General features: G+C 36.0%; 50 protein-coding genes, 1 tRNA gene and 1 pseudogene (2 of these 52 cut by a window edge). 37 read left to right on the forward strand and 15 right to left on the reverse strand.

Going from position 1 to position 57,671, the window contains the following annotated elements; genetic code table 11:
• Both IW492_RS06585 and IW492_RS06590 read left to right on the forward strand, forming a co-directional pair.
• A protein-coding gene (locus IW492_RS06585; protein WP_202066788.1) for a potassium channel family protein crosses the window boundary here: on the forward strand, positions 1-109 show its 3' end. The gene continues 557 nt to the left of window position 1, outside the view; 109 of the gene's 666 nt are visible here — the last part of the coding sequence; its start codon lies off the left edge, out of view; the stop codon is at positions 107-109.
• Positions 110-171: 62 nt separating this feature from the next.
• Entirely contained in the window at positions 172-480 is a 309-nt protein-coding gene (locus tag IW492_RS06590; protein WP_202066789.1) for a HesB/YadR/YfhF family protein, read from the forward strand.
• 1,066 nt (positions 481-1,546) lie between these two features.
• On the opposite strand, the gene IW492_RS06595 is transcribed toward IW492_RS06590, so the two are convergent.
• Entirely contained in the window at positions 1,547-3,037 is a 1,491-nt protein-coding gene (locus IW492_RS06595; RefSeq protein ID WP_202066790.1) for a helix-turn-helix domain-containing protein, read from the reverse strand.
• 271 nt (positions 3,038-3,308) lie between these two features.
• On the opposite strand from IW492_RS06595, the gene IW492_RS06600 reads away from it, so the two are divergent.
• Entirely contained in the window at positions 3,309-4,244 is a 936-nt protein-coding gene (locus IW492_RS06600) for a glycosyltransferase family 2 protein (protein WP_202066791.1), read from the forward strand.
• A 128-nt stretch (positions 4,245-4,372) separates the two neighbouring features.
• Here the strand turns inward: IW492_RS06600 and IW492_RS06605 are convergent, their stop codons facing one another.
• From IW492_RS06605 to ispG, 3 genes are all read right to left on the reverse strand, one after another.
• Complete coding sequence (locus tag IW492_RS06605) at positions 4,373-4,651, reverse strand: hypothetical protein (RefSeq protein WP_202066792.1); 279 nt, start codon at positions 4,649-4,651, stop codon at positions 4,373-4,375.
• Between the two features lie 154 nt (positions 4,652-4,805).
• On the reverse strand, positions 4,806-5,759 hold the full coding sequence (locus tag IW492_RS06610) for a phosphoglycerate dehydrogenase (protein WP_202066793.1): 954 nt from the start codon (positions 5,757-5,759) through the stop codon (positions 4,806-4,808).
• A gap of 99 nt (positions 5,760-5,858) precedes the next feature.
• A complete protein-coding gene (gene ispG / locus IW492_RS06615; RefSeq protein ID WP_229441559.1) occupies positions 5,859-6,950 on the reverse strand; it encodes a flavodoxin-dependent (E)-4-hydroxy-3-methylbut-2-enyl-diphosphate synthase in 1,092 nt (363 codons plus the stop codon).
• Between the two features lie 498 nt (positions 6,951-7,448).
• Here ispG and IW492_RS06620 point away from each other — a divergent pair, with 498 nt between their 5' ends.
• From IW492_RS06620 to IW492_RS06680, 13 genes are all read left to right on the forward strand, one after another.
• The gene (locus IW492_RS06620) at positions 7,449-8,051 is read left to right on the forward strand and encodes a superoxide dismutase (protein ID WP_202066794.1); all 603 of its coding nucleotides are present in this window, start codon (positions 7,449-7,451) and stop codon (positions 8,049-8,051) included.
• Between the two features lie 129 nt (positions 8,052-8,180).
• Entirely contained in the window at positions 8,181-9,152 is a 972-nt protein-coding gene (dapF, locus tag IW492_RS06625) for a diaminopimelate epimerase (RefSeq protein WP_202066795.1), read from the forward strand.
• A gap of 91 nt (positions 9,153-9,243) precedes the next feature.
• Positions 9,244-10,050, forward strand: a complete 807-nt coding sequence (locus IW492_RS06630; protein WP_202066796.1) for a YveK family protein — start codon at positions 9,244-9,246, stop codon at positions 10,048-10,050.
• Between the two features lie 10 nt (positions 10,051-10,060).
• A complete protein-coding gene (locus IW492_RS06635; protein ID WP_202066797.1) occupies positions 10,061-10,753 on the forward strand; it encodes a CpsD/CapB family tyrosine-protein kinase in 693 nt (230 codons plus the stop codon).
• A gap of 28 nt (positions 10,754-10,781) precedes the next feature.
• Entirely contained in the window at positions 10,782-11,546 is a 765-nt protein-coding gene (locus IW492_RS06640; RefSeq protein WP_202066798.1) for a tyrosine-protein phosphatase, read from the forward strand.
• 18 nt (positions 11,547-11,564) lie between these two features.
• A complete protein-coding gene (locus tag IW492_RS06645; protein WP_202066799.1) occupies positions 11,565-13,364 on the forward strand; it encodes a polysaccharide biosynthesis protein in 1,800 nt (599 codons plus the stop codon).
• An 11-nt stretch (positions 13,365-13,375) separates the two neighbouring features.
• Positions 13,376-14,008 carry an acetyltransferase gene (locus IW492_RS06650; protein ID WP_202066845.1) on the forward strand — a complete coding sequence of 211 codons (633 nt, stop codon included), beginning with the start codon at positions 13,376-13,378 and terminating at the stop codon, positions 14,006-14,008.
• Positions 14,009-14,047: 39 nt separating this feature from the next.
• A complete protein-coding gene (locus IW492_RS06655; protein WP_330927551.1) occupies positions 14,048-15,130 on the forward strand; it encodes a DegT/DnrJ/EryC1/StrS family aminotransferase in 1,083 nt (360 codons plus the stop codon).
• Complete coding sequence (locus IW492_RS06660) at positions 15,123-15,746, forward strand: sugar transferase (protein WP_202066801.1); 624 nt, start codon at positions 15,123-15,125, stop codon at positions 15,744-15,746. The genes IW492_RS06655 and IW492_RS06660 overlap by 8 nt, the downstream gene beginning before the upstream one ends.
• A 30-nt stretch (positions 15,747-15,776) precedes the next feature.
• Positions 15,777-16,928, forward strand: coding sequence for a glycosyltransferase family 2 protein (locus IW492_RS06665; RefSeq protein ID WP_330927528.1), 1,152 nt, complete (start codon positions 15,777-15,779; stop codon positions 16,926-16,928).
• A gap of 40 nt (positions 16,929-16,968) precedes the next feature.
• Complete coding sequence (locus IW492_RS06670) at positions 16,969-17,769, forward strand: glycosyltransferase family A protein (protein WP_236671818.1); 801 nt, start codon at positions 16,969-16,971, stop codon at positions 17,767-17,769.
• Complete coding sequence (locus IW492_RS06675) at positions 17,753-18,928, forward strand: O-antigen ligase family protein (RefSeq protein WP_202066803.1); 1,176 nt, start codon at positions 17,753-17,755, stop codon at positions 18,926-18,928. Before IW492_RS06670 ends, IW492_RS06675 begins: the two co-directional genes overlap by 17 nt.
• Positions 18,928-20,121, forward strand: a complete 1,194-nt coding sequence (locus IW492_RS06680; protein WP_202066804.1) for a polysaccharide pyruvyl transferase family protein — start codon at positions 18,928-18,930, stop codon at positions 20,119-20,121. Before IW492_RS06675 ends, IW492_RS06680 begins: the two co-directional genes overlap by 1 nt.
• A gap of 83 nt (positions 20,122-20,204) precedes the next feature.
• On the opposite strand, the pseudogene IW492_RS18335 reads toward IW492_RS06680, so the two are convergent.
• A pseudogene (locus IW492_RS18335) lies at positions 20,205-21,374 on the reverse strand (IS110 family transposase).
• Positions 21,375-21,705: 331 nt separating this feature from the next.
• On the opposite strand from IW492_RS18335, the gene IW492_RS06690 reads away from it, so the two are divergent.
• The 7 genes from IW492_RS06690 (at position 21,706) to IW492_RS06720 (ending at position 29,272) form a co-directional block, all read left to right on the forward strand.
• Positions 21,706-23,088 carry a lipopolysaccharide biosynthesis protein gene (locus IW492_RS06690; protein WP_202066805.1) on the forward strand — a complete coding sequence of 461 codons (1,383 nt, stop codon included), beginning with the start codon at positions 21,706-21,708 and terminating at the stop codon, positions 23,086-23,088.
• Positions 23,085-24,251 (forward strand): nucleotide sugar dehydrogenase, encoded by a 1,167-nt coding sequence (locus tag IW492_RS06695; RefSeq protein ID WP_202066806.1) that lies wholly within the window; start codon positions 23,085-23,087, stop codon positions 24,249-24,251. The genes IW492_RS06690 and IW492_RS06695 overlap by 4 nt, the downstream gene beginning before the upstream one ends.
• Positions 24,252-24,393: 142 nt before the next feature.
• Positions 24,394-25,578 (forward strand): LCP family glycopolymer transferase, encoded by a 1,185-nt coding sequence (locus tag IW492_RS06700; protein WP_202066807.1) that lies wholly within the window; start codon positions 24,394-24,396, stop codon positions 25,576-25,578.
• Between the two features lie 828 nt (positions 25,579-26,406).
• Entirely contained in the window at positions 26,407-27,108 is a 702-nt protein-coding gene (gene nagB, locus IW492_RS06705) for a glucosamine-6-phosphate deaminase (protein ID WP_202066808.1), read from the forward strand.
• 176 nt (positions 27,109-27,284) lie between these two features.
• Entirely contained in the window at positions 27,285-28,031 is a 747-nt protein-coding gene (locus IW492_RS06710) for a tyrosine-protein phosphatase (RefSeq protein WP_202066809.1), read from the forward strand.
• A gap of 204 nt (positions 28,032-28,235) precedes the next feature.
• A complete protein-coding gene (locus IW492_RS06715; protein ID WP_202066810.1) occupies positions 28,236-28,394 on the forward strand; it encodes a hypothetical protein in 159 nt (52 codons plus the stop codon).
• A 215-nt stretch (positions 28,395-28,609) separates the two neighbouring features.
• Positions 28,610-29,272 carry an HAD family hydrolase gene (locus tag IW492_RS06720; protein ID WP_202066811.1) on the forward strand — a complete coding sequence of 221 codons (663 nt, stop codon included), beginning with the start codon at positions 28,610-28,612 and terminating at the stop codon, positions 29,270-29,272.
• Positions 29,273-29,380: 108 nt separating this feature from the next.
• On the opposite strand, the gene nrdF is transcribed toward IW492_RS06720, so the two are convergent.
• From nrdF to nrdH, 4 genes are all read right to left on the reverse strand, one after another.
• Positions 29,381-30,343, reverse strand: coding sequence for a class 1b ribonucleoside-diphosphate reductase subunit beta (gene nrdF / locus IW492_RS06725; RefSeq protein WP_202066812.1), 963 nt, complete (start codon positions 30,341-30,343; stop codon positions 29,381-29,383).
• Between the two features lie 419 nt (positions 30,344-30,762).
• On the reverse strand, positions 30,763-32,922 hold the full coding sequence (gene nrdE / locus IW492_RS06730; RefSeq protein WP_202066813.1) for a class 1b ribonucleoside-diphosphate reductase subunit alpha: 2,160 nt from the start codon (positions 32,920-32,922) through the stop codon (positions 30,763-30,765).
• Entirely contained in the window at positions 32,903-33,280 is a 378-nt protein-coding gene (gene nrdI, locus IW492_RS06735) for a class Ib ribonucleoside-diphosphate reductase assembly flavoprotein NrdI (protein WP_202066814.1), read from the reverse strand. The genes nrdE and nrdI overlap by 20 nt, the downstream gene beginning before the upstream one ends.
• Before the next feature lie 2 nt (positions 33,281-33,282).
• A complete protein-coding gene (gene nrdH, locus IW492_RS06740) occupies positions 33,283-33,504 on the reverse strand; it encodes a glutaredoxin-like protein NrdH (protein ID WP_202066815.1) in 222 nt (73 codons plus the stop codon).
• Positions 33,505-34,644: 1,140 nt separating this feature from the next.
• On the opposite strand from nrdH, the gene IW492_RS06745 reads away from it, so the two are divergent.
• From IW492_RS06745 to IW492_RS06760, 4 genes are all read left to right on the forward strand, one after another.
• Positions 34,645-35,115, forward strand: a complete 471-nt coding sequence (locus tag IW492_RS06745; RefSeq protein ID WP_202066816.1) for a ferrous iron transport protein A — start codon at positions 34,645-34,647, stop codon at positions 35,113-35,115.
• Positions 35,116-37,266, forward strand: coding sequence for a ferrous iron transport protein B (gene feoB, locus IW492_RS06750; RefSeq protein WP_202066817.1), 2,151 nt, complete (start codon positions 35,116-35,118; stop codon positions 37,264-37,266).
• A gap of 3 nt (positions 37,267-37,269) precedes the next feature.
• A complete protein-coding gene (locus IW492_RS06755; RefSeq protein WP_202066818.1) occupies positions 37,270-37,404 on the forward strand; it encodes a FeoB-associated Cys-rich membrane protein in 135 nt (44 codons plus the stop codon).
• 222 nt (positions 37,405-37,626) lie between these two features.
• A tRNA-Lys gene (locus IW492_RS06760) sits at positions 37,627-37,699 on the forward strand.
• 143 nt (positions 37,700-37,842) lie between these two features.
• Here IW492_RS06760 and IW492_RS06765 read toward each other — a convergent pair.
• Complete coding sequence (locus IW492_RS06765) at positions 37,843-38,220, reverse strand: tyrosine-type recombinase/integrase (protein WP_330927538.1); 378 nt, start codon at positions 38,218-38,220, stop codon at positions 37,843-37,845.
• 292 nt (positions 38,221-38,512) lie between these two features.
• Between IW492_RS06765 and IW492_RS06770 the strand changes: the two genes are divergently transcribed.
• Positions 38,513-39,556 (forward strand): hypothetical protein, encoded by a 1,044-nt coding sequence (locus tag IW492_RS06770; protein ID WP_202066819.1) that lies wholly within the window; start codon positions 38,513-38,515, stop codon positions 39,554-39,556.
• 493 nt (positions 39,557-40,049) lie between these two features.
• Here IW492_RS06770 and IW492_RS06775 read toward each other — a convergent pair whose 3' ends face one another.
• The gene (locus IW492_RS06775; RefSeq protein ID WP_202066820.1) at positions 40,050-40,220 is read right to left on the reverse strand and encodes a hypothetical protein; all 171 of its coding nucleotides are present in this window, start codon (positions 40,218-40,220) and stop codon (positions 40,050-40,052) included.
• 61 nt (positions 40,221-40,281) lie between these two features.
• Positions 40,282-40,797 carry a hypothetical protein gene (locus IW492_RS06780; RefSeq protein ID WP_202066821.1) on the reverse strand — a complete coding sequence of 172 codons (516 nt, stop codon included), beginning with the start codon at positions 40,795-40,797 and terminating at the stop codon, positions 40,282-40,284.
• Between the two features lie 204 nt (positions 40,798-41,001).
• Between IW492_RS06780 and IW492_RS06785 the strand changes: the two genes are divergently transcribed.
• Positions 41,002-41,529, forward strand: a complete 528-nt coding sequence (locus IW492_RS06785) for a helix-turn-helix domain-containing protein (RefSeq protein ID WP_202066822.1) — start codon at positions 41,002-41,004, stop codon at positions 41,527-41,529.
• On the opposite strand, the gene IW492_RS06790 is transcribed toward IW492_RS06785, so the two are convergent.
• The 3 genes from IW492_RS06790 to IW492_RS06800 all read right to left on the reverse strand — a co-directional run bounded on the left by IW492_RS06790 (position 41,526) and on the right by IW492_RS06800 (position 43,918).
• Positions 41,526-41,993 carry a DUF5626 family protein gene (locus IW492_RS06790; RefSeq protein WP_202066823.1) on the reverse strand — a complete coding sequence of 156 codons (468 nt, stop codon included), beginning with the start codon at positions 41,991-41,993 and terminating at the stop codon, positions 41,526-41,528. The genes IW492_RS06785 and IW492_RS06790 overlap by 4 nt on opposite strands.
• Before the next feature lie 372 nt (positions 41,994-42,365).
• The gene (locus IW492_RS06795) at positions 42,366-42,737 is read right to left on the reverse strand and encodes a hypothetical protein (RefSeq protein ID WP_202066824.1); all 372 of its coding nucleotides are present in this window, start codon (positions 42,735-42,737) and stop codon (positions 42,366-42,368) included.
• 5 nt (positions 42,738-42,742) lie between these two features.
• Positions 42,743-43,918: a C47 family peptidase gene (locus IW492_RS06800; RefSeq protein WP_202066825.1), complete on the reverse strand. Its 1,176-nt coding sequence runs from the start codon at positions 43,916-43,918 to the stop codon at positions 42,743-42,745.
• A gap of 935 nt (positions 43,919-44,853) precedes the next feature.
• On the opposite strand from IW492_RS06800, the gene IW492_RS06805 reads away from it, so the two are divergent.
• The 8 genes from IW492_RS06805 to IW492_RS06840 form a co-directional block, all read left to right on the forward strand.
• Positions 44,854-48,048 carry an isopeptide-forming domain-containing fimbrial protein gene (locus IW492_RS06805; protein ID WP_202066826.1) on the forward strand — a complete coding sequence of 1,065 codons (3,195 nt, stop codon included), beginning with the start codon at positions 44,854-44,856 and terminating at the stop codon, positions 48,046-48,048.
• Positions 48,049-48,177: 129 nt separating this feature from the next.
• Entirely contained in the window at positions 48,178-49,782 is a 1,605-nt protein-coding gene (locus IW492_RS06810; RefSeq protein WP_202066827.1) for a conjugal transfer protein, read from the forward strand.
• Positions 49,783-49,785: 3 nt separating this feature from the next.
• Entirely contained in the window at positions 49,786-50,064 is a 279-nt protein-coding gene (locus tag IW492_RS06815) for a TcpD family membrane protein (RefSeq protein WP_202066828.1), read from the forward strand.
• Between the two features lie 3 nt (positions 50,065-50,067).
• The gene (locus tag IW492_RS06820) at positions 50,068-50,457 is read left to right on the forward strand and encodes a TcpE family conjugal transfer membrane protein (protein WP_202066829.1); all 390 of its coding nucleotides are present in this window, start codon (positions 50,068-50,070) and stop codon (positions 50,455-50,457) included.
• A 53-nt stretch (positions 50,458-50,510) separates the two neighbouring features.
• Positions 50,511-53,015: an ATP-binding protein gene (locus IW492_RS06825; RefSeq protein ID WP_202066830.1), complete on the forward strand. Its 2,505-nt coding sequence runs from the start codon at positions 50,511-50,513 to the stop codon at positions 53,013-53,015.
• 12 nt (positions 53,016-53,027) lie between these two features.
• Positions 53,028-54,728 carry a CD3337/EF1877 family mobilome membrane protein gene (locus IW492_RS06830; protein ID WP_202066831.1) on the forward strand — a complete coding sequence of 567 codons (1,701 nt, stop codon included), beginning with the start codon at positions 53,028-53,030 and terminating at the stop codon, positions 54,726-54,728.
• Positions 54,725-55,732: a phage tail tip lysozyme gene (locus tag IW492_RS06835; RefSeq protein ID WP_202066832.1), complete on the forward strand. Its 1,008-nt coding sequence runs from the start codon at positions 54,725-54,727 to the stop codon at positions 55,730-55,732. Before IW492_RS06830 ends, IW492_RS06835 begins: the two co-directional genes overlap by 4 nt.
• A 974-nt stretch (positions 55,733-56,706) precedes the next feature.
• Positions 56,707-57,671: the 5' portion of a glycerophosphodiester phosphodiesterase family protein gene (locus IW492_RS06840; RefSeq protein ID WP_202066833.1), read on the forward strand. 904 nt of this gene lie beyond the right edge of the window; the window shows 965 of its 1,869 coding nt (coding positions 1-965); the start codon lies at positions 56,707-56,709; its stop codon lies beyond the right edge, outside the window.

Here is a 57,671-nt window from a genome sequence, read left to right on the forward strand (position 1 = left end):
AGTCATTGCATCTCCGGCTGCAGAAGAAATCGTTCAGGAAAATGATAATCTACTAGTAATCGGCAACACTGCTGATGTGGATTTACTGGATGAAAAAATGAGTCAATAAGCACTTTCTGTTAGGAAACAATCCCTTCTATGCTACAATGTTCAGGTAGGGAGGGAATAGAGATGAAATTAACTGTTACACCGCAAGCTCAGCAGTGGTTTGAGGAAGAAATTGATCTTGAATCCGGAAAAGGCATTCGTTTTTATGGAAAGGTTTATGGGAAAACGGATGTTCATGAAGGATTTTCAGTAGGATTATCTGTGGAAGCTCCTGAAACACCTCTGGTTGAGACAGATGTAGAGGGGCGCCGTTATTTTGTAGAGGAGTCGGATGACTGGTTTTTCAAGGGCTATGATCTGGTTGTTGATTATGATGAGAAGCTGGATGAGCCGAAATATTTATTTGAAAAGAACAAAGACTTTAACGTGTAAAAAGAGTTTGTGACAAATACTCATGAGGGCTATCGCCCACACCAAACAGAATGAAAATAAAAAACGATCAACCTACATGCTATTTCCTGTCATACTAAAGAGGACAGAAGAGCTTGTAGGTCGATCGCTTATTGAGGTTCTTCTCCAAGTTAACCTTGAGGGACAAACTAGATCGTTCTACTTATTTGCTCCTGCGGTTACTCGTCGCACAAAAAGCTTGCTCCTGCGGTTACTCGTCGCACAAAAAGCTTGCTCCTGCGGTTACTCGTTGCACAAAAAGATCTGCACCGATCATTAGGTTACAGAACCTGCGTATAAGAAGTGTTCTGCCTCAAGAACCAAGTAGGTAACATGCATCATCTACTTTGACAAGTCAATCGTAGTGATTTATGTCAATAAGTCGGAATATCCGAAAATTGTCAAGGAACACTATTTATAAAATGAATAGCTGTGAATGGATACCTTCATGAAGCTACTCATATTTTCAGTATCGTTCGACTTATTTCCGAGATGTTGCCTGCGATTACTCGGCACAGTTTAGGACCGACCAGTGCTAGTTCTACTTTGCCACTTCTGCTTATATTCGTACTTTAGCAGAATGGTATGCGTAGTTTCGGTAAGTATTCCTTGAATGAAACTAGCTCACTTGATGTAGAAGAACTGTATGCGTAGCGTAGAAGAACTGCTGTCTCTACGAGTCTAACGATTCTCAAGACAAAACATTACACTGTATCCGTTTTTCTGCATCCTCGGTTCTCACTACACTACACTTCGTTTCGATCTCATCAATTTCTAAATGTCAGAGCCATTAAGAATTGAAGGACTTCGTTTCGATCTCATCAATTTCTAAACGGCAGAGCCGCTAAGAATTGAAGTTTCGTTCCGATCCTCGAAGCATGGAGGGGCTTTGTTCCTACGCTTCTACGAATGCTCGTCACATGTCTGAAGGGCAAGTAAGAATGCTCGGATCATACAAAGACTGGAACACTGTTTATGTGGATTTAGGGGTCTCAGACATACTAATGTCACAGGCCCTTTTTGTGTATATGTATCTATTTCCACCTGCTCAGCCAGCCATAAATGTATTTACTTTTTCTTCATATTTTTCCAGCAGGCTGGATAGAAGAATGGCCTGATAATTCTCCATTTCATTTAAGGCAATCAGTTTAAAGTTACCCTTTCTTCGTGTATTCTTTGATAAAAGTAAGGGAGAGGTGGCTATGTAAAAATCATATTCCTCCTTTGCAGAGGACGTAATTAGTTCGGCTTGAACAAAAGGAATCTTGGCTAAAAATCTAGAAAGGGATTGTGAGACCATCGCATTCTGAAAAAGAATGACGCCTACATGCAGCTGATGATTATTTTTACTCTTTTCATAGAAAGGCAGTAAAAATAATGTACAACTGTAAACTAAATGATTCAAACAATTATTAATCCAAACATACTGAGACCTTTGGGAAGCCTTCACTAAATAATCTTGAATCTTTTCGTACAATGGATCAAACAGCGGATGATTCTTCTTGAAAAGTTCATAGGAAAAGTCAACTGATAAGGGCAGTGAAGCTTCACGACTGGCGTGATTTAGGAATGTTGTGAAAATATTAGCGTGTAATAAGTCCGATTCCTCTTCACTTAGAGTTATTCCATCAAGGAACCCCATATAAAATGTTTGAAATTGATTGATTAGCTCACCTAACGGATGGTGATTATCAAGCATATAAGATTTTACATAGGTGAGTCGTGGATCATTAGCGTGCAAGAACGGGTTCCAGTAAAACAGCATGTACGACAGAAAATCACGTTCTCTTAAACGATGTTTTTCTGTAACGCCACGCACCCTCAGTTCCTCTAAAAAAGAGAAATTTGTTTCCGGATAAATCAGCTGATCAAATGGTGTCACTCCCAAATAGAAGCCTTTTTCTATACGCAGGCGATTGATTGAGATTAATAAAAACCATTGTCTAGGTTCAACATAAGTCATCCATTGTTTGTCTTCAGAATCAAATAATTCAAGTCCACGTCTTTCTTCATTTAAAACGGTGAAAAAATCTTCTCCAAAAGAAGTCAGCCAAAAAAAGTTAAAATAGAGGATACGAATGGTTGCTTCATTTCCTGTTATTTTCATTTTTGAGCAGTTGATATTGATATCGAACTTTTTAATATAGCTAATGAGCGGCTGCAGTTTTCTCAGGGCAGAGGCACGGCTTATGAAATTTTTTTCACAAAAATCTTCAAGCCGATAATTCTTTTCAAAAAGTGAAGCAAATAAAAATTTATACGCAATGCTTTCCTGAAATAGGTACTGTTCATAAGAAATTTGAATAAGCGCTTCTTTTTCTATCATGATTTTTCCTTCATCAGTCAATAAAGCTATATTAGATTGTTGATTTAGATCATCGTTCATTTCAGCGAACAAGGATACTAGTCTGGCGTATGAAAGTTCAGTAAATTGTTTGAAGTGGCGAGTGGAATAAATACCATCATCCAATTCCAACAACTGATGAAACATGGATAACTTTTTTCGAGCGAAGTCATCTAAAGCAATCGTTTCTAGCATAATTATCTCCTTTGCGGTGAAGTTGGGTAGTTAAAAATTTTTCCGACCCTATTAACAACATAATAAACAGGGAAAATCAGAATTACAAGAGAATTTTTGAATATTTATGTTTTTTTATAAATAAAAAATCTAGAAAATGTTCGGTTATTTTAAATTTTATTGCTAATTATCTTTATTTCAATAAAAGGTAGTCTGTTATTTAATGCCCGTTGTTCGGGAAAAGCATAATATGATATAATTAGGAAACAGAAATTCAGTGGGAGGAAAAAGGATGATATCAATTGTTGTTCCTTGTTACAATGAGGAGGAAGCAATTCCTTCTTTTTTTAAAGAGGTAGAAAATATTAGAGAACGGCTCACGCATGAGATTGAATATATCTTTGTCAATGATGGGTCCAAAGATCGTACGCTTGCTTGTCTGAGAGCGTTGCATAAGCAATATCCTGACCGGGTGAGATATTTGTCTTTTTCAAGAAATTTTGGGAAAGAGGCGGGGTTGTTTGCAGGCTTGCAGGCTGCAAAAGGAGATTTAATTACAGTGATGGACGCAGACCTTCAGGATCCTCCCGATTTACTGCCGCAGATGGTTCAGATGATTGAAACGGAAGATATTGACTGTGTTGGAACCAGAAGAACAACAAGAGATGGAGAGCCGGCAATTCGAAGCTTTTTTGCCCGACTATTTTATAAGCTGATTAATAGAATCGGTGAGACGGAGATGGTGGATGGTGCCAGAGATTTTCGTCTGATGACGAGACAGATGGTTGACAGTATTTTAGAATTAACGGAGTACAATCGCTTTTCAAAAGGGATTTTCAGTTGGGTTGGCTATAATACAAAGTATTTATCTTACGAAAATAGAGAACGGGTGGCTGGAGAAACAACATGGTCATTTTGGAGCCTGTTAAGTTATTCAATTGATGGAATTATCAATTTTTCTGAGGTGCCTTTAAATATCGCCTCTTACATTGGGGCATTTTCCTGTATTGGTTCAGTCATTACGATGATGGTTATTTTATTTCGAACATTGATGTATGGCGATCCGACAAGTGGCTGGCCTTCCATGGTTTGTATCTTTCTTTTTGTTGGAGGACTGCAGCTTTTATGCTTAGGTATCATCGGTAAATATATCGGAAAAATATTTATGGAAACAAAAAAACGACCGGTCTTTATTGTTAAAGAGACAGAAAAGGATAATGATAAATAAAGAGGTAAGGACAGAAGTGTTCAGCTCCAAGCACTCAGCAGGTAACATGCATCATCTACTCTGACAAGTCAATTGTAGTGATTTATGACAACAAGTCGGAATATCCGAAAATTGTCAAGGAACACTAGTCATAAAATGAATAGCTGTGAATTGATACCTACTTGGTTCTTGGGGCAGAAGACTTCTGCTCCTGCGGTTACTCGTCGCACGAAGAACTCTGCTCCTGCGGTTACTCGTCGCACGAAGAACTCTGCTCCTGCGGTTACTCGTCGCACGAAGAACTCTGCTCCTGCGGTTACTCGTCGCACGAAGAACTCTGCTCCTGCGATTACTCGTCGCACGAAGAACTCTGCTCCTGCGATTACTCGTCGCACGAAGAACTCTGCTCCTGCATTTACCCGTCTCACTGGGAAGCTCTTAAATATGCCGAGTAACCGCAGTCAACAAAAAAGCTTTTTACCTCTGTTCTGCCATGTACTTAAATTTTTCAAAAGTTCTAAGTCTGGGAACTATTTCTGACCAGACTCGTTTTAAGTTCAAAAAAGTTTGATTTTCTTGTATTTAATAGCCTTTTTCAAGGTTGATCTGATTCTTTTTCAACTTGCCTGTTTCAACGAAACTCGTAAGATTCGTTAGGAATATGTCCGTCAGCTTCTGTTTAAACTTCGGTGTGATTCCTGATGTATGAGAGGTAATCAGAACGTTATCCATTGTCCAGAATGGGTGGTTATCGGGCAGCGGTTCCTTCTCGAAAACGTCTAATGCTGCAAAACTGATCTGGTTGCTCTGAAGAGCATCAACGAGTGCTTCTGTTTTAACAGATGGTCCTCGACCGACATTCACAAAAATGGTACCCTTTTTCATTGCCTGAAACATTTCTTCGTCATATAAATGATATGTTTTGTTTGTGAGAGGGAGGATGTTTACAACAATATCCATATCTTTGACAATTTTACTTAGATTTTTTTGCGAGTAGCATTCCGAAAAGCCAGAAGCAGGATGTCCGGTCGAATTAATACCGTATGTCCTTATTTTCATAGCTTGAGCGAAGGATGCCAGCTGCTGCCCAATCTGTCCGGTTCCGACAATCAGCATATTTTGTTCAGATAACTGTTTGAATTCACCCTCCCGATTTGTCCAAGAGTTAGCCTTGATGGCTCTTCGCAGACCTCTGAATTCAGCTAACAGAACGCCAAGTACATGCTCAGCAATCGAGATTTTATGAATCCCGCCGGCGTTCGACAGAAGAATCTCATTTTCCGAAAATGTCTGGAGATCTAAAGAATCAACGCCAGCGGAAATAGACTGTACCCATTTCAGTCTGCTGTTTGGATTTTTTAACAGCTCTGGTCCAAATGAATGATTCCAGCCAAGCATGATGACAATGTCTTCTTTATTGAATGATGTGTCTTCGTCAGTAGAATCAATGACTAAATAATCGTTACTGACTGCTTTGATTTGCTCAATCTGTTCCGGTTTTAATTTTTCCTGTAAATAGATAACAGGTTTTGTCATATGAATCAGCTCCTCTAAGCTACAATTGTATCAAAGTTTGAGGAGAACAAAAAGAAATGAGATTTACATCCAGTATAGACATAAACCTCATTCGTTTTTTTAGATTTCTTCTCCGCGTGCATATGCTGCAGCAAGCAGATCTACTTCTTTTTTCAATTCTTCAACCATGATTTCTTCTGGAACGGTTCGAATAATTTTTCCTTTTTTAAAGAGCATACCTTTTCCCTGTCCGCCGGCAATCCCAATGTCCGCTTCGCGGGCTTCTCCGGGACCATTCACGGCACATCCCAAAACAGCAACTTTAATCGGCGCTTTAATTTTTTCTATATACGCTTCAATTTCATTTGCGATAGGAATCAGATCGATTTCAATTCGTCCGCAGGTAGGGCAGGAAATCAATGTGGCTGCATTACTGGCCAGACCAAATGCCTTCAATACTTCGCGGGCAACTTTGATCTCTTCAACAGGATTTGCTGAAAGAGACACACGACAGGTATTTCCAATACCACGAGAAAGCAGTGCGCCGAGACCGGCAGCTGATTTGATTCCGCCTGAAAATTGGGTGCCGGCTTCAGTAATGCCCAAATGTAAAGGATAGTCAAAGCTTTCAGCAGCAAGGCTGTACGCTTCAATGGCAAGATTTACGTCGCTGGCTTTCAATGAAACAATAATATCGTAAAAGTCCAGATCTTCCAGAATTTGAATATGTTCTTTTGCACTGGCAACCATTGCTTCAGCAGTTGGGTAACCATATTGCTGAAGAAACTTCTTCTCCAGTGAACCAGCGTTAACACCAATTCGAATAGGAATTCCTTTGGCTTTGCAGGCAGTTACAACTTTTTCCACTCGATCTTTTCGACCGATATTTCCAGGGTTGATTCGAATTTTATCAACGCCTTGTTCAATGGCTTTTAAGGCTAAACGATAATCAAAATGAATGTCAGCGACTAAAGGAATATGAATCTGTTCCTTAATAGCTTGTAATGAGTTGGCTGCAGCTTCATCTGGAACTGCTACACGAACGATCTGACAGCCGGCCTCTTCCAGTTCCAAAATTTGGGCAACGGTTCCTTCAATATCGTGTGTTTTCGTTGTACACATACTCTGAATGAATAATTCATTACTTCCGCCAATCGTTAAATCCCCTACTTTTACCGGACGTGTATCTTTTCGATGGGTAATCTTGCTCATTTTGTTTTCTCCTTTGCTGTTCCAAAAGCTAAATTAATTTTCTGCAGCCAGAGTTTTTTTCTGTTAAATGTTTATTCAGAAATGAAAAACAGAGGCTGTCTTTATGTCGAAATTTTTGTCTGTTCAATCCTTCAGTAATAAATGCATGAAATAGTAGTTTATTTTCTAATAAACTATACTATCATATTCTGCAGAAAGAAGTGCTATAAAAATGTTTAAAAAATTGCTAAGAATAGGAAAAGATTGATAACTCAACTTTTTGAACGAAATAAACAAGATGTATATAAGCAGCTTTAAACACCGTCAATTAAAATTTGGCTAGATTATCTTTAACCGAACTGCCTTATTCAATTAAGCGTTGAGCAAAAAACGATCGTTAAATACAATATAGTGAAATTTCCTTGTAACTTGCAGGCAATTACTTTGAAGGTTGCTGTCAAATTTGATATGCTTAGTGATGTAGAGAATTTAAAACATTGATTTTGGAGGAGATTTGCCATGACTTACACTTTACCTGATTTACCTTATGCTTATGATGCATTGGAACCAAATATCGATTCAGAAACAATGCATTTGCATCATGATAAACATCATAATACTTACGTAACAAACTTAAATGCTGCGATTGAAAAATATCCTGAACTTGGTGAAAAATCTGTAGAAGAATTAATCGCTGCAATTGACAGTATTCCTGAAGATATCCGTACAGCTGTTAGAAACAACGGCGGCGGACATGCGAACCATTCATTCTTCTGGGAAATTATGAGTCCAAATGGCGGTGGTGAGCCGACTGGTGCGATTAAAGATGCAATTGATGAGGCTTTTGGAAGCTTTGATACGTTTAAAGAAGAATTCAAAGCAGCTGCTACAGGACGTTTTGGTTCTGGTTGGGCTTGGCTGGTTGTTAATAACGGCAAGCTTGAAATTATGTCTACACCAAATCAGGATTCTCCTTTAATGAAAGGCAAAACTCCTGTTTTAGGATTGGACGTTTGGGAACATGCATATTACTTGAAATATAAAAATGTACGCCCGGATTATATTGCGGCATTCTGGAATGTTATAAATTGGGACAAAATAAACAAATATTTTACAAAATAATTGCAAATTTAAGACAAAAGTGTAATGATCATAAAAAAGAGAGAATCAGTAAAGAAATTACTGTTCTCCTCTTTTTTTTTATGGCATACTAGTAATTAGAGTGTAATTTTAAGAGGGAGGCTTCTTTAAATGGATGTTACTTTACAGAAAGTTCATGGTTCTGAAAATGATTTTTTTATCTTGGATGAAATAGATTTGCTGGAGCCATTGGTTCATACAGAAGTTGATCAGTTGAGGAAATCACTATGTGATCGGAATAACGGACTATTGGGCGGCGCAGATGGCATTCTGTTTGTTGGGAAAGTAAACAAAGGTACAAGTCTGGCGAAAATGCGGGTCATTAACAGTGATGGCAGTGAAGCGAGTATGTGCGGGAACGGTCTGAGAACGGTAGCAAGATATTTGACTGAAAAGTACAATCAGGAATATTTTACAGTTGAGACGATGTTTGCAGAATTAAAAGTCGGAAGAACAGATGATTTTTCAAAAGATGTTCCTGCTTATCAAGTGGAGATCTCTCCAGTCAGCTTTGAGAAAGAAGCTGTTCCCATGAATTATTCTCAGCAGACAGTAATTGATGAAATTATTCCGGAGCTGTCAAAAACAATCAAATTTTCTGTGGTATCAGTTCCAAATCCCCACATGATCGCATTTGTAGATCATGAGGAATTGGAAAACGGAGAGCTGGAAAGAATAGCTGCATATGTAAATGGAACAAATCCGATATTTCCCGATGGCATCAATGTCAGTTTCGTTGAAATTTTGAGAGAAAATGAATTGTTTGTGCGTACCTTTGAACGAGGTGTCGGACTGACAAGTGCCTGCGGAACAGCGATGTGCGCCAGCAGTTTGATGTATACACTGCTTTATACGAAAATATTTTACCAGAGAATTACGGTGAGAAATGCAGGTGGGCTGGTTAAGACGGTTGTTCATGAAAACAGTGACGGCGGATACTGGATGGAATTAATAGGTAATGCAACGATTACGCATTATATTAAAGGTTCCATTGCTGATTTCATGTATAGGGATTTCGAGAAGCTTATGATTGAAGAAACCAGGGAGCAGGAAGCTTACAAAGAGTTTTTGGCGCAAAACTAATTTTTATTGGAACAACAAGGTATTTCGGCGAATAGTTTGTTGTTCATTTATTTATAAATATACTATTTTAATGTATCATCAGGAGGAAATAATGGAAGAGATAATAAGTTTACAAGATATCTTTAGAATTTTACAAAAACGACTGTTATTAATTATTTTTTGCATGGTTGTTGGTATCAGTGCCGCAGGTGTATTAACCTTTTTAGTGATTACGCCAAAATACAGTTCACAAGCACAGTTGATTGTACGGCTTCCACAAAGTGAAGCGACCAATGTCAATGATATTAATGCCAACCTGCAGATGATTAATACATATAAAGATCTGATTACCAGTGATACAGTCATAAATGTGGTTCAGCAAAAAATCAAAGAGGAATACAATCAGGATGTTTCGATTTCAAAATTAAAAAATAGTCTGTCGGTAAAACAATCTCAGAATTCTCAGATGTTTTCCATCAGTTCGACCACAGATAATCCTATTTTATCCGAGCGTATTGCAAATCAGATCACTGCTGTTTTTCAGGAAACTGCGCACAATACACTAAGTGTTGACAAGATATCGGTGATTTCAAATGCATCGGCAAATACAACTCCTGTTTCTCCGAATAATAAGTTGAACTTGGTCATCGGTTTAGTTGGCGGTTTGATGCTGGGGATATTGTTCGCATTTATTATGGAATTCTTTGATAGAACATTGAAGGATGAAGCGTTTATCACAGAAGACCTGGGGCTGCCTCTTTTAGGTGCCGTACAAAATATGACGTCGAAAGAATTGAATGTAAGAATTGCAAGAGCCGCTGTTAATTCCGACTATCAGAATGCAGAATACAGGGAGTTCAGTGAAAATGTCCAACCATCTGATAATCAGCCTTTGCGCAGAAAACGGAAAAGAGTATAGGAGAGAAGACATGACAAGAAACTATAAAAATTCAGTCAGTGAACAAGGTGTAAGTTTGATTACTTTGGCAGATAAGGCTTCACCTGTATCAGAACAATATCGGACGATCCGTACAAATATTCAGTATTCCATGATGGATCAAGAGATGCGTACCCTCGTTATTACTTCGTCAGGTCCCGGGGAGGGGAAATCCACGACAGCAGCGAATTTGGCTGTGGTTTTTGCGAGCTCGGGGAAGCGGGTATTGCTGGCAGATGCAGATATGAGAAAACCAACAGTAGCGAAAACATTTAACCTTTCAAATTCAGATGGGCTGAGCAATATTCTTGGGAGACCACAGGTGAACCTGGATCAAATTATCCAAAATTCCGGCGTACCTAATCTGTCTGTTCTGCCAAGCGGTCCAAAGCCGCCAAATCCCTCAGAGCTTTTAGGCTCTGTCAGAATGGGCAAACTGCTGGAGCTTTTGGAAAGAAATTATGATTTAGTCATATTTGACATGCCTCCGATTGTTACAGTTACGGATGCGCAGGTTTTGGCTTCAAAAGTAGATGGCACAGTGCTTGTTGCAAGGGAGAATGTAACTAACAGAGACTTGTTGAAAAAGGCGAAGAATTTACTGAACTATGTGGATGCCAACCTTTTGGGCGTTGTTTATAATGGTTCAAGAAAATCGTCAGATCAGGGCTATTATTACGGCTAATATGTTTTAATTAACAGGAGGGGTTCAGATGATTGATTTACATTGTCATATCTTACCGGGAATCGACGATGGAGCTCAAACAGTGGAAGAGGCTGTCGCAATGGCTGAGTCAGCCGCAGCACAGGGAATAGAGCATCTTCTATGTACTCCCCATCACAATAATGGAAAGTATGACAATCCTGCAGAAAATGTTATTTTACAGGTACATCAGTTGCAAAATCTGCTGGATATGAGACAGATTCCCATTACGCTGTATGAAGGTCAGGAAGTCCGTATCAGCGGCGATCTGCCGGAACAGATCAAAGCAGGAAAAATTTTATTTGTTGATTTAAATAACAAATATTTGTTAATAGAATTTCCTGCAAATGAAATTCCGGTGTATGCCGAACGCCTTTTCCTTGATTTGATTGCCATGGGACATCGTCCGATTATTGTCCATCCAGAGCGGAATCAGAGGTTTATTGAAGACCCGAACCGTTTGATCCCATTTATTGAACTGGGTACATTGACACAAATGACTGCCCCCAGTTATATCGGTATCTTTGGAAGAGAAGTTGAGAATACGGCAAAACAAATGGTGGAGAATAATTTAGTTCATATGATGGCCTCAGATGCACACAATGTGCGAAGAAGGAACTTTTTTATGAAACGGGCATTTGAAGAGATAGCAAATGATTTTGGGAAAAGAAAAGTAACTGCGATGGAATTCTGTGCACGAGATGTGCTCAATGGTGATGAAGTAGATATTCTATCGTTTAAAGAAATCAGGCGGAAGAAATTCCGATTGTTTTAGAAAGAGTGGCTAAAAGGGATGAGTAGAAAACAAAAATTAGTTTTGTTGTTGTTGATAGATTCTCTGATCATTGTTGGGGCAAATATTTTTTCTTATTTTTATATGGCGCCCTATATTGAGATTACTGTCAACATCTTGATTTTAAGCGCAGTACTACAGTTAGCTTTTTACATAGCGCTAGGATTTATTTTTAATATATTCACACGGATAAATCGGTTTACTAATTTAAAAGAGATGATTGCGATCTTTTCTGCAACGACTATTGCCTGGTTGGCTGAAGTAATCATTCTCTTTTCAAAAAGTCGAAGAACATTATTCCTAGCGTATCTGATTACAACCTTTTTGATTATTTCCAGTCGCTTGGTATGGCGTCTAATTGTTGAATGGAAGAGGAATGGAAAGCATATCTCCGATTCGAAGGCAAGGAAGACTTTGATTATCGGTGCAGGAGAAGGCGGCCGAATTTTACTGACAAGTTTGAGCAATTCATCAACTAGTAAAGATATTAAAGTGGTGGGTTTCATTGATGATGCATCAGATAAATACCGTATGTATTTAGGCGGAATCAGAGTGTTGGGAAATACAGAATCTATTCCTACACTAGTAAAAGAATATGGGATAGAAATGCTGACAGTGGCGATTCCTTCCTTGAAGAGAGAAGAGCTGCAGCGGATTTTGGATATTGTTACTCCTTTGGGATTGCCGGTGAATGCCATGCCGGCGTTGGAAGAGCTTGCTTCGGGAAATATCACTATTTCCGGTTTGAAAAAGATCAATGTTGTTGATCTGCTTGGAAGGGAAGAAGTTCAACTGGATGTAGATCAGCTGGAAGGGCAGATAACAGATAAAGTGATTTTGGTTACTGGAGCAGGCGGGTCCATCGGTTCGGAAATTTGTCGACAGATAATGAAATTTAAACCTAAGCAATTACTGCTGCTGGGACATGGTGAAAATTCAATTTATCTGATTCACAGAGAATTATTTTGCAAGTATGAAAAGCAGCCAATAGAAATTATTCCGATTATTGCAGATATCCAGGACAAGCAAAGACTTGTGGATGTAATGCAGCAGTATCGTCCGGATATTGTGTATCATGCAGCTGCGCATAAGCATGTTCCTCTGATGGAAGAAAATCCTGTGGAAGCATTGAAGAATAATGTATTTGGTACGAAGAACATAGCTGAAGCAGCTAAAGAGCAGCAGGTTAAAACATTCGTTATGATTTCTACGGATAAGGCTGTTAATCCGCCAAACGTAATGGGTGCGACGAAACGAATCGCTGAAATGATTGTGACAGGAATGAACGAAGAAGGTAATACGAAATTTTGTGCTGTACGATTTGGCAATGTTCTTGGAAGCAGAGGAAGTGTTATCCCTGTGTTTGAAGAGCAGATTCAGCAAGGTGGACCGGTAACTGTTACAGATTTCCGAATGACTCGTTACTTTATGACCATTCCTGAAGCCAGCCGTCTGGTAATTCAAGCCGGAGCGTTGGCAAGAGGCGGGGAACTCTTTATTTTAGATATGGGTGAGCCGGTTAAAATTTATGATCTGGCAAAAAATATGATTCAATTGTCAGGCTATCAACAAGATGAAATTGAAATTGTTGAGACAGGTATTCGTCCGGGAGAAAAGCTGTATGAAGAACTGCTGGTAAGCAAAGAAAAGAATGCTGAACAGGTCTATGATAAAATATTTATTGGCAGTGTAAACGGTTTTTCAATTGATACTGTGATGTCTTTTGTTGGCCAGTTGCCGGAAGACAAAGTAGAAATAAGCAGGAAATTAGTAGAGTTTGCAAATGAATCGAGTAGGTGAGGAATTTGAAAATGAAACAATTGGTCATTATCGGAGCTGGCGGACACGGTAAAGAGGTCGCTTTTTTAACCGAAAGACTCCCTGAATATGAATTGCTCGGTTTTTTAGATGATAATAAAGTCGGTGAAACAGTTTGCGGAATATCTGTACTTGGGAAAATTAAAGATATTCAAAATATGCCTGCTGAAACATGTATTGCATTTGGAATAGCGAATCCTAATTTCAAATTTGAGGTGTATAAAAAAATCATTGAGAAGTATTGTGGAAGCTATGAGTTTCCAAATTTGATTGATCCAACAGCTCTTATTGGAATAAATGTAGAGTTTGGTGAAGGAAATATCGTTATGCCGTACACAACATTTACAGCAGATATTGCTATTGGAGGTTTTAATATGATTAATATAGGCTGTACAATTGGCCACGATGTTAAAATGAAAGATTTTAATGCACTATATCCATCCGTAAATGTATCAGGGAACGTTCATATAAAAAGTAAATCTGAAATTGGTGTAGGTAGTCAGATTATACAGAACATTCATATTGGAGAAGCAACAATCATTGGGGCAGGCTCCGTTATATTAAAAGATGTAAGAGATAGTGAAAAAGTTGTCGGGGTTCCCGGCAGAGTAATTAGTGGGAGGTGATGAAATTTGTCAGATAGAATATTATTGTCTTCTCCTCATATGAGTGATGAAGGATTTGAAAAAGAATTTGTACAGAAAGCTTTTGATACAAACTGGATCGCACCGCTTGGAGAAAACGTTGATAAATTTGAAACAGAATTAGCTGAAATGGTCGGTATAGATCATGCAGCGGCATTGTCATCAGGGACTGCTGCCATTCATTTAGCTTTGAAGGCAGCTGGAGTAGAAAAAGATGATATTGTGATATGCCAGTCATTGACTTTTTCCGCCACAGCAAATCCAATTATCTATCAAGATGCAATTCCAGTATTTATTGATAGTGATGAAAAGACCTGGAATATGAGTCCAGTCCATTTAAGAAAAGCATTGGAAAAATATCCTCAAACAAAAGCTGTAATTGTTGTTCACCTATATGGTTTATCTGCGGATATTGATGAGATAAAAGCGATCTGTGATGAGTATGGCGTTACGCTGATTGAAGATGCAGCCGAGTCTTTAGGGACAACATACAAAGGACAAATGACAGGAACATTTGGGAAATATGGTGTGTACTCCTTCAATGGGAATAAGATTATCACAACGTCAGGTGGTGGAATGCTTGTTTCCAAAGCTAAAGAAAAGGTTGAGAAGGTTCGATTTTGGGCAACACAATCCAGAGATCAGGCAAAACACTATCAGCATAGTGAGCTAGGTTTTAATTACCGCATGAGTAATATTGTAGCAGGGATAGGCAGAGGGCAGTTAAAAGTACTTGATGAGCGAGTAAAGAAAAAGAATGAAATCTATAATTTTTATAAACAGCAGCTTAAGTCATTTGAACAAGTCTCATTCATGCCCGAAAATGACTGGAATGAACCTAATTTTTGGTTGAGTTGTATTATGTTGAAGGGAATTTCACCAGAAGTTATTATGAATGCTTTAGACGAAGCGAATATTGAGGCTCGACCAATCTGGAAGCCTATGCATTTACAGCCATATTATGAAAAATATGATTACATTGGCGGAGATATAGGACAAAAATTATTCGAAAACGGGTTATGCTTACCTTCGGACACGAAGATGACTATGGAAGAGCTTTACCGTGTAACAAATGTGATTAGGCAGGTATTGGAAAGTGAATAAAAAAGGATTCTATGAAAAGTGGCTGAAGCGCCCGGTGGATTTTATTTTATCTTTAATTGCATTGATTTTATTAAGTCCGATTTTTCTGATTGTTGCTATACTGGTAAGAGTAAAATTAGGTAGTCCGATTATTTTTAAACAAGAAAGACCGGGATTAAATGAAACAATTTTTTCCATGTATAAGTTTAGAACCATGACAGATGAAAAAGATGAGGATGGACAGCTGCTTCCAGATGATATACGATTAACTAAATTTGGCAAACTTCTTCGTTCGACAAGTCTGGATGAATTGCCTGAGCTATGGAATATCCTCAAAGGAGATATGTCTATTGTAGGTCCGCGTCCTTTGTTAGTAGCGTATCTTAAACTTTATAATGAGGAACAGAAAAGAAGACACAATGTTCGACCAGGCTTGACTGGTTTGGCTCAGGTAAATGGAAGAAATACGATTAGCTGGGAAGATAAGTTTGAATATGATTTGATGTATGTAGACAATATTACTTTAAAAATGGATGCAGTTACTATTATCAAAACTATTCAAAAAGTTTTTATTAGAGACGGTATTAGTGATAATTTAACAGAAACTATGGAAAAGTTTCAAGGAAATAAAGAGTAGTATAAAAAGTTAGTTGACAAGGAGAATTGTGTGATTATTTTATTGTTTTTATTAGGGTGTTTAATTGTTTATACAATGGTTGGGTATCCGCTTTTATTATTGATTCTGGATAAGATCATTCCTCATAAAAGTATTAATTTTAACAATTCCTATTTTCCAAGTGTCAGTATTATTATTCCAGCGCACAACGAAGAAAAGGTCGTTGAAAAAAAAATTAGAAATTTGCTGTGTTTGGAATATCCAAAAGAAAAATTAGAAATTATTGTTGCTTCAGATAATAGTACGGATACTACGGAAAACATTGTTGAAAGTTTGATAAATGAATTTCCCGATAGAATCATATTGTATCGGGTAAAAGAAAGAAAAGGGAAAACAAATGCCCAAGATGAAGCAGTTAATATTGCTAAAGGAGAAGTACTAGTGATGACAGATGCTAACTCGATGTTAAAGAGAAATGCTGTTAAAGAACTTGTTCTTTATCTCTCTGATATTTCTGTAGGTTATGTTGCCGGTCAATTGATTTATGCTAACGATGAGACGTCTGCTACCAGCCAATCCGAGTCGGCATATTGGAACTTGGATATGAAGATGCGACAAGTAGAATCAGATATTGGTTCAATCACTGCTGGTAATGGGAGTATATATGCTATTAGAAAAAAAGAATATATTAGGATTAATCCAATTTATAGCCATGACAGTATTTTTCCACCAAAGTTTGTTCTAATGCATAAGCGGGCAGTGTATAATCCAGATGCTATTGCTTATGAAAAGGCCGGAGAAAACGATTCAGATGAATTCCAAAGAAAAGTAAGAATGTCTAGGAAAATTATTGCTATTAACTTTGTAGACTTTAATAAGTATAATATCTTTAAATATGGTTGGTTTTCATTTTTCTATTTTTCTCATCGAGCATGTAGAAATAATCTATATCTATTTCATAGTTTATTCTATATTATTAGCTGGATGGCCTGTATACAAACTCAATATACTTGGATTCTGTTATTAATAGTTGCTCAAACTGTATTTTATCTGTCGGCATATATATTGAGAAAATCTAGAAAAAATTTTTTACGACTACCTTATTACTATTGCTTGACTATTGCAGCACAATTTCTTGGCGCATTTAAAGAACTTACAGGCAAGTCGAAACCATTTTGGGAAAAAGCGGAGAGTACGAGGTAATGATTTTATAATTATAAGACTTAATTTGGGAGGTACAATAATGAAATTAGAGGTTATAGTATCGACTTTAAACTGTACTGATTACAAACAGCTATATAAAGATATGAATTTGGATACCGATGCAATAATTGTAAATCAAGCGGAGTATTCTCAGTTAGTGACTGAAAAATTAAATTATGAATCGGTTAGTATATATGGTATGACTTTTTTTGAAAAAGGAGTTGGATTGAGTCGGAATTCTGGATTTATGCGCTCTAGAGCAGATATTTGTATCATGGCTGATGATGATATGGTGTATGTAGATAATTATGCTGAAATTATTCAGCAAGCTTATAAAAAATATTCTGATGCTGATATGTTAATTTTTAATGTGAGGATTCACCAAAATGGAAATATCACAAAGAAAGTAAAAAAGAATTCCAGAGTACGGATATGGAACTACCAAAAATATGGTACTGTTACGTTTACTTTTAAAAGACAGTCAATTTTAAGACATAGAATTTCATTCTCTCTACTTTTTGGTGGAGGAACTGGTAATGGATCTGGAGAAGACTCACTTTTCTTATCAGATGTATTAAAGAAAAAAATGAAAGTTTATGCTATTAAAGATATAATTGCAGATGTTTATAATGAAGAGTCCTCTTGGTTTACAGGGTATAATGAGCAATTTCTTGAACAAAAAGGAGCTCTGTTTTTTCAAATTAATAAGAGATTTTATAAATTATTATTATGGCAATTTGTGATAAGAAGAGGGAAGCTTTTCAAAGGGTTAGGCAAATCGAAATTTCAGCTTTATAAAATAATGAAAAGAGGGGGTAGAAAATTTGCTGACAAAAAATAATTTTTTCCTTATTTTAGGTTGTTTTTTAGTTTATCTAGAATCTTTGTGTAAGTTAACTTCTCTCCTTTTGCATGAGGGACAAATATATATGTTGATAAGAATGTCATATATATTGCTTTTTATTTTGTTGATAATTTTTAACACGAATAAAATATCAATAAAATGGATTTTAATTACTTGCTTTATAGCAATTTTATCATTGATAAATATTATACTGACTAATAATTTATCTTATGTAGTCCCTGTATATTTTAATTTTTTTACTGTTTATTTAGGGGGCAGTTTCTTTTTAGGAACAGAAAAATTAAATTTTGATACATATTTAACATATTTGAACATTTTAGCAAAGTTTTTAACTTTTCTTCTCCCAGCTTATATTTTTCTGTATTTAGGGAAGTATATAAGTTATTATGATGTTGGTTATGTTACACATTTAAATTGTCTCTTTTTATGGTATGGCTATTTTACTAAAGAAAAAAGTAATTCTAATCTCATATTTGTTATAATCAATTTACTAGTCTGTCTAGTAATGGGGTCAAGATCAGTATTTGTGACTACTCTTATCGAATTATTAATAACTATGATTATTTTTTCGAAAAATAAAAAAATTAAGTTTTATTTATTAGTAACTATTATATTAGGAGTAGGATACTATATATATGCTAATTTATTGAGTATATTAATTAATATTCAACAGATTTCAAATAAATTAGGGGTTAATTCAAGAAATTTATCATTATTTATTAGTGATCTTAGTAATAAGCAGACAGTTTATGATAGTGGTAGAGATGATATTTACCCAATTGTTTGGGATTACTTAAAAAAAACTTCTGGATTACCTAATGGAGTTGGGATAACTCGTTTTTTGACTAATGGATTTTATTACCACGCACACAATTTTGTATTAGAAAGTTTGTTGACCTTTGGATTAGTTATTGGTATTCTAATATTAATTTTTTTTGGTATTAATTATTTTATAGCGACAAAAAGGTATTTATCAATTAATAATGGACGAGATGGATTATTAATACTGTTTATGACATCTTTTTTAATTCGTTCAACAGTAGGAACTTATTTCGTTCAAGATTCGATGTTTATATTTGTGTTTGTGATGATAATTATTCGATATGATTCGAATCGACTGGAGAGGGTACTATAGTGAAAATTTTACTATTAAGCTTTACAAACAGTTCTAACTTTGGAGATCAATTGATTGTGAAGCAAATAATTAAGACTTGTGAGAAATATGGTAGTGTAATCACCTACAGTTATAGTTTTCAAAAAAATTATTCTTTTAATGATGATCAGGATTACTTTTTTTTGAATTCTAAAGCAAATTTAGAATCTTATTTAAAAAAGGTATATAAAGATTATTTTAGAAATTTTTATTTGATTGATAAAATGCATACTTATAAAAACTATAAAAAAATGAAAAATAATATAGTGCAATCTGAATTTTTAAATGACTTAAAAGAAGCGGATTTGTTAATAATTGGCGGTGGAAATACAATATTCGATTTAAGTAGAAATTCTAAAAATTTTGAGCGTTATGAGTACATAGTTAATATAGCACATCAATATAATACAAAAGTAATGATGATGTGTGTAGGGTTGGGACCTTTTCAAACAAGTAATCAAGAGCAAGGAACACAAGCAGTGATTCAAAAATGTGATTTTGTTACGGTAAGAGATAATAAATCTTATGAATATGGGAAAAATATTACCCATGTTCATCTTTCTGTTGATCCAGTATTTTTTTTAGAAAATGAAAAGATAAAACAAGTCAGTAACGCTATAGGGATATGTGTTATTGATTATAGATTGAATAATATTAAGCAAAAAGAATATAAAAAATATCTTGAAGAAATGAAAAGTATTATTGAAAGGTTGCGAAGTGAAATTCCAGATAATGATATTTTACTATTTTCTTCAGAACCAAGAGATTATGAAGCTGTAAAAGATTTATATAATATGGTTAAGGGGAATAAAAACATTGAACTTAGAAAGATTTCTACTAAAGAACAATTGATAACTTTTTATAATGAAATAGACGTTTTATTAGGAACAAGAATGCATTCAATGATAGTAGCTGTTTCCCAAGGAGTGCCGATCGTTGGTATTTCTTGGCAACAAAAAGTCACTGAAATGTTTAAATTAATGAGAGATTCAGAGTCATCATTTGAAATAGCAGAGCTAGAACGACATACTGATAACATAGTAAAATCCTTAAAAAGAAAATTAGAGAATAGCAGTCTGGAAATTGAGAAATTAGAAGAATTTAAATCTAGTTGTAAAGAAAGATTTATTATTAACTTGAAAATTCTTTCTGAGGTAAAAAAGTTTAAAAAATAAAAGAAAAGAGTCAAACCCATAATAGCAGAAAAAAGACAATACTAAAGAGAAGGGTTTAAATAGCTTGTTTAGTCTATACTGAACTAAGCAACTTGAAACCCATACTTTTTCGCAAATTGAATCGCTTCTTCAACAGACAATTGTTTGTTAGGTGCACCATATTCTTGATAGTGATAAAGTGTTGGATTGTAAACTTTATCTTTTTTAAGAACGTGGTAGGTAGTCACAAGTAGACGGTGAGGAATCGCAATAATGGCTTTCTTGTGTCCTCTACGTTTCTTAAGTTGGAGATACTCCGGTGCTCGGGGTATTTTTCAGATCGTACCACGGCATTGGCTACTTCAACCAATAAAGATTTGAGGTAATGTCCACCTTTAGAAATACTCCAGCCCAAGAAAAAAGGTGACCAGCGGTCGGAAATTGATTCATATCAATACCGATTTCTGAAAGCACTCGTAACGCTGTTAATGTCTGCTTAAATCCTAGAATTGTTTGAATTAACGCTTGTTGGTGTGCCTATTCTTTGCCTAACTCGGTGATCAGTTCTTCAAGGTCATTTTTACACAAGGTAATGGCGTCGTAGTGAGCTTTGATGACACGCAGCTTTTCTGCTTGTTCATCAGATAACTCGCCTTCCATGGAGTACTCTAGTTCTTCAACAGATGCTTTCATATAACGGTGAATTATTGTAGCGATATCAGGTTTCTCATTCGGCTTGTCCAGAACACTCTGAATAATTTTCTGAACAGATATTCTAAAGACATCGGAAACGATACTGGCAATTTGAAGATTATGCCAAGTGAGACAGTTTTGATAACGAGTTTTTTCACTTGTTTGAAGATAGGTCAGTTTCATTCGATAGCGAAACAAGTCATGTAACTGAAGGATTTTAGCGGGTGGAATAAAAAGCCCAGCGACTAAATCATGTTTGTATAAATCAGCGATCCATTGCGCATCTTTCTTATCTGTCTTTTTTCCTCGAATTGCTTTGACATATTTTTGATGAACCAGATAGCTATCCATCTCATCTTCAAGAACATTATAGACGGGTATCCAATATGCCGGTAGATTCCATACAAAGATGGAAACAAGAGTGAAACTCAAGCCATTTCTTCAGCTCAATTAACGAGTTCGTAAACGTCGAAAAGAGACGGCGTTATATACTGAGTAATTCCTTGGTTGTCAGTGATTGCGATAACAGCGATAACGAACGTTTTGTGGACATCAATACCACAACAGTTTTGGTGCACGATTTTTTACATCGTGAGAAACTCCTTTCAAAAAAAATTTAGAAGAAGAACAGTGCAGGGACTGCGAGGCTTTACACAAACGAGTCTCTTATTCAAAAATAAGTTTACGTGCTCAGAGTCACAGTTAGTTGTACTTGAAAAGCCAAGCTACACATATAAGTATATAAGGTCGAAAAGTGGAACTTCGCACTTACTCACCTTCCCGTGATTTGTAGTGTATACAGGCTTTTTCAAGAAAAGTTTATTATAAATACAAGAAGAATTCTGCAAGGAACAGCGTATTTTTTATACGGTGTTGTGCCTTGAGCGGAACGCGAAAGGAATGATTATAAATATGAATAAATATAAGAAGTTACTTTCTAATTCACTAATATTTGGAATAGGAAATTTCGGGAGTAAGATTCTTATACTATTGATGGTTCCTTTTTATACTTTCCATATGTCGACTACAAGCTATGGAACAGCAGATTTAATAACAACAACTACAAATATGTTGTTACCTATTGCTACTTTAAGTATTCATGAGGCAACATTGAGGTTTGTTATGGACAAAGAATATGAAAATAATATAATTCTTAGTAATAGCTTATTTTTAGGCGGGATGGCTCTTACTATAACACTTATTTTCCTATTGTTAATAAAAATTATTTTTAATGTAGAGTATATTGGTTATATGATTGGGATTGTGGCTGTTCAGGCAATTCAAAATATTCTTGCTCAATTTACCAGAGGTATTGGTAAAGTAAAAATTTATGCGATTAATGGACTGCTTGTATCTGTGTTTTTGGTTATACTTAATCTTCTTTTTATTGGAGAATTTAATATGAATTTATATGGTTATCTATTATCTATAATTATATCTAGTTTTATTTCAATTGTTTTTCTAATAATCTCCTCAAAAGAGTTCTTTTTTTGTAAATATATTTTAGATTTTCAAACTACTAAAAGGATGCTAATTTTTAGTTTTCCATTGATACCTAACTCATTTATGTGGTGGATAATCAATGCATCAAGTAGGTACTTTATTTTGTTTTTCGTTGGAGTTTCTGGTAATGGTATTTATGCAGTTGCAACTAAAATTCCTACTGTCTTGTCCATAGTTCAAACTATTTTTTTTCAAGCATGGCAAATGTCTGCAATAGAAGAATTTAATGCTGAAGAAAATAAAAAATTCTATACTTCTGTATTTGATTATTTTTCCAAGTTAATGTTTATTATGACTGGTGTAATTTTAGTTATTGTGAAGCCTGTTATTTTTACTTTTTTGGGAGATGAATACCATATAGTTTGGAGGTATGTTTCATTATTATTATTAGGAGTATTATTTTCTAGCTTTTCTAGTTTTTTTGGAACTACATATATTGCTGCTAAGAAAACAAAGGGAGTATTGGTAAGTTCTGTATTAGGAGGAATTGTAAGTGTTGGTATTAATGCTCTATTCATTCCAAAAATAGGAATTTATGGTGCTTGCTTTTCTATGTTTTTATGTTTTTTTATTATGTGGTTGTATCGTGTTAAAGATACAAAAAAATTTGTAGATATACATTTGTACTTAAAAGAAATTGTATTAAATTGTATATTTTTGTTGCTAAATGTAAGTATATTGTATATGTCCTTTTCACTTGTATGTGAATTTTTTATTAATCTTGTAATATTATTAGTGAGTATTTTAATGAATTTACTATTTATTATTAAAAGAAAGAGAGAAAACAGATGAACATCTCAATTTTCGGCTTAGGCTACGTAGGCCTGGCTAACGCATTGCTCTTGTCACAGAGTGAAAAAGTGATGGCTTACGATATTGTTGATGAAAAAATTGATCTGCTGAATCGTAAGCAGTCACCATTGGAAGATAAAGAAATATATGAGTTTATGAAGCGTAATGATTTAAATGTAGAGTTTACAAAGGATTTTGAAGCGGCAGTTATGTTTGGTGACTATTTGATTATAGCAACGCCAACAGATTATGATGAGAAGAAAAATTATTTCAACACATCGACTGTAGAAAGTGTCATCGAACAAGCACTTGCAATTAAACCAGAAGCGGTATTTATCATTAAATCAACTGTTCCAGTGGGCTATACTCAAACCCTAAAAGAGAAGTATCAAACTGAAAATATTATTTTTTCACCGGAATTTTTACGTGAAGGAAAAGCTCTATATGATAATCTTTATCCTTCTCGAATTGTTGTGGGCGAGTGTTCTGATAGAGCCCAAAAAATCGCAAGTATGCTTTTAAGAAATACTGTAGAAAAGAATGCTCAGATCCTTTTAACACATTCTACCGAAGCAGAGGCAATCAAGCTGTTTTCGAATACCTATTTGGCACTTCGGGTGGCTTATTTCAACGAACTTGACACGTATGCTGAATCAAGAGGGCTTGATGCGAAGCAAATTATTGAAGGGGTAGGTTTGGACCCTAGAATAGGATCACATTATAATAATCCATCATTTGGGTATGGGGGTTATTGTCTGCCGAAAGATACAAAACAGTTGAGAGCAAACTATGATCAGGTGCCGAATAATATTATCAGTGCTATTGTAGATTCCAATCGAACCAGAAAAGATTTTATTGCTGAACAAATACTGGTGAAAAATCCGTCTGTTGTAGGAATTTACCGCTTAACAATGAAAGCCAATTCTGATAATTTCCGTTATTCATCTATTCAGGGTGTCATGAAACGCTTGAAGGCAAAAGGGATTGAAGTAGTGGTTTATGAACCCACGTTGAATGAAGAAGAATTTTATCGCTCTAAAGTTATTCGTGATCTGGATGAGTTTAAAGAAATATCGGATGTTATTGTTTCCAATCGCTTTGAAAAAGAATTATCAGATGTAGAATCTAAAGTATATACCAGAGACCTATTTAGAAGGGATTAACCACTGCCCCCTTTTTCATATATCCCCTATTTTACAATTGTGTTAAGAAATCATGCCAATTTTTCAAAAATATTGCTAGGTGGAGTAATTTGTGAGAAAATGATTTAGTGTAACGATTCTTGCGTAAATGAGGAAGTGTCTTATGAATTTATGGAAAAAACTAGTACTGTCGTTCTTGGGCTTGGTTTTTATAATGATCGCCGGAATCTGTGCCTATGGACTGAAAATCTATTCTGATGCCAGCAGTACGGTGACAGATGTATATGAATCAATCGAACGGGTGTCAACAAAAAGAGAGGTCGCCGTGAGTATTGATGCTCAGGAACCATTCTCTGTATTGCTGATGGGAATCGATAATGGGGACCTCGGCAGAACAGAAGAAGATGGCGGTCGATCGGATACAATGATGGTCGTAACAATTAATCCTAAAGAAAATAAGTCTACTATCCTTAGTTTAAGTCGGGATACTTTGACGGAACTGGTAGGAAATGATACGACAGACAAACTAAATCATGCGTATGCTTATGGCGGCGCAAAAATGACGATTGACACAGTTGAAAATCTTTTGGATATTCCAATCGATAACTATGTATCCATTAACATGAAAGGGTTAAAAGATTTGATTGATGCTGTTGGCGGAATCGATGTGGATAACCCTTATGATACAGAGCTTGATGGGATTAATTTGCCTAAAGGTCCAATGACGTTAAATGGTGAAACTGGTTTGGCGTATGCCCGTTACCGTTACGATGATCCAGAAGGCGATATAGGCCGTCAAAAACGTCAGCGGGAAGTAGTTGAGAAAATCGTTAATAAAGTTCTGAGCTTTAGCGGTGTGACTCAATACAAGAGTATTTTAAATGCAGTTAAGGATAATGTGAAAACTGACTTGACCTGGGATGATATGATTGACATTCAAAAGAAATACATGAATTCATTTGGAACGATTGAATCTCTTCAGCTGGAAACACAAACAGAAGAAATTGATGGTGGTTCTTACCAAATTTTGAATGCTGACAATCTGTTTGATGTACAGACAAAATTGCGTGCGCAGTTGGGCTTGGCTCCAAATGATGCGATGCTTGCCGAGTTGACTGAGAAGCTTTCTGTTTATGCCGTGAATTCAGGCACAGGCTATACTGGTGATGCTGATTATTATGATTCAGGTTATGCTGACCCAGGAACAACGGGCTATAGTCAGGACTATGGCTACACAGCTCAGGGAAATGTAGATCAGGGCTATGCGGAGTCAACACCGATTGAGGAACCGACAACACCAAGCTACGAAATCAATTCGGACTATGTACCGGAATCTGCAGGTTATTGACCTTTGGAGTAAGATACTGTCAGTTAAAGTGAAGTAATGAAGAAGCACTGATTCATCAGCTGCTTCTTTTTTATGTCATTGGATAGAGTGGAATGATTAATCCTGATGTTTTAAAACTGCAAATGACGGCGAGGGTTGGCAACTGAGGTTGTGACAAAGCTTCTCCGTGCTCCCGCATAAACGGAACTGGCAACGCAGCATAGTTTAGGACCGGCAAGTGCTAGTTCTACTTTGCCGCTTCTGCTTATATCAGTACTTTAGCAGAAGGGGATGTGTAGTTTCGATAAGGATTCCTTGAATAAAACCAGCTCACTTGATGTAGTAGAACTGTATGCGCAGCGGAGAGTAGAAGAATTGCTGTTTCTACGAGTCTAACGATTCTCAAGACAAAATATTACACTGTATCCATTTTTCTGCGCCTACAGTTCTCACTACATTACACTACACTTCGTTTCGATCTCATCAATTTCTAAACGGCAGAGCCGCTAAGAATTGAAGGACTTCGTTCCGATCCTCGAAGAATGTAGGGGCTTTGCTCCTACGCTTCTTGGAATGCTCGAATCATACAAAGACTGGAACACTGTTTATTCAGTTTTAAGGGTCTGAGGCATACTAATGTCGCAAATCCGAATCACTATTTTTCCTATTTTTATAGGGTGTGACATTTTCTATAGTCCGTAAATAAGCGGTCTTCAAATAGCACCTTAAAAGCTCAGTGAATCTCTTCACTTTAATCATTTTTTTATTTTCTTCTAGTGGTAATTAGAAAGGAAACATGCTATAATTGGACTATACCAAAATTCGGAATGTTAAAGGGGACAATCGATCATGAAAATTATTCGTGTGGCAAATGCAGAAGAAGGCGGAAAAAAAGCGTTTGAATTGATCAAAGAAGGTATGGATGCTGGAGCAAAAGTGTTAGGGTTGGCAACTGGAAGTACACCGGAAACTTTATATAAAGAAATGGTGGAAAGCAATTTGGATTTTTCTGAAATGACTTCTATTAATTTGGATGAGTATGTTGGACTTGGTGAAAGCGATGATCAAAGCTACCGTCATTTTATGAATGAAAAACTGTTTAATAAAAAACCATTTAAAGCAACCTATGTTCCTAATGGAAAAGCAGAAGATTTAACTGCTGAATGCGAGCGTTATGAAGGGATTATCGACAGCCATCCTGTTGATATTCAAATTTTAGGGATTGGTCAAAATGGGCATATCGGCTTTAACGAACCTGGAACTCCTTTGGATAGCTTGACTCATGTTGTTCAGCTGACAGAATCTACAATCAATGCGAACAAACGCTATTTTGATAAAGTAGAGGATGTACCGACAACTGCAGTTTCAATGGGGATCGGTTCAATCATGAAAGGGAAGAAAATGATTTTAATGGCTTATGGTGAAGCAAAAGCGGATGCTGTTAAAGGAATGATTGATGGACCCGTAACTATTGATATGCCGGCAAGTGCTTTGCAAAATCATTCAGATGTAGTTGTAATTATTGACGAAGCTGCTGCATCAAAATTATAATTAATTTCAATGACTGCTGTAAAATTTTACAGTGGTTTTTTTTCATCTCATTTTCTCGAAAAATTAGTGTTATAATGAACATATAGGTTAAAGTATTTCTGAAAAATTGAATAAATAGAAATTTTTCTATTAAAATATCACTAAATCATCGTTTAGTCAGTATCTAAGGAGGTTCTATGAATTTAGCAAATTTTAGGCAGTTAGGCGGTATTCAAACAAATACCGGTAAAATGGTAAAAAAAAATCGTTTATTAAGATCTGGAGAAGTGTATCAGCTGAATAAAAAAAGTTTGGATGCCCTTCATGAACATGAGCTGGTAAAGATCATTGATTTGAGAGGCGAGAAAGAAATCACTACTCGACCGGATGATCAGCTGAACAATGTTTCTTATCAGTGGATTGATATCATGAAAGACGTTCACCATGATGCGAGCATGGAGGACCTTTTTGATGTTGCTGATATCGGAGCGGTTGACAGACATATGATTGAGATCTATGAGAACTTGATTTTGAATGATGGAGCACAGGAAGGATACAGAAAATATTTTTCTGAGCTGCTTTCTATAGAAAAAGGCAGCGTTCTTTTCCATTGTTTTGCAGGTAAGGATCGTACAGGTGTTGCTGCAGCATTAACGCTGGAGCTGTTGGATGTGCCAAGAGAGTCGATTTATGTTGATTACTTAGAAACAAATGTACAGCGGCAAAAGCCCAATGAATTGTTTTTGGCAGAGGCAGCCGCAAAAGGGTTGTCTCCTGAGCAACTGGCAGGAATGAAAGTTGCCATGGAAGTGAAAAAAGAATATCTGGATCGTGCCTACCAGCTGATTGATCAGCACTTTGGCGACATTCAGAGCTATACAAAAGATGTGCTGAAATTAAGCAAAAATGATATTCAGTTATTAAATCATCTGTATGCTGAATAGCTGGAATATTTAGTTTGTCAGGGAAACGTAGAAGAAGTAAGGTGTGAGGAATACGCTTATTTTTTCTACGTTTATCTGTCTGTTTAAACAGATGAAACATAATGAATAGTTCAGAAAGGATGCTGGGAAAATAGTATTGGGTGTATTTTCTCCGGCAGGTTTAAAATAAAGTGAACGGATTATTAGATTATTAGATTATTTGGTTTGGAGGGTTGGTTATTTGACCTTCAGGGAGAGCTGGCACAATCCAACATTACTATTACGAATGTATTAGAAGTTGCTATTGTCGGTGTAGCGAGCAGTCTTTCTAAAATAATCAGTGTACTACTGCAGGAAGTATTGGTGGAATTATCAGACTGCTGATCTGCATTCAGCTTATGCTGTTATTAAGACACTATTTTGAATATTCATAAGATTTATTTATTAAGAAAAAGCAGTACAATTACTGAGCCTGAGTTGCAGAAAAATGATGATATTTAAAGATTGCTGTTACTGCTGATTGTGGGAGCTTAATTGAATAAGGTTATATGACCAATTCAGGCTGTATCAATTTTTTAGAAATAAGAGGGGAGAAGCGAATGATTAAGGGAATAATTTTTGATATGGACGGTGTTCTGGTTGATTCAGAATATACATTTTTGGAGTCAAAAACAGAGCTTTTGAAAGATGAAGGATTTCCAATGGACATCAGTTACCAGTACCAGTTTATGGGCACTACATTTGAATTTATGTGGCAGAAAATGAAAAAAGAGCTGTCTTTGCCTCGTTCTGTGGCTGAATATATTCAGGATATGGATGATCGCAGAGCTGCGATGATTAAAAGAGATGGGATTCGTCCGATTAAGGATACAGTTTCTTTTGTCAGGCATTTAGCTGAAAGCAACTTAAAAATGGCTGTTGCTTCGTCTTCTCCAAAAAGGGAAATTATTTATAATCTAAATGAGCTGGGGATTACTACCTGTTTTGATGCATTGGTAAGCGGGGAGGAAGTAGCTCATTCCAAACCAGAACCGGATGTCTTTTTAGAGGCTGCCAGACAAATAGGGATTGCCCCGAAAAACTGTCTGGCTTTTGAAGATACAAGGAATGGCAGTCTGTCTGTGAAAAATGCGGGAATGTTTTGCGTCGGGTTTGAAAATCCAGATTATCCTGCGCAAGACTTGAGTAAGGCAGATCAGATTATCCGCAGCTTTTCAGACATTCAGCTATCAGATTTGCAGGAATGGTTTTCAGCAAAGTAAAACTCAAAAAATGAGTGAAAAGAGGGGTACTTCAGGTACCATGTCTTTTCACTCATTTTTTTATTGTTTTCATTTAATCGTTCGATATACAATATTTATTTGAAAGATTTATTCCATGCCAATCAGATAATCATCGTCTTTCATTGCTTCAACCTGTCCAAGCAAGTAACCATTCCCTACTTGAGAGAAGAAGTCATGGTTGCTTGTACCGGTGGACAAACCATTCATAACAATTGGGTTTACGTCGTTAGCAGTGTCTGCAAACATTGGGTCCATTCCCAAGTTCATTAAGGCTTTGTTGGCATTATAGCGAAGGAAGGTTTTTACTTCTTCAGTCCAGCCTAATCCATCATAAAGCTCTTCTGTATACCTTTCTTCATTTTCATATAATTCATAAAGCAAGTCATACATCCAGACTTTTATTGCTTCCTGTTCTTCTTCAGAAAGCTCATTAAATCCAAGCTGAAATTTATAGCCGATATAGGTACCATGAACTGATTCATCACGAATGATCAGTTTGATGATTTCTGCAACGTTTGGCAGTTTATTGTTTCCCAGATAGTAAAGAGGTGTATAAAAGCCTGAATAGAAAAGGAATGTCTCCAGAAATACACTGGCAATTTTTTTCTCTAAAGGAGTACCATGTTTATAAATTTCATTGATTCGTTCTGCTTTTTTCTGCAGGTAGACATTTGTATTGGTCCATTCAAAGATATCATCTATTTCTTTTTTTGTATTAAGTGTACTAAAAATAGAAGAATAGCTTTTCGCGTGAACGGATTCCATAAACTGAATATTGTTCAGTACAGCTTCTTCATGGGGAGTCCGTACGTCTTTTCTTAGCTGATCCATCCCGCTTTCTGATTGAACTGTATCAAGCAGGGTCAATCCGCCAAACACGTATCCTACAGTTTGTTTTTCCATATCAGACAGTGTCCGCCAGTCATCCAGATCGTTTGACAGTGGAATACGGGTGTCCAGCCAAAATTGTTCTGTCAGTTTCTCCCAAGTTGATTTATCAATGATATCTTCGATTGCATTCCAGTTAATCGCTTCATAATAAGTTGCCATGATTTCTTCTTCCTTTCTGCCTGTTCGTTCACCAAAAATTAACTGAAAGACAAGATGATGCTATGTCCTTAGTATGTCCTAGCCTTCTGAAATCGAATAAACGGTATTCCAGTCTTTGTGTGATTTGAGAATTGCAGTAACATGAGAGCTGTAGACACAAAAGCAACTCTTCTGCGCTTCGTTGCATATACAGCTCTATTACATCAAGTGAGCTAGTTTCATTCAAGGGATATTTATCGAAACTACGTATACCATTCTACTCTGCTAAAGTACGGATATAAGTAAAACTGGCAACTCAAGATAAGAAAGGTCTGTCACAGCCTTGAGCTACTCTCAGTTAATGTTTTAAATTTAATGGTAATATTAATACTTGATTATTTATCATTCAAAGAACTGATTTTACCGGAAGCTTGAAGTTGTTAGATGACACAGCTTTCGCACTGATTGCTTCCGATTTCTTCTGAATCTTCTGTGAATGTCCGTACGTAATAGATGGACTTGATTCCTTTATGGAACGCATAGTGACGCAGGATATTTAAATCTCTCGTCGTTTGTTTTGTTCCTTCTTTCCAGTCGTACAAGCCTTCAGGAATTTCAGAACGCATGAACAGTGTCAGACTCATTCCCTGATCCACGTGCTGCTGTGCAGTCGCATAAACGTCAATTACTTTGCGCATATCCATATCGTATGCAGAAGTGTAGTAAGGAATCGTATCGTTTGCAAGGTAAGGTGCAGGATAATAAATTTTCCCAATTTTCTTTTCCTGACGTTCTTCAATTATTCGTGTAATTGGATGGATGCTGGCACTTGTATCATTAATATAAGAAATAGATCCGTTAGGTGCAACAGCTAAACGGTTTTGGTGGTACAAGCCGTCTTGTTTCACCGCGTCACGAAGCTCTTTCCAGTCTTCTGTAGTGGGAACAAAAATGTCACCAAACAATTCTTTTACTTTGTCAAATTTAGGCGCTATTTTGTTATCGATATATTTTTCGAAATAAGTACCGTCTGCATAAGCAGATTTTTCAAAGTTATGGAATGTCTTCTTGTATTCTTTGGCAATTTGATTACTTTCCACTAAGGTCCAGTAGTTCAACAGCATGAAGTAGACATTTGTAAAGTCCAGTGATTCTTCTGAACCGTATTCCATATGATTTTTGGCAAAGAAGGTATGAAGACCCATTGCCCCCAAGCCGATGGTGTGGTTTAGTTTGTTTCCGTTTTGAATTGTTGGTACAACGTCAATATCAGAAGAGTCTGTGACAAATGTTAGTGCACGGGTCATTGCTCGAACGGATTTACCAAAGTCAGGGCTTTCCATCAAATTAACAATATTTGTTGAACCAAGGTTACAGCTGATATCTGTTCCCAGTACTTCATATTCCTGTTTGCCGTTGATTACAGACGGTGTCTGAACCTGCATGATTTCTGAACACAAGTTGCTCATAATGATTTTTCCGTCAATCGGATTTTGTTTGTTCGCTGTATCAATATTCACAACATAAGGGTAACCGGATTCCTGCTGAAGCTTGGAAATTTCATTTTCAAGATCACGGGCTCTGATTTTCTTTTTGCGAATATTTGGGTTGGCAACCAGTTTGTCATATTCTTCGGTAATATCAATATAAGAGAAAGGTACGCCATATTCTTTTTCTACACTATAAGGGCTGAATAAATACATATCTTCATTTTTACGAGCCAGTTCATAAAATTTATCAGGAACAAGAACGCCTAAAGATAAAGTTTTTACACGTATTTTTTCATCCGCATTTTCTTTTTTAGTAGATAAAAACATTTCAATATCCGGATGGAACACATTTAGATAGACAACACCGGCACCTTGACGCTGTCCCAGCTGATTAGAATAGCTGAAGCTGTCCTCGAATAATTTCATGACCGGAACGACGCCGCTGGCAGCCCCTTCATACCCCTTGATTGGTGCACCTGCTTCACGCAGATTAGAAAGGGTAATCCCAACGCCGCCGCCGATCCGTGACAACTGCAGCGCTGAGTTGATGGAGCGGCCAATGCTGTTCATGTCATCTGTAACTTGAATCAGGAAACACGATACAAGTTCGCCGCGGCGCTGTCTTCCTGCATTTAAGAAAGAAGGAGTAGCAGGCTGATATCTTTGATGAATCATTTCGTCTGCCAGCGTCAGTGCCAGCTCTTCATCTCCATCAGCAAAATACAAGGCATTAAATGCTACACGATCTTCATAGCTTTCCAGGTATTCTGTACCTTCATTGTTTTTCAGTGCATACTGAGAGTAAAATTTATAAGCAGCCATAAATGACTTGAATTGAAAATTTTGTTCATCAAGAAACTGATACAGGCGCTCGATAAAGACCATTGAATACTTTTTGATAAAGGCCTGTTCAATATAGTCGTTTTCAAGTAAATAGTTGATTTTTTCTGTGGTATTCGCAAATTTTTTTGTATTCGGTACAGCATTTTCTTTAAAAAAAGCTTCCAGTGCCTCATGATCTTTATTTAATGGAATCTGTCCGTTTACCGGGCGATTAATTTCATTATTTAATTTAAAATAGCTGACATCTTTAATTTCTTTTAGACTCAATTTCACTCACTACTTTCTTAAAGGATTCAACATCTTCGTTTGTACCGCTAAATTCAAAAGAAAAAAGCAGTGGTACGTCGTAATCTCGTGCAATATCTTTTGCAGTATAAACAAATAATTCAGCAAAATTTCGATTACCACCGCCAGCTACTCCCTGTAAATTGTTCTTGTTGGTTTTATAATCCAAAAAATCATTTACAACTTCTGTGATTTCTATGTCATAGGTAGGAACAACTAAAATAAATGGCTCATTTATCTCAAAAAAAGGATTCGCAGGCTCAATTTCATAAGCTGGCAAATCCAATTTTTTTATGAAGCGTCTTGTCTGTCCTGTAACACTAAAATAGGCTATCTTCATGATTAAGACAATTGTTTCAATTGATCTGGACGGAAGCCGACTACTGTAGCTGCATCAGAAGTGATGACAGGAACACTTTGATACCCCTGATCTTTTAACCAATCAATCATTTCAGGTTGATTATCAATATTAACTTCCTCAAAAGGGATATTATTTTCGTTTAAAAAGCGTTTTGCCATGTTGCATTGAATACAATTATTTTTAGAAAAGATTTTTACGTTCATAATTTTTTCCTCCTCAATTAATCTACATTCCCTAGTATAATTCTCTTAAAAAAAAAGTCAACACTTAGGTACTATATATTGTGGTTGTTTTTTTATCGAACACAAAGTTTTGTGTTTTTTAAATATTTATGAAACTCAGTAACTATGAGAGTTCTGGTGTGGAGTATGGTCTTTTTTTGTTTATAAATTGGCGAAATAAAAAATTTTCAGCCAAAAAATTACCACCTAAAATACAAGATATAGTGTCTGTTTCTTTCTGGACACAAGATTAGGCTCTGTCTGAAAACTCTAGTGGTGAATATTTTCGTGGAAGTCATTGTCATAAAGCCTCGTTTATGCACTATACTGCCAACACTTTTCCAAGTAGACGCGTTTGTATCGAGAATCGAACAAGGTGAGACTCGTAGATACAAGGATTTTCCACTGATACAGGAACAGCTAGTGGATGGTATGCGAACTGACAATCTGATGAATTAGCAATAATTCATTCCTGTATTAAAAGTTTGCTTCTGCGCTTCTACGAATGCTCGTCGCATGTCTTAAGGTCGTGCAAGAACTTGCTCCTACGCTTCTACGAATGCTCGTCGCATGTCTTAAGGTCGTGCAAGAACTTGCTCCTACGCTTCTACGAATGCTCGTCGCATGTCTTAAGGTCGTGCAAGAACTTGCTCCTACGCTTCTTCAAATGCTCGTCGCATGTCTTAAGGTCGTGCAAGAACTTGCTCCTACGCTTCTTCAAATGCTCGTCGCATGTCTTAAGATCGTGCAAGAACTTGCTCCTACGCTTCTACGAATGCTCGTCGCATGTCTTAAGGTCGTGCAAGAACTTGCTCCTACGCTTCTTCGAATGCTCGTCGTATGCCTTATGCTCATACAAGACATGCCAACGGTTTTCCAAGTAGACACGTTTGTTCAATTCTCGATACAAATGTGTTTGTTGAGAAATGTGTTGGTAATATCTGATTGCTCTATAGTTTTTAGACATACCTTAGAACGATTTTTTCAACGAAGCAGAGAATAATTGTTCAATTCCTTACAAGCAGCATTGACATCGCTTTGTGAAAGCGTTATTCTATTGATAATGATTCTCAATTTCATTCATAAAGAGTTGAAACTTTTTCACAAAAAGGAGGCAGAATGATGCTGACACTAATAGAAGCAGAATTAAATAAGGTATATACAGTGAAGGAAATTAACACTGAAGAATCTTCAAAAAAGCATTTAAGTGATTTGGGATTGATTTCTGGAGGGAAAGTGGCTTTGGTGAGCTACTCAAAAGGAAATGGGATTATCGTTCTTCATAACAGTCGTATTGCATTGAATGACTCTGTTTTGAGGCAGGTTGTCATCGGTGAGGAACAGGAACAGGAAGAGACCTGGTTGTCTTTGGATCAGCTGGAGGTTGGTGAGAAAGTTAAGGTGGTCAGTATTTACGGGAAAGGTGCTGTCCGTCGCCGCTTGATGGATATGGGCTTGACGAGAAATGTCAATGTTTTGATACGAAAGCGGGCGCCATTGGGAGATCCGATTGAAATTAATTTGCGGGGCTATGAATTAACCCTTAGAAAAAATGAAGCAGAGCTTGTTTTGGTAAGGAAAGAGGTGGGCTAAATGAGCTATCATATTGCACTGGCAGGAAATCCCAATAGCGGGAAGACAACAGCTTTTAATGGGTTGACCGGAGCAAATCAATATGTAGGGAACTGGCCGGGAGTAACCGTGGAGCGTAAAGAAGGAAAATGGAAAAAGGATAAAGAAGTGATTCTTCATGATTTACCAGGGATCTACTCATTGTCTCCTTATACACCAGAAGAAGTAATTGCCAGAGATTACCTGCTGGAACAAAATCCGGATGTAATTATAAATATTATTGATGCAACGAATCTGGAAAGAAACTTATATTTGACCACACAATTAATTGAAACAGGAATTCCAATTGTTTTGAGCCTGAACATGATGGATATTGTTGAAAAAAATGGCAAGAAAATTAATTTTGAGAAACTGGCTTATAGCTTAGATGCTGAAGTGCTTGGTATCAGTGCGGTGAAGAAGCGTAATTTGGATAAATCGGTTGAAGAAGCACTGCATCATGTTAGGAAAGCTTCCGGAGACCTTAGTTACCCTCAATATGATAAAAGACTGGAAGCAGCTTTAAATGAAATCATTGCAGTGTTGGGACAAAGTGTACCGGAAAAACAAGCCAGGTTTTATGGGATCAAGTTATTTGAACGTGATCCAAAAGCTGCGGCTAAGCTGAGATTGTCTGAAACACAAAGAAATGAGATCGAAGAAATTATCAAAATTACTGAGAAGTTATTTGGTGATGACAGTGAAACGATTGTCATTAATGAACGTTATGAATTTATCTCTAAACTGATTGCACTCTGTGCGATTGAAGAAGATGAAATTAATTTGAAGCTAAGTGATAAGATTGACCGTATCGTTACAAACCGCTGGCTGGCCTTACCGATTTTTGCTTTTGTGATGTGGCTGGTTTATTATCTGTCCATTCAAACCATTGGTGTTATGGCGACCGATTGGGTGAATGAGGAACTGTTTGGTGCCATTATTCCTGAGACGGTTGAATCTTTACTAGAGAGCTGGCAGGTGGCCGGCTGGATGCAAAGCCTTATTTTAGAGGGTATTATTGCCGGAGTTGGAGCAGTACTTGGTTTCCTTCCGCAACTGGCAGTTTTATTCCTCTGCCTTGGTTTTCTGGAAGACTGCGGATACATGGCACGGATTGCATTTGTCATGGATCGGATGTTTAGAAAATTCGGATTATCCGGAAAATCTTTTATTCCCATGCTGATTGCCACAGGATGCGGAGTACCGGGGATTATGGCAAGTCGAACGATTGAAAATGAAAAAGACCGCCATATGACGATTATGGTTACAACGTTTATGCCATGCTCAGCAAAATTGCCGATTATTGCATTAATTGCCGGCGCATTCTTCCCGAACAGCAGCTGGGTTTCTCCTTCTGCCTATTTTCTGGGGATCGGTGCAATAGTACTTTCAGGAATTGCATTAAAGAAAACAAAGATTTTTTCTGGTGATCCGGCACCCTTTATTATGGAACTGCCGACGTACCATATGCCTCATCTAAAAAATGTTCTTCGTTATTCTTATGATAGAAGTAAAGCATTTGTTAAAAAAGCAGGAACAATCATTTTCGTTTCCAGTATTATTATCTGGTTCACGTCAACGCACTCTTTCAGTATGCAGGAAGTGGAAGGCGGAGAAAGTATTCTGGCGGGGCTTGGCAGACTGATTGCACCGATTTTTGCACCATTAGGCTGGGGGAATTGGCAGGGAGCTGTAGCGACGATTACCGGATTGGTTGCTAAGGAAAATGTAATTGGAACGTTTGGCATTTTGTTTGGTCACTTGGAAGAAGTATCTGAAAACGGTGTGGAATTCTGGAGCGTGCTTCAGGGAGCTTTTACACCGATCTCTGCTTATTCATTCCTAGTCTTTAATTTATTGTGTGCACCATGCTTTGCTGCAATCGGAGCAATTCGTCGTGAGCTGCCTGATTTGAAATGGCTGGCAGGAGCAATCGGCTATCAATGCGGCTTGGCTTATGTGGTAAGCTTCATCATCTATCAATTTGGGCATATTATTTTTGAACAGGGAACTGTAGGAATTGGAACGGTTATTGCAGCAGGATTGGTCGCTGCAATTGTTTACCTGCTAGTAAGAAAGCCAAAATCTGCAGAACCTGTGCTGACTGTTCTACCGGCTATTGAAAGGGGATAGAAAATGGCAACAATTATTTTATCTGTTCTTATATTTGGCAGTGCAGGGTATGTTGTGTACGCTAAATTGAAAAAAGGTCAGGACTGTTCGGACTGTCACACGACCTGTCCGGTGAAAAAGGAACAGGATCAGACATAAGAATATTATTATAAAAGGAAGATAAAAAAACAACTGAACAGCAGCTGGAATTTGCTGCCAGTCAGTTGTTTTTATACAGAATCAGAGACCATTAATGCTGGAAAATGTGGAACTGCAGCACTGAAAACGGTTGTTTCCAATAGATTTAAAATCCTTTGAATTTTAATTGATATTTTTCTTGAATAACTAAGTTTCAGGTGCTACAATAAGTAAGTGTCATTTGGGACGTTAGCTCAGTTGGTAGAGCAGCTGACTCTTAATCAGCGGGTCGCGGGTTCGAGCCCCTCACGTCCCATTGGGTGCCAAACCCACGAGAATGGTATTCTGTCGGCGTTTTAGGACGTTTAGAAGATGGAATACGCATTCTCTTTTTTTGTTTAAGAAAACATAGCAGTCCTAAAAAATCCTACTTACTAAAAATTAGTGGATGGAAAATGTTCAAAAAATGTTATTTAATTTATCACTCATAGATTTTTGTTTGTTTGGATATAAGTGACCGTATGTGTCTATTGTTGTTGTAATAGAAGCGTGTCCTAATCGTTCTTTGATTGCTGTCGGTTCTTCTCCGTTGTGGATCAATAAAGCAACATGAGAGTGTCGAAAGTCATGTAAGCGAATCGGCTCAATGTTCAAATTATTTTCTTTAATGATCCGTTTTATTCTTCTACTAAAGAAGTCTCTTGATGGATGATTTTCGTTGTACTGAAAAACGAGAAGTGTGTCCGGATCAAAATTTTGAAAATGGTCAAGTAAAAATTGTGGTTGATCCGTTTTCCATTTCTTTAATCTTTCTAATAGATTGCTGTTAATTGTCACGAAACGGTTGGCTATTTGTTGTTTTGGGTTCTGTTGTGATATATAACCCTTTAATCAATGATGCGGTCTTATTTACTTTTATTTCGCTTCTGTCAAAGTCGATATCTTTCCATGTTAATGCAATCATTTCCCCTCGGGTGGCTCTGGTCTTGTGAGTGCAACAGAAAATTGGACTCCTAGATCTCTGGCAAATTTTAGAACAGTCTATTGGCGATTCCCTTAAATGTGTAGAAAATACATGATTGAAATGATATACTAATAATTAGAAAAAAATATTAGGAGTGGTTTTAAATTGGTTAAATTGTTAAAAAATATGTTGATTCTATCTTGTTTATTTTTAGTAGGATGTACTTCAAAGAAGGATGCTATTGAATATTTGGAAGTAAATTTTTCTGGATATGATTCAGTAGGGAAAGTTTACGAAAGTATTAATTCTGAAAAATTAATACAAGATGTCTATGGTGATTATTCTTCATTAAATGATGAAAAGAAAAATGAAGTCAATGGATTGTTAGAAGGTTTAACTTTAGATGTAGATAAATCAGAAAACCTATCTAATGGGGATAAGATATCTGTAACAGTAAATGTAAAGGATGAAAAAAATTCTAAGATAAAAGGTGGAAAAAGAGAGTTTACTGTTGAAAACTTAGAAAAACCTAATGAATTATCTGATGAAGAAATTGAGAAGAAGGTAGTAGTGAACTTTAATGGTTCAAGTGGTAAAGGTACTGTAAAAATTGATACAACTTTTAAAGAACCGTTGAATAACTTGTCATTTGAAGTAGATAGTGATGGAAAAATTAGTAACGGTGACGTGGTTGAAGTATCTTTAGATGATGATTCAAAAGAAAGGCTGATTACAAATGGGTACATTCTTTCGGGGTCTGGCAAAGTGAAATTTAAAGCTAGCGGACTAGAGGAAGTCGCAACTAATGCAAAAGATATATCTAATTATGATGACATATCTCAATTTATCGCAGAAGGGATAAATCGAAAATATAAGGAAGGTTGGATATATAAGTATGAAGTTAAGTTAGAAAAAACAATGTATAGACAGTTTGATAATGAAACGGATTCGGATAGTTCGTGGTATACTACAAGTTCAACTGATGGTACTTTAGTCGGGGTATATACTGTAAAAGAGTATAATAGTTCTGGTGACAAGTTAAATAGAACATTCACATCAATTTATGGATATACGGATTTAATTCTTGATGAAGAGAAAAAAGTAAATTTGGCTGATATAAAAGAGTATGAGAATACTTACGATGATACTTATTCGTTAGATTCAGTTATAAAATTGATGCAAGGATATGGATATGAAGAAGTAAAATAGAAAATGTGAGCTAGTGAAGATGAAAATCTTTGCTAGCTTTTTTGTTAATGACTTTAGTCGGTTTCAATCACTAAAGTGATTGGAACAAAAAAACACGTGTAGTGCGCGTGGAAGAAGTAGCTTTAGCGATAAAACTCCTTTCGGTATACTAGATAAGGGCTACTAACCGTTATCAAATCGAAAGGAGTTTTTTATGTCGAACGACGATAAAAGTTGGATTTAAGTAGGGAGTCTCCAAGATCAGTACAATCCTGGAGACTTGACTTGTATAATCAAAATGCTACTTCTCGAAAACGAGGGTTTTAGGGAAGGATAAAATAAAAAAGTAGAGAACTATATATGGAAAATTCACAATGTTTCCCTACCGTACAAAAATATCAAATTCCGGCAGGTACCCCTAGATACTTGATTTTCCTGTGATATTTTAAAAAAAAGCAATTAATCGACTTTCTTTAAAGGAAAATAACTTATACAGAAATGTTTACAGCGTTATTTACTCAGTATTATTATTTTTAGAAAATAATAAATCTAGTAGAGCACCTAAAATCGTCGCTGTTACAGCTATTATAAATGATTTTATAAAATCTCCATTTTCAACAAATATATAAACTCCTGCTAATATAATAATAAAATATAATAAATAACGTATTCCTTTTTTCTGCATAATAATTAATCAACTCCCGACGATAAAAATTTAAAGTATAGTTAATTTTACTATATTTGCTTTAAAATGCATAGACTTGGGTTGTTTTCATAGTATAAGTCTTTGAACCTAACTTAGATTTACTCTTTCCTTTAACTCTGTAAGTAGTTACAACTTTCTTATTTTCATAATTTCCGAGTCGCAATCCTGTATTTTTATCTACGCGACTGGGTCCTAATTCTCTAAAAGAGTATTTTACTTCAATCAAGATATCTTCAGTATCCGTATTTACATAAAATTGACCAAGTACGGCTGTAATTGTCCATTTTGCAATATCTTTCGCAGTGGAACCGCCTCCTGTAATAATAGAGGCGAATGCCGCAACCATAGCAGTTTTAACAGCTTTTTTCATTTTTTTACTTTTAGTATAACTATCTCTATTATTTGCAGTCCAACCAGTAGGATATTTTGCCGCAGCATTCGCTTCTGTTTTGATCAATTCAGCATGGTTAAAAGATAACGAAATTGTATAGGGAGAAATACAAATGCCTACCACCATTGTTAACGAAATAAATAATTTTACTATTCTCATTTTCATAAATAAACCCTTCTTTCTTTTTAATATGTCATTAGAATCACATAAAGAAGTTATTTTGGTAAGAAGCTATTAGTTTACATCGTGACAACTGGTGGTTGCGACTATCTGAGCAACCATAAGTTGTCACAATGTAAACTACCAACTGGTGGTTTTTCAATTTAAGATATCGTATGATGAAGTATAATAGTTGAGAGGAGAATACAAATGGCTTTAGCCGAAAGATTACGTTTACATAGAGAAAATAAAGGCCTTTCACAAGCGACAGTTGCAGCTCAATTAAATGTTTCTCGCCAATCTGTTTCTAAATGGGAGACTGGAAAAGGTTACCCAGATATTGATAATTTAATTTTACTCAGCCAAATTTACGAAGTTTCAATAGATGAACTGCTTCAGGAAAATGAAGTATTGAAACAAAAAATTGAAGAAAATAATGAAACGATAGAAGAATATCGTAGAAAATTGGACTGGATGCATGATCCAGGAAGAGGAGAAAAAGATGAAGGATTACTTTTGTTAATTGCTGTCATCGGTTTGTCTGTAGCAGCGCCATTAGGATTATTACTTGCGCCAATTATTATGAAACGAAATAAAAAAAGCAACACATTTTACAGACTAATTAATGTTGTAAGTGTATGCTGCTTTCTGATTAATTTATATTTCACATTTATTATGATTGGTGACTATCTTTTGTGGGATCAAAAAATTGAAGTAAATTATATGCCGGAGTCCTAAGTGAGAACCGAAACATTCAAGTTAGAGCTATTGATTGTTGCGCGAAATTTGATATTTGTTGTAGATGTTCCTACCTTTCTTTTTAAATAGTAGGTTGCTTGTTTTGAATGGTCAATTCGCAAAGATTTACGAGTAAATGAACCGGAGATAGCAGTAGCGCTTGCGTTTTTTGTTGAAGTAATTGAGTTATTTTTTACAATCACCTGATAACTGGCTTTCCAGGAGCCCTTCCTTGCTGTTGAAACGGTATACGTACCATTTCCCAACGCTCGAAAAAGAGTGGGCTCTTTTTCTATAGTAATAATTAGCGTTTCTCCTTTTTCCGTGACAATGCTGGAAATCTGCTTTTGTGTGTTGTATAGCGAATAGGTAACTGATTCTTGCTCTTTTCCAGCATGGGAAGCTGAGCTGTTACCAACAATGCAAAAAAATACTGAAACTCCTAAAATTAACACTTTTTTCATTATTATCACTCCTCGTTCTTTATAATTTAACAGTACAAAAGAAGGGATATAAAGGAAAGCACCGTTCTGTTTACAGTGTGTCAACGCATAGTTGCTTAACAGTATTGGCAAGAATATTAGGGGAGATGTAGATTCTTAAAAACGAAGGTCTGAAAGAAAATCGAACTTGTAATAACTATATTTTTTGACTACTAATTAATAGTATAATCAGCTTATTTTTTTAGTATCATATTCACATTCCTTTGAATTTTTGTTTATAATTTCTAGAAATTGAATGTGCACTTTCAAAAAAAAGTGAGCAGCCTTTACGGTTACTCACTTTTTTTAATGTTAACGACTATTTAAGTTAGGTTACTAGTGATGGTGCTGCTATTAGTTTACTTTAGTGTAAAAACTAGGTTTAGAATCTCCTGTATAACCATCTTTAGTAGTTGATAATGAAAAAGAAATTGTTGATGTATCAACTTGATAAATGGAAATACGTAAATCATCTACATTGAAGATATATTCTTCGTTTAAAATTTCTTTAAACAGGGCTTGAATCTCATTATCACCGATAGTAGCAGTAAGATCAGAGTTAGAAGAGCTTATCACTATGATGTTGTTGTCTTCTGTAGAAGCCCATTTTCCATCTAATGTACTCAATTTATTCGAATTGTTACCAGAATAAACAGAAAAAACTATTAACAAAGCTAGTGCGAATACAACTAGAAATATTGGAATAATGATTTTTTTTTTCTTCATTTTTTCTACCAATTAGTCATGGTTTGAAACCATTTATAAGTTCTTCCTGGTACTGAATAACTTATGCTGTTAGGATTATTTGCATCTACCATTTCAGTGTAATTATACCAAGGATTCCATACTAAATAGCCAACATTTTCACCTGAGTCAAACATTATAGGTTGTCTGATTATACCAATTATATCAATAGCATGGTAACCGCGTGTTCCATCACCAACATCTCTGTACCATCTAGCATATATGGCATTGCTTCTTAAAATTTGAGTGTTAATATCTTGTCTAGAAAGAATACCGTTTACAAAATAAGGATATACACCTCTGGAATTTGCATATTGAATCATTTGGGCTTCAGTAAAACCTCTACTATAATCAATTTTTGAATTAGTCGCCCATGCTGTTATGTCAGAAACGGCGGTTGGTCGCTTATCATTTTTGTTGTTAAGAATCATTGCTACTGCATAAGCAGCACATAGAGGCTCGCTACCTTGTGTTTGAGTGATTGACCAATCAATCATTGTTAAGGCACTGTTGTTAGTAACACTTCTACTAGTTCGACTTACTGTAGGATTGATTGGCGTAAGATTTTCATCTAGTTTAATAGTTTCTAAAACTGTCTCGTCTTTTACATCAAGAATTTCTTGTTCTACTTTTTCAGCAGGTAGAGATTCGGATTGTGGATCTGGATTTTCATAGATCATATCTACTATTCCTGAGGTTTCAGAATAAATACTTCCAGATTTTTCGAAAAATATAAAGGTGCAGTTTTCTGTGTTTTGCATTAAATCATTTAGTTCATTAACTAAAAGTTTAGTTAGCTTACTTGAAAATTGTCCATCCTCTGTATAATTAACAAAGAAAGTATATTCAATACCATTGGAACCGATTACGGGGTAAATAGAAGTAGTCTCTTCATTATCAACGCTTACCAAGGAAAACGGCTCAGATAATTTGTATTCCCCTGATTTTATCAACCTGTTTTCTGTAACTTGAATATAAGATTGCAAAGAGAATTGAAGAGTATTTGAAGCGTACGCTCTAACATCATCATCTATTGATGGTGATTGTACCTCTAGTTCAGTCTCATTGTTGGCAGCATAAGCCCTGTTTTCAAAAATAAAAGCGGAAACAAAAATCCCTGAAACGATAATCATAATTGTTGCCAATTTTTTCTTAATACACATTAATGGAATACCTCTCCATTTTATTTTTTTAGGATAGCTTAAATATATTAATTATTACTCCTTTCTCCTCCTATTTTTTTATTTTCAGAAAATTCAAACTATTCTATAAATAAATACTATCATAATGTCATTAATAGTTCAATAATGCGTTAGTTTGAATTTACCCAAATATGAAAGGAATAAAGAGAAAAGTTGTTATTAAAAGTTACTCCCCCTTCTAAGAAGCAATCGAATGAAAAAATTTATTCTTAAGCATGGGAAAACAAGCCCCTTCTAAAACGGACTTTTTTCTATTCGGTTGCTTCATTCACGGAAAAAGTTCTAACTGTTTTACATTAGAAGACTTTCTTCGACTAGTAAAGTAGCGGAGGATGCAATGATCATCTGCCAACAGTCGTGCCATTCCTCGAATGAATCGATACAAATGAAATGCCACTGTTCTTGCTTCTCGATGCGCTCTGGCTTGCGCTAGAATATGGGTAATCATTTCTTCTCTTTCTTCTGAAACATGGGTGTTTCTTATTTTGTGTCTAAAGAAAAGTTGTTAATCAAAGCTTTTTTAGGTTTGCTTCTGATCATTGCAGGTATGTTTGGTGTCATTTGAGGCTAAACAAATAGATCATGCTGACAACATTAGCAATTAATTTATTTAAACCACTTAATTAAGCTCTTTTCAAATGGAAAGGGTTTTTTTGTTGTACAGCTGAATCATATTTCTGACAAAAATAGAAAAAGTTTTGTGATTTAAAATAAAAATACCTCTGATTTGAGTATCTTAATTAAGAGACGGCAGTTTACCAAAAGTAAAGGAGATTGCCTCCAGTCGCTTTAAAGATTATTCAAAAAAATGAGTTAAGCCAGTAATGAACAGGAAAGGTAAGGATTGGTTAATATTGTATCGTTAAATTTCAGAAGGAAGAGGAGTAGAAAGAGTGATGAAAAGCAGAGTGTTTCATATGTTTACAGGGAGTTTACTTATACTGCTGTGTTTGTTAACCGGAGTAAAGTCTGCAGTAGCAGCTTCCATTTTTGATGCCCCAAATGTGTCTATTCCAAAAGCTGGAGAAACAGTGACCAGTAAATACAGTTTTATTGCGAAATATAATCAAGGAGTGACAAAAGTTAAAACATTCGGTGAAGGCTGGACAACAACCAAATTTGCTTGGACTGATACTGAAGATGAGTCTTATTTTTCGCTAAGACCACTGGAAACAAATAAGGGAACAAGCGGGGTTGTTTATTCAAATGTAGGAAGCTTCAATGGAAAGGAACTGGATTTAAAAATTACTATTAAAGATTGGCAGCAGTTTTCTCGCTACCAGGGATATATTTCTTATTCAAAACAGGATATCAGCCATTTTGCTCAAGGATATGATTTTGTTGATCAGGAATGGACATTTGTAGAGCATAACACGGACAAACCGGTAAAGGTTTCAGGATTTATGACGATTAATGATATTGATGGTGGTCAGGGAGTTCAATTTTCCAAAGAAACATCAGCTGCGATTGAAAAGGTTTATGTTGCAGATGCGGATAACTGGATAAACTATATGAATTTAGCCGAGGAATATAAGTTTTTTGATGTTACAGGAAACAGCTCTGAAAACAGTGATTTATTTGCGACCTTTACTTTTTTATACAGTAATCAAAGTGCTCTAAGATTTAAATGGTGTGTGGATAAAGCATTGATTGGCTGGGATTATGAGAATCTGAACTTTGAAAAAGACTATGCAGGAGATCCGGGATATCAGGGAGCTTATTTCGGATACATAGCTAAAAAGCCTTTGAGAACGGAAACACTGCAGCCGATTAAGAAAAATAGTGATTCAGATGAACAGCTGGTAGATCAAAATACACTGGTCAATCGTAAAGAAGAACAGACATATACGATTACTCATCAGGTTCCTGATGAATATGAGGAATTCTATTATAAAAGTTATGAATTTAAAGATATATTGGATACTGTTTTTAAAATTAACAGTGCGGAAGTGTTTGATGAAACCGGAAAAAATTGCAGTGATTTATTTGATTTCACCATTGAAGAAAATAAATTGACTTACTCAGCAAAAAAAGCTGTATTGCTAAAATCTGAATTTTATAATCATTATTATACAACGGTGATTAAAGCGGTTATTTTACCGGAAGCAGAACTAACTTTTGTAAATGGAACAGCTCAGCTGACAAATGTCGCCGAAATTTCTATAGATGGAGTAAAGAAGGAAACGAATGAAACTGTTACGCAAGTCCCTGAAACAAAACTGCAGATTAAAAAGCCTGTTAAACGTGTTGTTAATAAAGAAGGAACGAACATTAATGGGAAAGAAACTGCTCCGGGAGATACTTTGATTTATGAAATTGATCAGCAGGTGAATGAATTATATCAGGATATTTTTTCAAAGTATGAGCACTTTTCAATCAGCGACCAGCTTCCGCCTCAGGTATCCTTTCAATCTGCCAAGGTATTGAAGAATAATAAAGAAATTGAAGCAAAAGACGTTACCTATGATAAAAATACGCATACTGTTCTTTTTAACGGAAATGCAGATTTTTTAAGCGGGATGTCAATGAAAAATGAAGTCTACACACTTCAAATTACTACTAAAGTTATTGAAGAGCTTGGGGAATCAGAAGAAATTGTAAACAACGGAGTTGCAACTATTAACAATCAGAACCAGTCCACAAATAAAGTAGTGAACCAAACGAAACTTCAAAAAGGAAGTATTACTATCTATAAGAGTGCCGATCAGCTTTCGGGTGTGGAAACAAATCCGGCTAGTCTTAAGTCTTCAGGAGGATTGCCTGTTGAAGCTGAATTGGAAAATTCCAATCATTTGATTTGGACAAAACAGCCGCAAAAAGATGTTGTTTATCAGGTAACTGCAAATAAAGATATTCTTTTGCCAAATGGAGAAATAGTTGAAAAACGAGGTCATGACTATGGGTTAATTACAACGAATCAAGAAGGTAAAGCAAGCATTGAGAATCTATACGCTGGTGAGTATGCATTTACAGAAATTGAAGCTCCCTTCGGTATCCAGCTCTCTTCAGAACCAGTCATTGTTATGTTGAAAGCAGTAAGCAATAATCAGAAAATGACTGCAGCTGGTAAGCAGGAGAATAAACTGCAGGAAGTGAAGCTGACAGTAAATAAAGTTTTTGAACAGAAAGAAGGCAGCTTTACTCCGGCAGAAGGCGCTGTATTTGGCTTGTACCACACAGAAGCATTTGAAATAGACAAAGACAATAAAATTGAAGCAGATACATTAATTTCCAAAATTGAGATCCACAATGGTTCAGGGAGTTGTTTGGAAAAGTTAGTGTCCGGTCAACGCTATTATGTAAAAGAAATTTCAACTAAGACAGGTTATCAGTTGAATCAGAATAAATATCATTTTGTGTATACTCCCGAAACAAATGATGCTGTTCATGAAGTTGAATTATTTGAAAATGGTTTGATTATTAATGGCAGTAAGAAAAGCTATTTATTGGATGAAGCAGAGAGTTCAGTTGAAGCGGTTACCGAAGAATCAGAAATGACACCAATTAAGAATTTCATAATTAAAGAGAATGCCATTTTTAAATCCATTATCAATAAAAATGGAACTGAAATTAATCACTATGATTTATTAACAAATGGAGAGCAGGTGACGTTTAAGGGTCAGATTTATTTGGGAGATAACCAGACAGATACCTCAATTAAAATCACAGATGAACTGCCGGAAGGATTTTCTTACAAGGACTCAAAAATCTATGATGAATTAGGAAAGGATGTGACAGAAAAGACTTCAGTTGAAGTGAAGGGGCAGACAGTAGTTTTGTCCGTCAATCAAAAGTATGCAGATGAACTCCAAAGGACGGCATTGTCATGGATACTTGACACGGTATATCAACAGAGCCCAGAGCATGAAGGAAAGCTGTTTAAAAATCAGATGAGTCTGATGCTCAATGAAGAAATGATTCCATCTAATATTGTTACATTGTCACCACCCAAAAATGAAATTAAACCACAAGGAAGTTTCCCGGATACAGGAGATGCAGCAAGAAATATCAGTGCTATTGGAATATGTCTGATTTTAGGAAGTCTGTTCTTGTGGTATAAGAAGAAAAATATGAAAAATGAGAGAGTGTGAAAGAAATGATAGATAGCCTTTATATTGAGTGTTTGGTTAAGACAAATCTAAAAAAATCAGATGTTTCTATCTCTCTAGTTAAACAGATAGCATGAGACAGTTTTTTATTTGTGGGAGGAATGTGGGGAAATGATCGTAGATACACAATGGCTGTTGGCAGGTGGCCTTGTCTTCCTGCTGGTCTTATATATAAGTACTGTTTTCTTTTTTAAAAGAAAAGAGGAAACAATATATAGGCTGCAACAAAGGGAGAATATGGAGAGTACTACAGAAGAACCGGCAGATTTCTCCGTTGCTATAAATGATTGGACAGAAGAGCTGTTTACAGAAAAGGGAGACAGAACTTACTGGTATAGAATTTCTATTTTTTTGGAGAATGGTGAAAGTAGTGAATATGATTTTTATTCGTACAATAATAGCTTAACGAAGGAATATATTTTGAAAGATCGCTTCTATGTCAATGACCATGAGCTGTTAATTGTAGATGAAGCAGGAGAGCACTATATTAATCGTAAAAAGATCGAGCAAATAGATTTTCTGAGAAGAAAAATTTTAGAGAATCAGCAGGCAGCAGATGCGAATGAAGAAAAAAAACTGGAAAGAACAACAAGTGATGCTTCTTCAGATTTTATGCTTGAAACTGAAGGGATTCCTGCTGAACTGCTGAAAGAATTAGCGGCTGATTATACAGAAAAAAGAGTGTGGGAAAATCATAAAAAAAGTTCTGAGAAGCCTAGACTGTTCTCCAAAAATAAAAAAATAAAAAGACCCTCCATCAGAAAAGTGGAAGCAAAGAAAGTTGATCGTATTTTTATATCAATTATAGTGGTGATTTTATGCAGCGGATTATTTGCTTTAATGAGAACCTTTGGAATAGGAGCAAAGGTTGAAAAAGTTTCAGCAACACAAAATAGAATGACTGAACAGTTGGATTTACAATCAATGGCGATGAATACTGACGGATATCCTTTTGAAATGAACCGATTTATGCAAAGCTTCATTGATCAGTATATTCCCCTCTCAAATGATAGTTCAGCTATGGTCGAACGGGCTGAACAATTAAAAAACTTTTGCATTGAGGGAGTTTCTTTTAATCAGGAGGTTTCCTCAGTAAAGAGGGTTCTGGTTTCCAGCGAATTAAGCGAAGTTAAGAAACAGGATACTTTTTCCACTGCATGTTACAAAGTAACTTATTCATTGGAAATACCCAAAGAGCAAGTGAGACAAGTGTCTGGACAAAATGAAAATGAGTGGGAGACATATCTCGAATATAGCTGGGAAGAACAAACGGTTTATCTTGCGATTGATTTTATTGGAGAAGACGGCCTGTTTTCAATTATTTCCTATCCTTATTTTAAGGACTTGGAGCAGAGAAAAATTGAAACGAATGAGCTAGTTAGAAATGAACTGCATGATACAGCAGTTAACGATGAACAAATAGAAGAAATCAACCAGTTTCTTGCTATTTTCTATGCAAAGTATGCAGGCGGTTCAAGAGAAGAGTTGTCTTATTTGATGGACGAAGCAGAATCTCTAGGTGGGAACTTTCAGCTGAAAGATTTTGAGCTGATGGAAGCATTTGATCAGGGAACCCATTTTACTGTGTATTCCAAAGCAAATTTTACTGAAGAAAAATCAGGATTCGCACATAAAGAAAATTTCTCAATGCAGCTGATTAAAGAAAATGGACAGTTGAAAATCAAAGAGCTGACACATAATCTAGGAGGTTTCTAATTCATGCGAGTAACATTTGTACAAATTCAGCAAACAGGAGTCAGTTATTTGCTGGGAGCATTACCCAGTCTTTCAGGATTAAGTAATTATTTTACAGCAGAAGTTCAGATAGGTGTTGGTTTGGTTGCGTTAATATTGTGTATTATTTTGGCAGCTAAACAACAGATTGGTCCTCTGGTTGGTGTTATTGTAGTAGCTGCGTTTATCTTTTTTATGGCTAATGATCCGGCAGCAATTTTCAATGGGATTGGTGAGCTGTTTAAGAAGATATTCGGAGGCTGACCGATGAAAACAAAAGAATTGTATAACTATAAAAAAGCTTTGACAGTTCCCTTTATGATTCAAAAGCTGTGGCGCGGATTTACTTTAGAGAACCCGGTTGAATTAACAAAAATTATGGTTTTTGGCGTAACCCTTCTTTTATTATTAACAGTTTTTCGTCCGGTTATGTGGCTTTTCAGTTTAATCAAGGGGCTGAGCTTTGCTGCGTATATACTTATTCCTATTGGTGCAGTTTTTCTTTGGGGAAAAATTGAACCTGATGGGTTAAAAATTTCTGTTTACATGATAGATGCTCTATTTTATTTTATTGATTTTAAGTTGGGAAAGAAAGTCATTAATCAAAATGAAGCTGTAAAAGAACTAAAAGAGTTAATTGTCTTTGAAAAAATCTAGAGTAGTTTCATCAAATCAGGATTCTGAACCTGGTTACTAAGGAGTGTGAGTGATTGAAGCTGAATTTTCCATTAAGGTATATAAAAAATAATATGATGTATACGTGCGACAATGAAATATGGGCGTATTATCGGCTGCGTTCGATAAGTATACCTCCGACGGCAGAAAATAAAAAGAAAGAATTAAAAAAGAAGTTCCAGCATTTAATTAGTGAACTCAAGGATTGCGGCGAAGTCGATATTTTTATGATTCCACGTGATATGACACTGGAAGAGCGTTTTAAAGAGCTGGAAAAATCTTTTAGTGAGGACTGTTTTGCTACAGCAAACTATTATGCCAAAAATACAATTGAGATTCTTCAAAATGAGATGGGGATGATTTATACATACGACTGGATAATCGGTGTCCCTTTAAAATCACAACTTGAAACTGGTTCAGTTAAAGACGGAATTAGGTATTCGTATGAACGAATTCGAAAAACAGTAATGGACAAATTAAACTACCAAATGGATATTTCAGATAGTGATTTTGATTCCTGCAGAGAATTACAGGAATTAATGTTAAGAAAAATGTCGCTGTTTCAAGGTATGTCTTTAAGCAAAAGCGAAATGTATTATCTAAACCGTTTAAATTTTATTCGCAACATGCCGCATACTTTTGAACAACAGTCAGAACATATCACTTTGGAAAACATGACTGACAGCATTATTGATCCGAGTTCCCGGGCAGGTATGCTCTCTTTAAGAAGCATCGAAGGCGAAAGTACAGTCGCGTTTCTTCCGATCTCTGATACACCTTTAAATATAAGTCGGATGCATGTAGCTGAAGTGCTGCAGACAGTCCCTTTTCCAGTGGAGCTAAGGTATAAAGTGAAATTTCAGGAGTTGAAAGGCAGTTTTGGAGTAGAAGGAAAGGCAAAGCGTTCTGCACTTCGTCTGAAAAATGTTGTAAAAGAAAGTAGATCAATAGGCAATAACGAAAGTGATGAAGTTGCTAAAAGCAGGGTGGTTGTAGAAGATTTAAAGAGACAGGTAGATGCCGACAAAGAAATTGTAAACTGGTTGGGCTGTATTGCAATATATGCAAGGAATGAAAAAGAGTGCCGACAAAGAATTAATGCTGTTGTTTCGGTATTTAAAGCACGGGGGATTGAACTTTCCAAAGCACAATTTCAACAAGTTTATCTTTACTACAAAAATCTTTTAGGTGTGGGGCTTGAAGCTACTGATACCAAATGGATACAGACAACCAGTGTGGAGGGGTTCTGCGAAAATCTTTTAGCTGTCAACCAGCGAGTCGGTTTTAGGAGCGGATGGTACATCGGTCGGGTAGACCCGCATTTATCCAGTGCCAAAAGTTTGAGGAGCGCAATATACTCTAGTCGGAATATCATACTCTCAAATCCATTCACTGCCAATAAATGGAATGAGGAGATGGGAACAGCCAGTCCGCATATCGCTGTGACAGGAGAAACAGGGATGGGGAAAACATTTCTTGTAAGTCTCTTATTTACATTTATTTCGATGTTGGATGTTAAAGGTCTGTTCGTTGATCCAAAGACAGAAAAGATCAAGCAGTATCAAAAGTTTCTTTCGAATGCTGCTAATAAACAAAAATATCCTTATTACTATGATTTAGTGTCAAAATTCCATTTGGTTACATTTGATCCTGAAAACTCTGATAATTGGGGTGTTCTTGACCCGATTACTTTTCTAAAAGGAGCAGATGCGAAAGATACGGCAGAAGCAATGATTCATCAAATTATTAATATCGAAGATACACGTTTAGGACAATCAGAAGTTTCCAAAGCAATTAGAGAAATTGTTGAGCGGCGGACAGAAGGAGAAGATGTAGGGATGCTTCATGTGATTGACCGTCTAAAAATGCATAAGGAAAAAGAAGTCAGCGAGATCGGCAATCTTCTGGATGAAAAAATAAAAGGCAGTGTATTACGTTTGGGATTTAGTGATGGGAAAAGTGCTGGCTTAAGCTTCGAAAAACGAATTACGATTATTGGAGTCTTGGGTTTATCTATTCCAAAAGAAAATGATAATCCAGATTATTACTCGCAAAGTGAAAGGAAAAGTCTGGCTTTAATGATTCCATTGGGAAAATTTTGCGAAAAGTTTGGTTCGATGAATGATGAACAGGAGACCTTCGAAGTATTCGAAGAAGCTTGGATTTTTAATACTTCATCAGTAGGCAAAAAAATACTGAATTCAATCAAGAGAGTTGGAAGGAGTCAAAACAACATGCTGATCTATTCCACTCAATCAGTAACTGATGTGACAAGTGAAGACGACCATGGAAATTTTGGAACCATTTTTGCTTTCAACGAACCCAAGGAAGAAGATAAAATATTGAAACATGTTGGAGTAGATGTCATTGAACAGAATCGTGAGTGGCTTTCGGGTATGAAAAAAGGTCAGTGCCTTATGCTTGATCCTTATAAAGATGTTCAAAAAATCAGTGTTCATTGCCTGTTTCCAGAAATCAAAGCAACATTTGATACAGTAAAAGAAACAAGTGGAAGCAAAGCTGAGACTATGTTTGTCTAAGGAGTATTGATTATGGAGAAATTTTCAATTTATTCCTATCTCTCTCTTATAAATACAAAAGGTGATTGGTGGGTTTCCGGCAGCGAAGAAATGTATCAGCTAGTTAATTTTCTGATTAATACAGGATTGGTTCTAAATCGTTGGATTTATCAAATGGTGGATCTCAGTCTCCAAATTTTTATGGGCAACAGAGTATTTGAAAATACAATAGACAGTGTCTTTAACATTGCAACGGCACTTTATCAGTCATTATTCAGTACAGTGGGTGTAGTAATATTTATCATTGCTTTGGGGATGATTTTCTTAATATATGCATTCAAAAGCCCTCAGGACTCTTTCAGAAAGCTGCTTACGCTTTTCCTGGTAATAGGAGTAAACTTTGTCATTTATTCAAATGGAGACGAATACCTGAAAGATATTGCAGGTATTTTTGGTGAAGTTGAACAGGTTATGACAAAGGCAGTTGAGCTTCCTTTTTGGGAAAATGATGGTTCACAGACAAAAATAGAAGCAGGAACAGACGCATCTGTTAAAAAAATTAGAGAAGCTTATTTTAAGATGACTATTCAACAATCCTTTTCTATGGTGAATTTTGGAACTTCAATTCATGAAGAGCGATTTGATGAGTTTCTTTATACAGATGATCAGGCAAGTGATCAAGCTATCAAGGAAGGGTTAAAATTGCTGGTTGAAGCAGAAAGTAAAATAAACCGTTATATGACACCTGACGGTTCATTGGACAAATGGTTTATTTCGGTTTATGCATGGGTCAGCAACTTATTTATTGGCCTGCCGTTAATGTTGATGGCGGGTTTAAATTTTTTTCTTAAGATTATTGTACTTTGTCTTGTACTGGCGCTGCCCCTACTCAGTATTATCAGTCTGATTCCAGCCTTTTCCAGTTCACTATTTAATCTTTTAGGAAGGGTTATCCTGATATTTTTCGTCGGTATGTTTATGTCACTGGCTATGTATTTGTTTTTCTTCATGATGATGCTTATCGATCATTCAATTATTGCAATGGCAGGAGGTAGTTCTCTGGTAAGCAGTGTTCTGGGATCGTTTAGTAAAGCTGTTGTAATAATTATTGTCGTGAAATATAGAAATCAACTAATAAGTTTTATCACAGGCAGACGGATTACTTATATCGAACAGATGGACAAAAAAATGTTAAAATCTTTAAAGATCAATCAGAAAAATGTTGAAGTACTGGTCGATAGACCAAGGGAATTGCCGCATTATTCGGCTGAAATGATTCAATCGGAACATGTGGGTATGCATTTTAGAGAAATTTCTGAAATGGAATTACACTTGCATGATGAAGATATACAGAAAGAATATTTCAACGAAGTCAGCTTAAACAATAAGGCAGAATTTATTGATCAAGCTCCTGTCCGACATGAACAGATAGTGGAAATTCAAAAGGATGATAAAAGTTCTGATTTTATGAAGGAAATAAACCGAACAAATGAATTTCATGCAGGAGACAAATATATGGAAAAAGCTGAAAAAAATGATGTTAGTCCTAACTTAGTTGAAGCTGATTACGGACAATATTCAGAGGGAGGATTGAAACGCCTGAAGAATTCTAATTATATAGTAGAGGAAGAGGTAGCCCTGAGAGGGGATAAACAGAGAGGCACTATCGTGAAGTCATCAGAAGAAGAGAGACAGATGTTTTACCAGGAACTTGAAGAATTGAGGCTTGAATGAAAGTCATTCCAAAATTAGGAGCTATTATTGTTTTCTCCATTTTCATATTTGTTTTTGTGTTATTGTTTTTCAGTGGAAGTTTAGCTCGTGGGAAAAGCAAACCGCTGCTGCCAGTTCTAAGTTCTCAAGCAGAAGAAAATGCCTGGCTGATCTGGTGTCTTTTAGGAGAAAAAGGATATTCAGAGGCTGCCCGTGCAGGAATACTTGGAAATATTGATCAGGAAACCGGACATACTTTTAACGCAGATATAGATGAATATGGAGCTGGAAATGGATATGGCTTAATTCAATGGACGCCTAAATCAGTGCTGTTAAATCAGCTTGAACAAAGTGGGATTAGAGGGGATTATAAAACAATTCCAGTACAGGTAGAAGTGATTGACTGGGAACTGAGCGGTCCGGGAAGAGGATATATTCCAACAAAAAGCCATCCGTATTCCTTTGCAGAATTTAAACAGCTGGATGATGTAAGAACAGCTGCTCAAACTTATGAGAAAAATAGAGAGCGTCCCAGAGAAGATCATCCTGAAAGACAGGAGTTGGCGTTACACTGGTATAAAGCGTTTCATGGAATGGAGGAACAGTCCCCCATGCATAATGATCAATCAGATTTAGTAAAAATTGCATTGAAAGAGCTGGGCAATAAAGGTGGGCAGAAATTCTGGTCATGGTATGGTTACCCTTTTAGGGTAGAATGGTGTGCTGTTTTCGTTTCGTGGTGTGCGGATCAGGCAGGGGGAGGTGACTTAAGATTTTCATATTGTCCTTCAGAGGTCAACCGATTAAAAGCAGACAATAAATGGAAACCAGGCGGAGTCGAACCAGGTGAAGGCGACATTATATTTTTTGATTGGGAATCAGATGGCATCAGTGATCATGTGGGGCTGGTAGTGAAATGTGAAGAGGGGACTGTTTATACGGTGGAAGGAAACAGCAATGATGAAGTCAGGGAACAGAGATATCCGATTCATTCCTCTGTTATCTTTGGCTATGGAATCAGATGAATAAAGCAGTAACTGCAAAACCTCTACCTTTACCTTGGAGATAGCTGCTCAGGAGAATTACATGAAAAAACAGCTGATTTTGTTATTAATTTTATATTCGGAAGCTCTTCGAAATGTATTGTCTGGATTTTGACAATTTTGATTATAATAGGAATACTAGATTGTGTAACCTACTATGTGTCTGATAAAACGGCATTTTGAATGAACACAGTTGCTGATTATTTGGGTTAGTAATAGGTTTCATCTTTATTGGACTTGTTTTTTGGGGGGATTAATAAAATGAGAGTAAGTACTCGAATATTATTAGTAATTTATGGAATGGCTGTACCCTTTTTTTACACTGGGTTCCATTAGAGCTATTTTCCGATCTAGATTCAAAAATGAAAGAAGCTTCTGTAAAAGATTTTCTGTTCAAACAAAATAGAAAAAGAGAAGAAAGAATGTTTGACTGTTTCTGTGACCAGATTAAAACAGCAAGAAGGAACCAGAAGAAATATGTTAGAAACCAAAAGCTTAAACTAAAAATGATTCTTGAAGATATTTTATCCTAAAACTGTAAAGGAAAATAAATGTCTTCTTTTTTATCCAAAAATCTTTAATATAGAACAACTGGTTTAGAAGTGAAATGGATTACGGAGTATTAACAGCATTTTACGTTTAGAAACAGTGTTCTTTTTTTTGTTTTTTTAATTAAATTTTAAAAAACTTAATTATTATTTTGTTTTAATAGAGATGTTTTCTGACCTTTTGGTTCGTAATTATTTTTTATAAGTCGGTTTTTATTGGTAGTGATAAAAAATCCAGATTATCTTTCAATTTGGTCTAGGTTATTTAATTTAGTTATATTATACTAAAGAATACTATTATTTGATTAAAATAAATAATAGTATAGCCGATTCAATAATAAATACCGAATTGATTCTATATAGTATTTGAGAAAAGATAAACTTTTTTGTATGGTGAAAGGATTTAAAATGGAAAAAAAGCACACCAAAGTACATAAACATAAGAAAAAAGCTGATCAGAAGGCAGAAATGAAGAAAAGGGAAAAACGAGAGTTATGGCTGACATATGGTTCAGCACTGTTGATCATTGTTTCAGTCAGTGTGATTTTTGGCTACTGGTCTTATTATCGATTAGATTATCAAAATAGAAAGACAGCTTCCTCTTATGAAGGATATGAATTATCTAAACCGGATTTTATATATCCGCAAAGATATCTAACTGATTCTAATGAGAATTTATATGCTCAGACTGGTGAAATTCGTGTAAATCCACTATTTTCGGAAAAGCTGCTTACCAGTGTTGTGCAGAAGGGGAGCCTGGAAACGTCGCTTATTCTGCCTGCAACTAAACCTGTTTTTGAACTGGTTGATAGTGATAAAAAACAGTCAAATTATCGAATTATTGCTGATCTTTCCAGCATGTATCATATTGAGCGAGTCGAATTTCTAACTTGGGGCTTAAAAAATGGACCTGATGATATCCAGCGCTATGAGGGAACGTATGACCCGTATACTAATACATGGCAAAGCGATATTCTGGTAAAAAATCATCAGGAAACAGGTAATTACCAAACAGATATCATAATTACCAAAAAGAGCGGAAAAGTAGAACAAGCTCTGCTGGCAGAATTTACTGTTTACGAGCCAAGTATCCAGGCGACAATAGATGGAACGTTGGCGGCACGTGGACAGTTTGATGTAAATATTTCTGTTGATAGTCGTGCGGATGTAGAAAAACTCTCAGTTCCTGTCTGGACAAAAGAGGATCAAAGTGATGTGAGGTGGTATGAAGCCAAACGACAAGCGGATGATTCATATAAAGTTCAGCTGGATTATGAAGATTTTAATTTTACCAATGGCATGTATACTGCTTCAGCCTATCTGACTACGGTGAGCGGTTTGAGTGCACAAAGTGCTGCAGGTACAACAGAGAT

The sequence above is a fragment of the Enterococcus sp. BWB1-3 genome (genome assembly GCF_016745275.1).
In the GTDB taxonomy this organism is placed as follows: domain Bacteria; phylum Bacillota; class Bacilli; order Lactobacillales; family Enterococcaceae; genus Enterococcus_L.

What these genes read in the sequence shown, in the direction of transcription:
- IW492_RS06590 (WP_202066789.1), top strand. Translation starts at nt 172, where the DNA reads ATGAAATTAACTGTTACACCGCAAGCTCAGCAGTGGTTTGAGGAAGAA.
- nagB (WP_202066808.1), top strand. Translation starts at nt 26,407, where the DNA reads ATGAAAATTATTCGTGTGGCAAATGCAGAAGAAGGCGGAAAAAAAGCG.
- IW492_RS06815 (WP_202066828.1), top strand. Translation starts at nt 49,786, where the DNA reads ATGCGAGTAACATTTGTACAAATTCAGCAAACAGGAGTCAGTTATTTG.
- IW492_RS06790 (WP_202066823.1), bottom strand. Translation starts at nt 41,993, where the DNA reads ATGAAAAAAGTGTTAATTTTAGGAGTTTCAGTATTTTTTTGCATTGTT.
- IW492_RS06800 (WP_202066825.1), bottom strand. Translation starts at nt 43,918, where the DNA reads ATGTGTATTAAGAAAAAATTGGCAACAATTATGATTATCGTTTCAGGG.
- IW492_RS06810 (WP_202066827.1), top strand. Translation starts at nt 48,178, where the DNA reads ATGATCGTAGATACACAATGGCTGTTGGCAGGTGGCCTTGTCTTCCTG.
- IW492_RS06745 (WP_202066816.1), top strand. Translation starts at nt 34,645, where the DNA reads ATGCTGACACTAATAGAAGCAGAATTAAATAAGGTATATACAGTGAAG.
- IW492_RS06645 (WP_202066799.1), top strand. Translation starts at nt 11,565, where the DNA reads ATGAGTAGAAAACAAAAATTAGTTTTGTTGTTGTTGATAGATTCTCTG.
- IW492_RS06655 (WP_330927551.1), top strand. Translation starts at nt 14,048, where the DNA reads ATGAGTGATGAAGGATTTGAAAAAGAATTTGTACAGAAAGCTTTTGAT.
- IW492_RS06600 (WP_202066791.1), top strand. Translation starts at nt 3,309, where the DNA reads ATGATATCAATTGTTGTTCCTTGTTACAATGAGGAGGAAGCAATTCCT.
- IW492_RS06630 (WP_202066796.1), top strand. Translation starts at nt 9,244, where the DNA reads ATGGAAGAGATAATAAGTTTACAAGATATCTTTAGAATTTTACAAAAA.
- IW492_RS06795 (WP_202066824.1), bottom strand. Translation starts at nt 42,737, where the DNA reads ATGAAGAAAAAAAAAATCATTATTCCAATATTTCTAGTTGTATTCGCA.
- IW492_RS06690 (WP_202066805.1), top strand. Translation starts at nt 21,706, where the DNA reads ATGAATAAATATAAGAAGTTACTTTCTAATTCACTAATATTTGGAATA.
- IW492_RS06720 (WP_202066811.1), top strand. Translation starts at nt 28,610, where the DNA reads ATGATTAAGGGAATAATTTTTGATATGGACGGTGTTCTGGTTGATTCA.
- IW492_RS06650 (WP_202066845.1), top strand. Translation starts at nt 13,376, where the DNA reads ATGAAACAATTGGTCATTATCGGAGCTGGCGGACACGGTAAAGAGGTC.
- IW492_RS06695 (WP_202066806.1), top strand. Translation starts at nt 23,085, where the DNA reads ATGAACATCTCAATTTTCGGCTTAGGCTACGTAGGCCTGGCTAACGCA.
- IW492_RS06670 (WP_236671818.1), top strand. Translation starts at nt 16,969, where the DNA reads ATGAAATTAGAGGTTATAGTATCGACTTTAAACTGTACTGATTACAAA.
- nrdH (WP_202066815.1), bottom strand. Translation starts at nt 33,504, where the DNA reads ATGAACGTAAAAATCTTTTCTAAAAATAATTGTATTCAATGCAACATG.
- dapF (WP_202066795.1), top strand. Translation starts at nt 8,181, where the DNA reads ATGGATGTTACTTTACAGAAAGTTCATGGTTCTGAAAATGATTTTTTT.
- IW492_RS06785 (WP_202066822.1), top strand. Translation starts at nt 41,002, where the DNA reads ATGGCTTTAGCCGAAAGATTACGTTTACATAGAGAAAATAAAGGCCTT.
- IW492_RS06775 (WP_202066820.1), bottom strand. Translation starts at nt 40,220, where the DNA reads ATGCAGAAAAAAGGAATACGTTATTTATTATATTTTATTATTATATTA.
- IW492_RS06780 (WP_202066821.1), bottom strand. Translation starts at nt 40,797, where the DNA reads ATGAAAATGAGAATAGTAAAATTATTTATTTCGTTAACAATGGTGGTA.
- IW492_RS06610 (WP_202066793.1), bottom strand. Translation starts at nt 5,759, where the DNA reads ATGACAAAACCTGTTATCTATTTACAGGAAAAATTAAAACCGGAACAG.
- IW492_RS06635 (WP_202066797.1), top strand. Translation starts at nt 10,061, where the DNA reads ATGACAAGAAACTATAAAAATTCAGTCAGTGAACAAGGTGTAAGTTTG.
- nrdF (WP_202066812.1), bottom strand. Translation starts at nt 30,343, where the DNA reads ATGGCAACTTATTATGAAGCGATTAACTGGAATGCAATCGAAGATATC.
- IW492_RS06805 (WP_202066826.1), top strand. Translation starts at nt 44,854, where the DNA reads ATGAAAAGCAGAGTGTTTCATATGTTTACAGGGAGTTTACTTATACTG.
- IW492_RS06755 (WP_202066818.1), top strand. Translation starts at nt 37,270, where the DNA reads ATGGCAACAATTATTTTATCTGTTCTTATATTTGGCAGTGCAGGGTAT.
- IW492_RS06620 (WP_202066794.1), top strand. Translation starts at nt 7,449, where the DNA reads ATGACTTACACTTTACCTGATTTACCTTATGCTTATGATGCATTGGAA.
- IW492_RS06595 (WP_202066790.1), bottom strand. Translation starts at nt 3,037, where the DNA reads ATGCTAGAAACGATTGCTTTAGATGACTTCGCTCGAAAAAAGTTATCC.
- IW492_RS06835 (WP_202066832.1), top strand. Translation starts at nt 54,725, where the DNA reads ATGAAAGTCATTCCAAAATTAGGAGCTATTATTGTTTTCTCCATTTTC.
- nrdI (WP_202066814.1), bottom strand. Translation starts at nt 33,280, where the DNA reads ATGAAGATAGCCTATTTTAGTGTTACAGGACAGACAAGACGCTTCATA.
- ispG (WP_229441559.1), bottom strand. Translation starts at nt 6,950, where the DNA reads ATGAGCAAGATTACCCATCGAAAAGATACACGTCCGGTAAAAGTAGGG.
- IW492_RS06700 (WP_202066807.1), top strand. Translation starts at nt 24,394, where the DNA reads ATGAATTTATGGAAAAAACTAGTACTGTCGTTCTTGGGCTTGGTTTTT.
- feoB (WP_202066817.1), top strand. Translation starts at nt 35,116, where the DNA reads ATGAGCTATCATATTGCACTGGCAGGAAATCCCAATAGCGGGAAGACA.
- IW492_RS06710 (WP_202066809.1), top strand. Translation starts at nt 27,285, where the DNA reads ATGAATTTAGCAAATTTTAGGCAGTTAGGCGGTATTCAAACAAATACC.
- IW492_RS06830 (WP_202066831.1), top strand. Translation starts at nt 53,028, where the DNA reads ATGGAGAAATTTTCAATTTATTCCTATCTCTCTCTTATAAATACAAAA.
- IW492_RS06640 (WP_202066798.1), top strand. Translation starts at nt 10,782, where the DNA reads ATGATTGATTTACATTGTCATATCTTACCGGGAATCGACGATGGAGCT.
- IW492_RS06820 (WP_202066829.1), top strand. Translation starts at nt 50,068, where the DNA reads ATGAAAACAAAAGAATTGTATAACTATAAAAAAGCTTTGACAGTTCCC.